We start from the raw sequence: 57,671 nt of genomic DNA on the forward strand, positions 1-57,671 counted from the left end.
AACTTAATTTTAACGGTGTGTTTCATAAGACAGTCCGTTTGTTAAAAAATGACTTCTAAAAAATTACAATTTTAAGACTCATAAAGATTCCTGTTTCTAACTTTTGTTTTAACTTTTCTCTTTTAGAATTAATTCAAAAAAATCTGTGGACTTCCTTATCATTCTTAAATGTTGCCCATTATTCGTACTTCTAATTTACTCGTATTTATGTAACAATCCAAAATCAAAAGGCGTCCAAAAACAAGCTTTCATACCGCCTTCTACAAATCCTGTGTTCACCCAGCTATTGCACGTTTTAAAACAAGAATAACTTCCGTTTGCTTTATAAAAATCATCATTACTACCATATCCTTTATAGGCTATTAAGGTCTTGGAACCTGTATTATCTTTAAGAAATGATTTCTCTAAATAAGAGTTCAATTTAATTAATTCATTATGGCTTACTTTTATTTCAATCCAATTTATTTGTTTTTCCTTAAACCTAGTGATATGCATTAAAGTAGCGCTTTTTAAAAATAACGCTTTGAATCCATTGTTAAAAGTCAGATCACCCCAAGTAGGAGTATTTAAATAAAAATTTTCATCGCCCCAACCAAATGACATAAATTTATCTCCCGCTGTGTGTTTTAGTCCAGACAGCACTAAGGTATTAATATCTTTTTTTTCTAGTACAATATCTAAATGAACTCCATTCGAACTTAAATAGATAGAACTATGGGAAGGTACGCTAGCTTCTTTTTTATCCACTGTTAGCGCTGATAAAAGCAAGGAGACTACTAGGTAAGTAAGCGGAATTAAAATAATAAACAACACCAATTTTCCTATTCTCTTAACTACATTCATTCCTTTTATTTCTTTTTTTATAGCGTATTATAGCATCGATTTATATACCTATAATACATATGAATTAAAACCCATTTAATTTAAAAATTAACAGCCTCCTGACCAATGAATAATAGCAACAGATCCTAAAACTGTTATAGAAAAATCGCAACCAGCTGTATCTCTATAAACTAGTATAGTTGGTTGTGGATTTTCAAAATATTCTATTTTGTATGCGGTATAGCTAGGACAGAAAGTACTAGCTAATATAAAAGCTTGTAAAATATTAAAATTAGGAATACTCACTGTTTCTGACCCTCCTGCTTCACCATTCCAAAAACTATAACTAATGCCTTCTTTATAACTAGTTACTCCAGAAATAATACAAGCTTCATTTTCCATAGGACAGTTCTCATATTTAGAAATAATTTCTGTGTTGGTTTTAGTGAAATTATCATTTAAATAATTTTGCAAGTCAACAAGATCAGAAATTTCTGGAGGTTTAATTTTAGCTAAATATCCCAGAAAAGAATACCCAACAAGATCCTTATATTTTATTTTTACCCAATTAGAAGTATACTCAAAGCCTGGAAATTCACTAACCGTCAACGTCTCATTTGAACGAGAAATTAAACTAACTTCTGATCTATAAGGAATTATAGTTATTTTTTCAGCATTTTTATCTGGAGATGCTCTTAGGCTTAAACCACTTTTAGCCCATATATAATATGAATCTAGAAAAATTTCTTGGGCAGTTATACTTCGTACATTTAAAGTAAAAATTATAAGAAACGCAATAATTGACTTCATGTACATGGTTATTATTTTTCTGACTTAACTATAACATATAGAGCAGGCACTGTTGCGGCTTATAGGTTCTATATTCTCCACACCAATATAGCTAAAATTTACTCCTTAATTTTCTAATTCGTTAAAGACCTACAAACCATATCTCAAAAGAGAGGTATAGATTTCTACCTTAAAGTTATTTATTTGTTTCTAATTCTGATTTTGAATAGCGATTTGGAGCTAATATAGTATTTGGGTCTAGTTTGTTTTTTAATTTAAAAGCCAGACTCTCCTTCCAATTCAAGCGATCAACATATTCCTTTTGAAAAATGGTAGGTAATCGATAAGGATAGACACCTAATTCTAGAGAAAATTTCAGCAAATTTCTATATAAATTATGTGCATTCTCTACTTTTTCCTTTTCTGTTTTCTTAAATAAAATTGGTATTGTAGATGCTATAATATTTTCATTCTGAATGGTTAAAGTTACCATCGGTTCCATATGGAACGCTTCAAAAATTTTATAGATACCTGTCATATATTCATTTATAATATGCACTTTATAGGGTATAACTGGTGCAAACCATAGGATACCTATTTGGTCTTTTAAAGGATTGTATTTTTTATCTTCATCGGGTATCTCAGACAAAGAATATATTAAATTAAGTGGGTATCTAGAAGGTTTACCTTTTAAAATAGAGAAGCCTTCTTTTATTTTTTTTAAGTCTTCTGAAGCAACAAATAGCTTGCCTAGCCAACTTTTATTTAATATGATATTGTCTGAAGAAATAAAACGTTTTTTTGTTCCAATACCTTTTAAAGCTCTTTTTATATCTTTTTGAATAGTAGCTCTAATACCTTTTGGTCCATAAATGGCTCCCATCACAGTCCAATCTTCTAACCGGTGCTTTGCCTTTAATAACTGTAGTCTATCTTCTGAACAATACCCTTGTTCTTCTAAAAGATAATTAGTTTTCATCGCTAACATCCTTCGGGTATTCATAAGATTAATACCTGAAATAAACCCTTTATAGGTTTCTTTTATTTTCTTTAATTTTAATAAACAATCGTTGAGGTCATCCGTAGAAATAGACATCATAAACATCACAATTTTATCAGGTGTACGTTCTAGTTTTATGGTCATCTCATAAACAACTCCAAAATTAGATTGAAAGAATATATAATCGAAATTAGGGCCAACTCCCCATTTATGATGCTTATCTAATTGTGATAACCCTAATTGTGCAAAGGGAGATTCATAAGTGCTCCCATCCGGTAAAATGGCTTTCAAAGAATGTACGGATGCTACATGATCATGAATTGGAGTTATTCCAAATCCCCGTTCTAAAGCGTTACCCATAATATTTGCCTCTGGCCCTGCACCTGTTACTGGCACCATATATTCATAAGAATTAGCTTTTAAAAAATTATAGAGTTTTTCTTGGGTTAACCCAGGCCCAAACGTCAGCAAGCCTTCATCCGCGTCAAAGTTTATTACCCCTGGCATCTTGGATAAGTTCATTACAATCTGGGTATTTTCATCTGATGGAAAACTACTCCCATACCCCCAATTATTACCTGATGAAACTGGATAAAAACTACACGTATTCTCTTTACAATAAGTTATAACCTCTTTTATCCCCTCTGTATTTTCAGGATAGACTATATTTTTACTCGCAGATAGATTGTCTAAGCATCTTGATATTGTCTGTTTATGCATGGTAATATTTATATATTGTTTGCCTAAATAAATTTGGGAAATTTTCAGAGTCTATTAAATCTAAATCACAATACATTAATTGTGCTGGAGCTTCTGATAGTTTTTCGTATTCTTTTTCAATACCGAGTTTGGTACAATTAAAAAAACTTTCATAAAAATTGCATGATTTTGGGTTTACAGAGAGAATTACATTAGTTACTCCCCTCTTTAAGCTTTCTGAACTAAGGAGTGAAAGTAAATTGAGTAGATCATTATATCTTGGAATTTTTCTGCAATCTGCTAAAAGACAAACTTCTGCAACATACTCTTTTGCTTTTAGTAGTGCTGCTATTTCTTCGTCATATATATCTGAGCTTGGCAACTCTTCTTTTTTAGAGCTAATAATAGCCGAACATGTGATGATAGGATCTAAATCCTTTTTGCCGTAAGCCCTAATAAAACTATGCTTTTTCACCCTATTTATGTGCGTATAGTCTCCTTCATCTATTAATTTTTTTAAATGATATGCTTTTTGAATAAGATTGTCGGTAGCTTCAAATTCTTCGTCTGTTAAAACTATTTTGAATTCCATTTAATGCTGGTTTTTTTTACGTTAAATATGTAGTTTTTAATTCTATTAACTCCTTACCCTGCCCTTAGCAATAACACCAATACAAAACGTATATTGTTATTTTTTTGTAGGTAAAAGAGTACACCCCTAAGATATATCATTATAAAGTGTCTCGTTCTAGGAATAGTTAAAGATTATAAACAATATCCTCAAAAATTGTAATTTTTAAACATCTTCTGTAAAATCATAAAAGACTATATTCATACCTCGAAACTTAAATGTGGTAAAAAAGTTTTTATGAAGTCAACCTTATTTTTCCTTCTATTACTGAGTGCACTAGAAGTTACCTACTGCCAAAGCTTATCTTCCAAAAAAGATTCCTATCTACAGATTGAAATAGAAAATCCTATTTCGATGATCAGAAAAAATGAAACTATAACACTCTCTGCAGCAGTAATTAAAGCAAATTTTCCTATTGAAAGATTACAGTTAATTCAGATAAAAGATCTAAAAAGTAATACTTTACTTCGTACTCAAGCTATCGATTATAATGAAGATGGAGTTCCTGAAGAATTTTTATTTCAGACTGATTTTGATCCTAATGAAAAAAAGAAATTTGAACTTTACATCATAGAGAAAGATTCTTTAATTACATCTAAAGTATATGCTACTTACATGCCTACAGAAGAAGGTATGGAAGATTTTACTTGGGAAAATGATTTTATTGGGTATCGTTTTTATGGCCAGGAGAGAGCGCTAAAACAAGGTACAGGGATTGCTATGGATGTTTGGTGTAAGCGTACTCCAGATTTCCTTACCGAAAAATGGTATGCCCCTTCGCAAAGTTATCATGTGGATACTGGTTATGGAGCAGATCATTACAACTCTGGAAAAAATCAAGGTTGTGGCGGCACTGGACTTTTAGCAAACGATTCCCTTTATTTTTCAAATGCTTTTTATGATTGGAAAATCATCGCAAACGGTCCTATTCGTACCGTTTTTGAATTGAAATTTACAGGGTGGACTTTAAATGATACTCTTATAGAAACCAAACGAGTAACATTGGATGCAGGCCACTATTTTAATAGAATTGAAAGTAGTTATTCTAATGACATTGCTGCGCTAGGCTATGCACCCGCCATAAGTTTTGTACAACGTAAGGATTCAGATACCAAAATTGAACAAGATTTGGGTTGGCTAGCCAGTTGGGAGTCTTTAGGAGAAGGCAAAGGAAATCTGGGTACTGGTTTCATTACCGTAGCGAGTGACATTGCGTCTATTGAAAAAATAAACAATCATGTGGTTAGTATCCTCAAACCAAAACCTGAAGATACAATTACCTATTATACCGGAGCTGCTTGGGATGAATTTGGAGCTATCTCTTCTAAAGAAGCGTGGCTACACTATATTAAACAACAAGCGGAGTGTATTAAAAACCCTTGTATTATAAGTGTTAAACGCTAAAAAAGGCGTGGTACAAATTTTTTACTCCGTATTTTGAGTTTTTTTTAATTCTTTAATTGTTTGCATCATTTCTTTAGATAAACGCTTCTCTAAGTTGAGTAAATCTGAAGTCATTAATTCTATAATTCCATAAAAATCATATACAGAGGTAGATGAGTTTGTTGCAATCGCTTTGTTTAAAATTGATGTGCCGAAATCTATATAGGTTTGTTGATAAGTATAACTTTTTGATATTTCTTGAATCAACTCAATATCATAATGCCTAATTACACCACTAATTTTTGAACTTTCAAAAGCCGTATTTTCAAGCCTTGCATATTGGAAACCAATCCACCCTTTTAATTGATTATGTTTGAATTTATCATTCATATAAAATCTTGAAAATTTATCCTCTTCATTCATTGTTGGCAAAACACTATCCAACTGAACCTTTATATTTTCGTGGTATTCAATAAATTCTACTATCAATTTCTGGTTATTCTCTAGTTCTTCTATAATACTATTTATAGATTTTTGTGTGTCCTTTTTCGTCTCTTTCTCGGCGTTAATATTACTAATATAAAAACCTAAAAAAACTCCAAAAGCTACAATCAGAAGCTCTAACACATACTTTAAAATAGTCTTAACTGCTTTATTCATTCCCAATTTTGATTACGTAATAAGTATTCTATCCTTGTGTCTTATCCAATTCTAAAAGGATTCCATTTTTCTCCAATTGCCTTACGCTCAGCTCTTACTCCTACTGGCATTTCAAATAATTGGTTTACGGTAGGATCTAATGCTACTGCATTCTCTAAAGAAATAATTTTAGCATCCTCTTCTGTATGGCTATTTTTTCCGCATAAAAATTGCCAGTCTCCATCACTGTCATGAGTAACAGATAAAACTGGATGACCATCTTTTAGAACATGATTACAGGTAAACACTGCTTTATCTTTTGTATCTCTGAATTTAAATTCCATTATTTTCTTCTCTTTTAACTTAATACATCACCTATTTTTTGTTCCATATGTTCAAACCAATAGGAATCATCTTCTGGTTTGAAAGAAAATTTTGTCAATAGACCCGTGCCAAGCATTATCCATGACATTATATTAATTGGTCTTATTTTTCTAGCACTTAAGGAGAATTTTTGTGTTTCGGTAATGATTGTGCCTTCTTTATTTTCTTCAAGCTTAATTATTGTTGTGTTCTTTATTCCTGCTTGATGACGAACAGTACGAAAGCATTTGTAGGTGGTACTCTCTATTATTTTACATTGAACCACATCTCCTTCACAGTCTTCTCCTGTATGAATTTCTATCCATTGATTTCCTTTTTCTAATGTAAAAGAAGCACTAACTTGATTATGATAACAGGGATCTTTCGTAAATTCTACGGTATATTTTGGATGCGTCAAATATTCCCAAATTTGAGCTGGTTGATATTTACTTTGAAATTGAACTATCGTTTTAGTATATTTCCTTTCCTCTTTCATTGCTGAAGCTTATCTATTTGGTTTATTTTTAAATTTTTAAATTAGTGGCTGATTAATATTTTTTGCAGCCATCTAATATTGAGTCTTTTGAACCCTTTATTTTTATTAGTAGTATTATAAAAGAGGTATTTGTTTATTCTCTTGTTAGACCCCCTTATTAAATTTTCTCAACATATTTATCGCTAATCCACCCTCTCAACTTTTGATGGTCAAAAGCATAAGATATAGGAGATGAACATGCTTCATCATTTATGGCTTCATTTGAGATTTCTACATATAACCAGGTTCTTTCCTCATGATCATTCCCTCTATGTGCTGCCAAAACGTTGACCACGGCCCCTTTATATAATTTTGTTATAATATTTGTTTGCTCTTCACACGTAAAAATTGCATGATGACTATTTAAATCTGCCGAAAACCGAACATTATAATTGTCTGTCGTAATACGCACTTCATATGCCTCGTCTAGGAAATATGCAGGTAATAGTTCTAGCCGATAATTATCTTCATCATTATAATCATCGTGATTGTAGGAAACATAATTATTTTTAAGATGAACTTCATCTGCAGCAAAATAAAAAACTCTATGAGAACCAAAAGGACTTTCTCCGCAACAATGATTGGTTACTGAATTTAAAATAAGTTTTGAAGCCTCATTATTTTTTGAATCCATAAAATCGATGCTTACTACTCCAAACTCGTCTATCACTTTCTTATAGGCGCCATTAGTATTCAGGTGAACTCTCAAGCAATTACCTTCACCGCATCCGAAACTAAAAATATAATCCAAATCGCTATCATTGTCTACATCTATTAATTTGATTGAAAAATCTTCACTATGGTTCGCATAATTTTCCTGGTACTCTTTTATAATAGCCTCAATACTTTCAGATTCATCTTGAGCAACAATTAAAAATGGGAGGATAAGAAAAATACACACTAATTTAAATTTCATCATATTAAGTATAGGATATTATTAATAGCTTTTAAACGGACTCATAGACTTAATAGCTTAATAGCCCAATTACTCCTTTTCTGCTAGGGCATAAAATTCATCCCATTGTAGAAGTTCAAAAGATGTACCTTTTATAAAAATATTTTTTGCTATTGCCTGTCCTAGAACTCGTACAGGAATTCCACGATATTTCCGAAACTTCCCCATTAATAGAGGCTTCAAAAGTGGCCAAACTTTTAACGAAATAGCCTGCGCAATTCCGTAACGGTTATGTGGCGTTAGAATCATGGAGGGTTGAAAGATACTTAAGCGATCAAAATTTAACGCTTTTAGTTCCGCTACTAACTCGCCTTTAACTCTGAGGTAAAAAGATTTTGATTTAGGATTGATATCTACCGAAGCCAAAAGTTCAAAATGCTTGATACCAGAATTTTTACATGCTACAGCAAAATCTAGTACCGCTGTTTTATCAATTTTTATAAATTCTTCTTTACTAATTTTTGAAGGCTCCCCAACCCCTAAGGTGCAAATAGCTGCCGTATGGCCTTTTAAATAATTTTGGTAAGAACTCACATCCATGATATTAATTTTTTGCTGCTGCACGGTTGCACCGCTTACATTTGGTATGGGACTTCTGCCCAGTATTGTTAACTGGGGTATGTTTTTTAATTGAAGTAACGCTTGTAAGGTTTCTGTACCCACCGCACCACTTGCCCCTAACATTACTATTGCTGTTTGATTGGATTTTAAGGTCATAATACTATGCTATAAATAAGATGGTTGCAACGGTTATTTTAGCCTTTAAAGAATGCTTAATCATAGCAAATATAACCGAAAACTAATATACTTTTAACTCCAATGGGCTGTGAGCTCATCTACTCCTTTTGTAATGACTACATAAAATTCTCCCTTTTTAAAATCTAGTAAAAATGGTTTTGGTGATGATAACAAGATCTTTTGTAAATTCTATTGTATATTTTGGATGCGTCAAATATTCCCAAATTTGAGCTGGTTGCTATTTACTTTGAAATTGGAAAATTGTCTTCTAATATTTTTATTTAAAAACGTCTTTTAGCTTAAGACATTAATCCCACCATAGGAATAGTCTTTTGTATTCCACAATCATTTCTTCAAGTATTTCTATTTCGCCTACTCCTTGGTCTACTGAATCTGGGCAAAAATCATACACTTCTTGGGCAAATAAGGACGCATCAGGAATTGAACTTTTAAATGTTAAATCTACCCAATCATAATCCGCACCTAATATTTCAATACCATACAGATCATCCCATTCTTTGAGTTTGGCTATAATATCTGAATTTTCTAAACCATAATTAATCCCATCTGTTTTCTGAATCCTCAGAATATCAAATTGGTCTGTAGATTTTATAATGGATAGTGTTGAAGGGCTTGTATAGCCATTTTCAGATAAGAAAATTAAATAACCATTCTTAAAAAGTTTATTTTTAGTATTCAAAATAATAGCATCAGATTGTCCTTCCAAAACTTTAAATGAAATACCATTTTGTTCTTGTAGACCCAATTTTATTTTCTCCCCCTTTTCTCCAACAGAATAACCTGGTTCTGCAGTTTCAAATTGAGTAAATTCCGTTGTTATACTTTGCTTCAATTCATTGAAAACTTCAGCATCAAAACCTACTTTCTTAAATAATAATTGTTCTGAATCTGAAAGATTTGATGGATTTTCATTGCAACCAACAAACGCAATTAACAATAAAAGAACACCTATTTTTTTCATATTTTTTTATCTAAAATTTATAAACTATAGGTTTTAATAAAACAGTCCTTAAAAGACCAGTTCATTTAGGATAAGTAACTACCCTACGGTATAATTACCACTATAGAATACTATACTGTGGTGGTCTTTATGAAGCGTTTTTTGCTCCTAATTGTGACTAATTATAAAATAATCTGCTTGTAATAAAGGAGTTCTATTGTCAAATTCAAAATCAATGAACAGCGCATCATCCTCTTCTATTGTAATTTTCTTTGTACTTCTGCCTATTTCTCTTTTTGACTGATCATAAGCTTTCAATTTAATTTTACGATCAAAGGATTGGTTCGCGATTAGATAAACCGTTACTTTTTTAATATTAGTAGTATCACTATAAATTTTTTCAGTACGCCCTATTTCGAAGGTTTTAGAAAAAATAGAGTCCGAAAGTACTTTGGCTTGATTGATACTTTTATCATAGCCCGTAGTTAAGCCTTTAAAAGCTTCTCCAATACCTTCACTAGCAGATTCTAAAGCTTCCTTTCCGTCTGTTTTTAAAGCATCTCCAGCACCTTTTATTAATTTCGATTTAATGGAAACCATTGCATTTCCTTCTTCCTCTGCCTTTATTTTTTTCTCTTCTGTACTTAAACAAGAAGTCATTAATAATGTTGATAATAAGGTGATAATCGTAATTTTATAATGTGTCATTTCAGTTTGGTTTACTATTTAAGGTTTTAGAGGTCAGTAGCTAACTTCGTATCTTGATACTCAGTAAATATATTAAATTATGGATATTTTCAAGGGTCAAAATCTTCTAGAGTTCTCTGATTGCTTCAAAACGGACAATGATTGCAAAGAATATTTAGCAAATATTAAGTCTAAAACCCCTTTTAAATGTTCTAGATGCAATCATATAGCCTGTCAAACACGTGCTGATTTCTCTAGGCAATGTAATATTTGTAGACATACAGAATCCGCAACAGCAGATACTTTATTTCACAAGGTAAAGTTTGGTGTTCGCAAAGCATTTTTTATTTGTTTTGAGATGGCTACAAGCACGAAAAGCTTATCTGCAAGTTATATGGGAGTACGTTACGGAGTAACAGAAAAAACAGCTAGACTTTTTATGCTTAAGGTCAGAGAAGCTATGTCTTCGAGTGGGAATAATCCTATGGACGGAGTTGTTCATGTAGATGAATTTGTTTTAGGGGGCAGAGAAGAAACAAAAGTTGGCAGAAGCTACAATGCTAAGAAAAAGAAGGCGGTTACAGCTGTTCAGCTTACAGAAAATGGAAAGGTAAAAAGAATGTATGCTATGAAAATAGATGATTTTTCAGCACAATCCTTACAATATATTTTTGTCAACCATATCAGCCGAAACGCAAAGATTACTACAGATAAATGGAGAGGCTATAGTCCTATTGCAAAGGCTTACGACATCACACAAATAGAAAGTAATGGAGGGTTAAATTTTAAAGCGCTTCATACAATGATACATCAGGTTAAATCTTGGATAAGAACAACTTATTCTTGGGTTAGTGACAATAATTTAAATAGATATTTCAATGAATTTTGTTTTAGAATAAACAGATCTCAAAGTAAAGCTACAATATTCAATAATCTTATTGTTAAAATGGTCAATAATGATAAAATCAATCAAGCTGAATTAATAAGTAATTAACTACTGACCTCTATAAGGTTTAATTAATTCAATTTATGTTTACATTTAAACGATGGGTTGCATACTGTTTTTGCTTAATTCATTTTTTCTCAATCAACCAATTTTTAACGTTTTACTACTAAATATGCTACAGATTTAGTAAATATAGGTAAAACATTACATTAGAAAATCGTATTATCCTGTTCAGTCCTTTATAGCTATTACTTATTAAGACGCTAATGTCTTTTATTCATGAGATTTTTTTTACTAAGTAATTTTTTAAATATGTTCATTTTTACGCCTCTTTAAATATAATTTCTCCTCCTACTTCTATTTCTTGGCTAGCACTAAAAAGTAATGATAGCATTAGTACAATAAAAACAATAGTTTATTTCATGATTTTAAGTGTTTACAAACGCATTCTTTATACTTTAACCTTAGCATTAGGTCGTGATTTTTTCGCAAAAAATGTTACCATTAATTAGATAAACTTTAGTAGCGAAGCTATTTATTTCTTGGTATCTGCCATTAATTCCTTTTCAATTTGTTCTACATAAACGGATAAGTTCTTTTTCATCAAGACTAAGCCTTTCCCATAAATATCTACAAGATACACCTGCTCCTCTTCCATTCCTTCTTTAAGCCACGCTTTCTCTGCTTCTAAATCTCCTTTTCTAACGATAATGAGTTCATAATATCTAAGTGCGGAATCATAATCGGTTATCGTAAGTTGATTAAAATTTGAAATCGCAGGATTATTGTTGCTATTGCGTTGTCCTATATCGGCTCCAAGGAATACCTCACAATTTGAAAATGTATAATGAGGGTTATGGTTATCAAAATTTCGATACGTTCTTCTATCGCCATTCTTCAATAAAAAACGCTGAATTTCTTCAAACTTTCCTGGAGGTATTACCTTTGAAATCTCAATGAAATTCATGCTTAAATTTTCGTTGTTTTTCGAGGTGCTTTTTACTGATTTACAAGCAAATAACAGTACCATCGCAAAGAGTAAACTCAGAATTTTATTTCTCATTTGGTTAATAGATTCACACTGATTATGCTTTATTGTAATTAAAGGATAAATGTACTGCACTTCCCGTTTTTAAAATACCCGGTTTATAGGGAAGTTTAGTTGTATTTGCTTTTAGACAAGGGATCTGATAAGATTTTATGTATTTACTCTTGTCCGTTTTTCTCCACGGAAGCTATCATTTTTAATGCCGCTCGTGCTAATTCACTTTCTGGAAATTCTTTTAAAGTTCTTTCATAATATGTTTTAGATTGTATGCCATCGCCAATTTGAGAATAGCAAAAACCTATATTAGCTAATGTCATCTCCCGATATGACATATTTGAAGAACTTAATAAGGTCAAAAAACGATAGGTATCAACCCATTCATATTTCTTGAAGAAAACATAGCTTTTTTTAAAATTTTCAATGGCTACTAAAAAATTCTTCTGATTGTTATTCTTTATTCCTTTTCTATGATCCCTAGGAATTAAATTTCTTAGGGAAAAAGAAAGTATTAAATACGTTACAGCCCCATAAATAATGATTCTTTAGGAGCTATTTGCTGCCATAATAAAATTACTCCCCACATAACACCTATATGGGGAATTATTGAAAACCAATTTGTTTGCCTAACAGTGGGTATCTTTGAGCTCATTTACTACTACTCTATTTTAGTTAAACACCTTATTCATTTAGGGCAATTATGAAATTTTCCTTATCTTTTTATTTATGCTAATATAGGTGTCAACAAGCTAAAAATAATATAGCAAAGTATTGTTAATAACACAAAACTCATAAAGATAGGCGGCAATACTATTTGCTTTTTAAAGCTATTGTCAAGGCAAGCGCTATTTGGATTTTTAGGATTATAATATACTTGTACCAATTCGCCCTTCACCTCTTCGATACTCCTTCCCGAATTAAGCTCTTTTAAGAGCTTTTCATAATGATCTAGAGTATTATTCTTCTTGTTTGAGGAATACTCTTTTGCGTATAAAGAATCTGATGCTAAAGTCTGATTTGATAGGTAATATTTTTGATTGACTGAATAAACGTACGTAGTTATTCTTGCATATAATACGTCAACTCCACCTCCTTCATCAGGAAAATTTTTAGACTTAATTTCTGATCCTAAAATTTTTCCTTCACAAGGTGTCCAATTCTTACTTTGCACCATTCTTATAGTTCCTAGTATCCCAGTTATTAAAAGCCAAAGAGCAAAGTATAAAAATAACGGCAATAAAATGCACACAAAAATCGTAGGTAATACATCTAAACTCCAATTAGAGAGATTGAATTTCATAGTGTTGCTTGTTGGAATGTCACTAGTGCATGAAGAAACTTTAAAAAATAAGTCTAAAAGTCATACTTAAAAACAACTCCATCTAAATATTTGTACTACTCAGAATCTTTCCAAATATTAAAATCCATTCGTTCTATCGTATATTCTAAGGAAGTATTATTAAAAATCTTCATAGTTATAGTACCTCTTAATTTATCCCGACCCCCTTCAATTACTTTTTCCTCTATCACAATCTCCCCTTCAGTATCATAAGAAAACCATCTTTCTTCTTGATTTGTAGTAGCTATACTATTAGAATACGTGGCAAATTGTACGTAATTCGCAGTTGAAGATTGATCAAAACTATATGCCTTTAATGGTAAGTCCCAAACATTTTCATCTAAATTAATCGTTATTCGGCTTTCACTCGTTGAATAGAAGTCAAAACTATAGCTAGACGCTGTAGGCTTATTTTGCATAACGCGATTTGCAATAAATTTAAACTCGTCTGTATCATAAGTAATTTGAGGCACGAATTGTGGTACACATTCATCGGAACCTAAATTTGGGTACTTTAGGGTACCGGATATAGTTTTTATCAGTGTATTATCTAGCGGATTATATAATTTTCCGCCAAAATCAAACGATACAATTTCTTTCGCTTCATCATATACAAAGTTTTCAATTCGTATAGCAGATTCATTTAAGTAAGGGGGATGGAAACTTACCCGAGTACCATCTTCAGTTATCTGTGTTAAATAAAGTTTTAGCAATTCACCATTTTTTAAGAAGGTCATTTGCATATCAAAGATAAAATCGTCGGCTCCTAAAGAGTACATATTAAGATTTATAAATCCACAATTTTCATTTGCGCCCGATTGAAATGAGGTGTTTTTGTAAAAAGTACCATCAACGAATATCTCTAAATCTGTAGTAGCATTTTCTTTTTCTGACGAATCATTATCACAAGCAACAAGTGATACTATAGATAAAATAATAAGTAGTGTTTTTTTCATAAGTAAGTAAAAATTATATAATAAAGTATAGTTATAAACATTGTTGTTTTTCTGATTGTTCTTTGAACAAATCAATATTATTATTTAGAAGAAAAATTCTTTTTTAAATAGTCTCTCCTCTGTGAAAACTTATAACTTTTAAACGATGTAGATGCCTCCTATTCCCTAACGCCTGGTACACTAAATTATTTTCTCAGTTCTAAATATTTTATCCCAAATAAACGTATAAAAACCATAATTTTTATGCGATAATTTATGGTGATTTTTATGAAAAAAATTAGTCGTGAAAATTAAAAAATAAGGCTTTTCGCTCCTACCATTCAAGTGTGTCATAACGCCATAAAACCAATTAAAAACTAGAAATGCAATAAAGCCATAGATATTAAGTGGCAAGAGTAGGACTACTACGGTTAACAAGAGTCCAAAGAAAATAGATTCCCAGGGAGACATGTAGTAGAGGCTAACGGAATTAAACTCTTCGGAATGTTCATGATGTTTTAAATGTATTTCTTTCAAGAAGCCTATGGTATGAGAGGCCCAATGCAACACATACATTAAAAGATCTAGCACCAAGACTAATAGTATAAATGTTACTAGTGCTGGCATGCTCGAAAAAACAATTAGTCCGTTTATCCATAGTACATATCCAGGAATTGCAATGGCCGTATTTAGGAGTACGATTATTAATGATGCTAGTATCTCTTTTCTTGTAATGGTCGCTTTAATTTTTAAAGCTTTATCCCAAAGAATACTGATCACTACATTTATTACATACGCTAGTAAATTAAGACTTATGAGTAACGGAAAAAATATGTAAGGGTCCTTTAAATCCATTTCTGTTTTTTAATGAATACGCTATTATTCTTATGAGTTGCAGTTTATTTAGTATTTATTTTTTACTACTAAGTTCAACTAATATTAAAAAAGTTTTCTTCTGATGCTTAATAATCAATTAATGAAGGGTAATTTAAAGTGTATGTTTCTGAAAAAATTGCAGGATATTTCTGATTGTATTCTTTTACCCAATCAGGATAATAATAGCTTGCTTTTAAAGTATCCCCATCTAACGTAAATTTTGCAAATGGTTTTCCTTTCTCTGGAGATATTATAAGAGCAAAATCTTCATCAAGTCCACTTAGAAATACGCAGTCACCGTCTTGTGACCAAATAAGTTCAACTTCAGTATCGCTAATAATTTTTACTGGATAGGTGTAATAACATTGTCCGTGTAATTTATAAACAATTGCATTTTTCGAGATACTTACTTCATTCCAGTCACTAAAAATTGAACAATAATCTAGGTTTGCTAAATAGCCACTAAATACAAAACCTTGTTTGGTAGCATTACTATCTTCATCAAAAAAATTAACTTTATACCAATATCCTTCTATGGTCACATACTCTTCTTCTTCATAATTCATTTCAATTTCTGTTTTTTCAATAACATTAATTTCGGCATTATAGTCAAATTTCCCGATTGGAATGCCATCTGGACTATCTCTTATAATTAAACCGTTTTTAGCAAATACTCGGTACTTATTTCCTGATTTGTACATATTTTTATACCTATATTCTTCTCCGTTCCAGGACATAATTTCGTCACAATTTATGACTAAATCATGGTAGCCATTGGTTTTAGACGCTAAGATTCCCAATCGCTTTACACTTCTTTTCTGTGTCTTTATTTCTATATCATTATATGTATTAGCTAGCCGAAGATACAGGTTATCATAGCCTTTCAAATCTTTATAATAGGTAAACCTTAACTTATCTTTATAACCATCATTATTAAGATAAACATTAAATTCTTCATAAGATTCAACAATAGAAAACTTTTGAATAAGTGACAGGCAATCCATTTCCATCACTGTCGCCATTTTAGTTTTTCGATGTATCCCAACTTGTTTCATTTTAAAATTTTCTAAAACAAACGTTTCTTCCGTATCATTACAAGATAATATATCGCTGTAGGTATAACTTCTTTCTTCGGCCGTATCTATGGTTAAATGAAGTTTTCCGTCTTGCATTTCCATTTCAATACCATCCCAGTCTTTACCTACTTCATTAGAGATTTTAAATTGTTGACCATCATACGCCATAATAAAATAAGAACTTCCTTCATGGTCCAGATAAGTGCTGCCAGTTTCTGAATGACACCCCTTTCTATTTTCTACCAAAACATCTAAGAAGCCATCATTATTGAAATCGTCTTGCAATTGGATATATAAAAACTTATGCTGATCAAAATCAATTAGCACTTGTCGCTCGCCATTTATCCTAGCATACAGTTGTGTATTACACTGACCAGAACCATTATTTAATCCATAGGAAATAGTTACAATATCTGATACAGTATTGGCTTCTACACTTTCCTCTTTTTTTGGGTTATTACAAGCAAGTATTAGCGTAAAAATTAAGAGATAAATAGATTTCATGAGCATATGTATTTTGCTAATTTTAAACTGTTGAATATCTTTCTAATTTTGAATGTACCTTACTACTACAGAAACGCAACTTTAATTAAAGGTGATCTGTATTTTTATGCTAAAAATCGCGAGGCTTCATCCAGATGATTTCTGTATCCTTAAAATACTCATGTACTATTGGCAGTACCTCCTGAACTTTAGAATGGATATCATGAAACAACAAAATGCCTTTTCTCCAAAGCAACATCAATTTTATTTCACGTTGGGCAACTTGCTGCACGTTTAACTTAGCACTCCAATCTCTGGAGTCTATATTCCATAATATAATTTTAGATTTCTTATCCGTAAAATAAGCTACCATATCCGTATTTCTTTGGCCGTACGGAGGTCTAAAATACAGTAGGTCGTTCTTATTTTCTGTTGGGAAAACATTTTGAATCAGGGTGTTTGTATCATCAATAGATGCTTGCCATTCTGCATATTTTTGATGTGCCTTATGCACTTTTCCATGAGAAAGCAGCCTATTTTCTCCATAAAGCTCTTGTAGTGCTTGTTTAGAAGAAGCTTTTAATCGCTTTTCAAAATTATCGCCTAAAACAAAAAACATCCCAGATAAGCTGTACGTATCTAATACCTGTATCAGTTTATCCGTATTTCCATTCCCTAAAGTAGGACCATCATCGAACGTTAACAAGAAATTTTTATCTGTAAAATTATGTCCTTGAATTTCGATATCCGAAAATGGTATTATTTCACTGGTAATTTTAGGGAACAAAGCGGCTAATCTAATTTGCTCTTTTACATAATCCTCATAAAAAAGTTTTGTAGCAACATACCAAGCATTAAATGTACTAGGAAACTGCTGTTCTAATGTCGCTAAGGATAAGGCATTCCAATTACTGTTTTTACTTATTGGAATTAGCTCTTTTAAAGCGGCATCAGAAAGCTGATTGAAATTTAACAGTATTCTTGTTTTAGTAGCTTCTTTCCATTGTGCTACCGACTCCGTATTTACGCTTTTAAGAGCAACGCGTTGTGTTAGGACGCTCTCTGATAAAGAATCATAACTATTGAACACTTCAATAAAAACAAGCATCTCACATTTAGAGGCTATATCAAAACTCAAGTTCGATTCCATTTTCAAAGGCCAAGGCTCCGTATCCATAATATCAACTTTAGCGCCATTAGCACCAAAGAAAAATAAGGGCATTAAAAATAACATGAAACAGATACTATTGCTACTTTTTTTCATGTGTTATCTTAGTTTTGACTGCATTCTTGCTATTCCTTTCGTATAGGCTTCACGTGCTCTATTTTGCTGTGCCAGCTCAAAGTTTTGTAGGGCGTCTTCCCACTGGCTTTTCTTTTCATATATCCTAGCAATATTGTAATAAGAACTAGCTCTTACATAATGTGCTTTACTACCCGATGCAAGGTCTATTGCTTTTCTGTTGGCCCATAAAGCTTCTGCCTCTTTATTCAGTTTTTGAAAAGCTAAGCCTAAATTACTATACGCTTGTCCATTTCCTTGATTTAATTCAATGGCATTTTGAAATAATAAAACCGCGCTTTCTAAATTTCCTGCATGGTATTCTTCCTCTCCTTTTCTATTAACAGCCTGTGATTCTGCTATATTAAAGCTTGAAGCCTCGATAATAGCTCCATCAAATCTGTAGTTTTGCAAAATAGTACTTACACCTTCCCATGTAGATGCATTTTTAAAATCACCCACATCAACAATATTTCCCATTTCATCAATTAAAAAAGGAATCCAGATATTACCTTTCTTCCCCACTGGCATTGAGTATGTTTTTACAAGAGTATTTCCTATATAGATATACACTTTAGCCCTACTTACATTTGATAGGTTTGCATTATTTATTAATTTTCTATCAGAATAATTATGCACAGCATACACATATTTTTCTCCTTGTTTCTTTTTTGCGATAGTAATGGTTTCTGGTCCGTAACTATCTGTATCATCAACATCTAGATTTGCTTGATCAGCTTCTTTCTTATGAAAACAAACGTAACCACCAGCATATGACAAGTGAGAATCTATATCGTAAGGAGAAACTCCCCAACTTAACACAATTCGCATTCCATCTAATTCTTGCATGGTCGGACTAATGGCATAGGTTAAGCCATCACACAAGCACTTGGTTATTAAAGGCGAATACCCGTCTTTTTTTATAATTAAAATGACCTCCGAATCATTTCTATAGTGCTCCGGAATACTTACTTTTCCTTGGCTATCTGTATATTTAGTAATAGATGTTTCTCCGTTTTTCTGAAAAATAATTTCAGCATTCGGCATTACTTTATCTTTAACGACGGCACTCAATACCAATATTTCCGAAGAAGATTGTGCAAAAGATACAGCACTCATAATTAATGCTACTAGGGTTAAGATTTTCTTATTCATGGTTGTTTTAGTTAGATTATTTTTCTACATAATTAATTCCATTCCATATCAATACAGTATCACATTCAATAACAATATCATTTACATTGTTTGTTTTTGATGCTAATACGCCTATTCTTTTTGGAGATCCAATAGCCTCTATTTCTAGAGCTTCATTATTTAAAACAATAGTACAGTTGTTTAAAATTCCCCATCGTTCCCAATAGCTACCAGAAATTTGATCCATAACGCCATTGCCATCTAAATCATAGGCTATCGTTAAATATTCTGTACCAGCTTCTTGCGATAGAAAATCGCTTGATTTTAATTCTATGAGCGCACTTAATTTATGATCTCCCTTACTTTCTACTAATTGAAAATCATGGGTATCAAAAACATACGTTTCTTCCAAATCTTCACATAATGCCGTATTTCCTGCTCCAATAGCATTCGTCTCAACCACAAACTGTCTATTCGTATGCTGATCATAATTCAAATTCATTCCACCAAAATAGTATCCTATATCATTGGACCGGTTAAATTCATTGCCGTTAAAAGAGAAGGTAAATAAAGAATTGCCGCAACAATTTCCTCCACACGCATTAGCTTCTAAAAGCACTTCTTCGTAGCCATCATCATCGTAATCCTGTATCTCTATGAGATCAAAGCAAGCTTCATCTTCAAAACTAATGAGCACTGTTTCCTTACCATTCACTGTAGCTATCAATTCTTTATGGAGGTCTTCGCCATCCTTTAGCGTATACTTTATTTTATTTCCTGTAAAAAGCTTCAGAAAACCATTAAAAACATAACCTTCTCCTATACTATTAGATTTTACCTTAACCCAGAATCCATTTATATGTTCTGTACTAAAAGAAAAATCCGTCTCTTCTAGGAGCACTATTTTTTCATCAAATTCTAGTTTTCCAATTTTTTTGCCCGCTATACTTGGAGTATCTCGTACTGATAAGCCGCTTTTAGCTGTGACACTATACTCTTTCTGACTAAAAGAATAGAATGAGAAAAATATTAGTACAAGAAAGATTCTATAGTTCATCTTATTTCTTCGTAATTGTTATTAATTGCTCCGGATTTTAGTAGCGTTTAGAATGATTTCCTACTTCTTAAAATTCCAGTACGCTACTCATTTGTCTTTACTTTAATGGGTGTAGCGTTCAATTTATAATTCGTTAAAATTGCTTGAGCTTCCTTACCACTCAATATCTTTAAGTTCGCATTACTAATCGCTTCTTTGTCCGGCATCATAGTCCGCATTAAAATTAATTTATAAGCCTCTTTTCTATACTCGAGCTTTTCCGCTCCTGTATGTACTGCTGCATAAGGCTCATAAGCATTGGTCATTGCCAGCCATATATTTATTTCATTATCTGGATGCAGGTCTCTTTTAAAGTTTTTGATAGTTTCCTCCAGAGAAATAGGATATACTTCTTCAAAGGTCTGATGAATTCTTTTTATATGAGCTAATTGGGTTTCCGTTAAAGAGGAACTACCTGCAGGACTGGGTGTTAAGTCCTCTATTGCGACAAGCTCCACTTTAGGTTCTGGTGTTGGTTTCTCTTTACACGCTAGTACTGTAATAGCTAGTAAGGCAATAAGAAGGGTCTTTTTCATTGGGTTGGTTTAGGAATACACTAGGTGCATGCTGTATAGAACGTAGGATGCAAAAAGATAGTATATTTTCCTACAAACTTAATAGTATCATAAACTATAAGGCTAGTTTTTTAGCGAAACTCTTGTTTTAAAGGCTTCTAAGGGCAATAATGAAATTTGATTTGTCTATTTATTGAAGAATGAAATACCGAGAGCAAAGCTTCTGAAAGTAATGCGTGGCACATCAATAAGCGCTAATTAGCAGAATACGCTACGACTATCAATTCGTTTGAATAAAAGTTTTATCTATTTTAAAAGCATAGGCCTTGGGATCAAACTTAAAGCTGGTTACGTATAATTTTGAAGGGTTCATAGGGGCTGCTTCTTCATAAGATTGAAAACTTAAAAATCCGTTTTCATCTTTTTCAAAGGTGGCTCCTTTTAGATAATCCATAAACACCAACTTATAGTAGTTATCATATTGGTTTAAAAAGATTCCGTACATGCAGCCGCCCGTACCACAAGCGCCCAAATGCACCATAAGATCTAGTTTGTTATCCCCATTAAAATCGGCATACTTTTCTGGTTCCGTTTTTGCAAAAGAATCAGGCAACTCAAAATCTATTCCTTCGGGAATGGTAATTCTCACAAAATTCTCGTTATTAATAATATCAAGCCGAAATAAACTATCTGGAAGCTGTACTACAGGAAGATTTTCAACTACTGGTTTCGATTCTTTTTTTGAGGTTTGACAGCTTGCTAATACTAACAAAAAACAACAAATGACACTATAACTTAAGTAGTTCATCATATCATTTTCTTTTACGCCACTCCTCGCTAAGGATACTATACATATACGTGCCCGCACTATTGCCGTAAGATTGTATGGCATAATTTCTCAAAAGTCCCTCTCTAACCGCCCCTAACTTTTCTACCGCTTTTTGCGATTTTAAATTTTTTACATCTATTCGGAACTCTACCCTTCTCAATCCCAATACATCAAAGCAATAGTCTCGGAGAAGCCCTTTGCAATTGCCATTGATACCGGTGCCTTGAAATTGAGCTCCAATCCACGTCCACCCTATTTCTAATCTTTGATGCGGAAAACTAATAGTTCCAAACATGGTTACGCCAATAGGAGTTTGGTCTTCCTTGTTTAAAATGAGTAGCGGATACAGCTCTTTATCTTTTTTGGACTTCATACAGAAGTTCATATACTCCACCAAATCAGCTCTATTTTTTACTCTTACGCCAAACTCCCCTAACTCCTTATGGTAAGCAATAGTTTCTAAAGCATCAATATCCTGCATTTCTAGAGGACGTAGTACAACGGACTCGTTTTCAAGAAGTATAGTGGAGGAGAAAAATTGTGTTGTGTTCATTATTTATGACTGCTTTCTTTAGGTTTATATTGCTTACTCCTCATGTAATCGATTAATATTTTATCCATTAGCGCAAAATTTTACCACAACTACTCCAATCGTAATTCCTGATAGCTAATTTCCCTAAATTCCTTAGCTTGTTTTGGTTGTCTAATTCCTGCCCTGTAATACTCTAAAGTAATCGTATCTATATCTGTATTAAAAAAAAATCCACTATAAGGCTTACCATTTTTAAAAACACCTGGCGCTATTTCTTGTCCATCATCATCATCATCGAGGAAATTGTATTCAACTCCTGTTTTTACATCGTTCTTATAAATTTCATAGTACGTATAATCTTTATAAGACATCCATTTCTTTTGCATTACAATTTTGCCATTTTTATAGTGTAAAACAGTATGATTTTTGTCTTTTATGAATCCCTCAAAAGGTTCATCATCCTTATATACCATAGTGTAAAATATACGATCTATATTAGAATAGATACTACTCTCTCCATCTTTCTTGCCGTTTTTATAATAAAAATAAGCGAGCGATTTATTTTTATTGATATCCTTTATCTCTTCATAATAAGACTCTTTACCCTCTTTTAAGCCATCTTTTAAGGTAGAAACAACACTAGCCTGACGGTTATTAAAATAGGTGACAAACTGAAAAGTTCCATCGTGAGGTTCTTCATTTACAAAATTACCCTCTGTAAAAATTGAGTCTTTTAAATACGTTTTGATATTTTTTATTTTTCCTTCTTTATAGGTTTCTATATAATATAATTCGTCTTCTGACTCTTCTGATAAACGGCTATCCGTATTAAAAAAAGAACCATTAAATGGGCTCCCATATTTTGTAATTCCTTTATAAAGAATTTCACCACTTTTATCAAAAAATAGTTCCTCATCTGAGGGTTTTGCATAGCTACGAAAAATATCTTTTATATGTTTTATCCCAAGGACATACCCACATTTTTTAGAAGGATAAAATTTGATTTTCTTTTCCCTTACAATTTCTCCGCTCTTGTTGTAATAAACTATGCTATTATTACGCTTATCGCTGATATCTCGATACTCTTCATAGGCTACTTGGTTTGTATCTTCATATAACAACTTTCGTTCTATAAGTTTCCCTTCTTTATAAGTTGTAAAACAATTTGTTACTCCTTCAATTGGTCTATCATTTTCATAAACGCAAGAGGTAATTATTTCCCCATTGTCATCATAGTAATTAGAAATACCATTTAGGCCTCCCATAAAATAATGTTCTTCCCTGTAAATCTTACCATTTTCATAGTACTCTTTATAATCCCCATATTGCAAACCATCAGGAGCTATGTTACTATTTAAAAAGTAATGAGCAATTTGTTGTAAATTTCCATTTTCATGAAACCATTTTACTTCTTCTACTAAAATACTTTCATCTTCCTTTCTTGCCCAACCTATCATTTGTGGCGCTCCAGAGATATAATAATCTTTAATCAATACTAAATTATCTTTTTCTTCTAGTGGTAAATTACGATAATAAGCAGCAGCATCCTTTGTGGTTTGCTCCCAATTGGTATTAAAATATATTGTTTCTTTTACTTGACTATATGCTATATTGAAAAGTAAAACGCTAAATATTGTAAGTATGATTTTTCCCATTTTTAAATTGAATACGATTAAATTTTATAATTATGTTTACTTTGAGAAGTAGTCTATTTATTAAATACTGTCACTTTTTACATTTACATATAAATATCTTTTAACTATATTTAATACCTTTATTTAACAGAAGTTTTTTTTCTTCAAAAAGGTTTCACTAAAAACTTATGTATCTCTTATTTATTAACCTTTGCTGTTTTTAATATATCATTCCAATTTTGCATGTTTTGAAATCCATAAGAAGGGATAGCACTAAATAGTACAAATACAAAAGTATCCGTATCTTCTCCAAAATCAATTACATTAAAAGAGTATAGGTTTTTATTCGTTTTTAAGTCGGCCGTATAAATAGCTTGGTACATGGTCTGTTCATCATATTTTTGGGTATATACATCCACTTCCATTTTAACATTCTCTCTTCTAGACATAATGTCTTTAATATACATATTTAGAACTTCTTTTTTAGTTGTTCCTGTTTTTAAGTCTATACTTTCGAGAACAAATACACTCATATAAGCCTCTCCATCTGTGCATTGCAAATCGAAAAGGTCTTGTTTTTCATCTGTCCAATTATCTAATAAAAATTCTACTTTTCCTTTTTTTGTTTTATGAACAACAAGATTATCATTTGAATTATCATCGGTTAGCAAACAAGAAACTGCAATTTCTTTAATTTCTTCTGGTTTCATTTTTTTTGATTCTGCTATATTGGGATGCTTCTCTATCATTTTATTTAGCATACAATTACACATATCCTCTGCTATAGCTTCAGAAAATCTACTTTGATTTGCATTTAAGCAACCTATAATAAATTCTTTTTTATCTTCCTCTGACCATTTTTTTTGACTACAAGAATAAATTGATAATGATGCGATTAATAATAATCCAAACTTAGTTTTTAATAGTTTCATTTTTTATTATTGTTTTTGAGGGCCTTATTACTAGGAATAGTAGGAAGATAAAATTAGATACTATGGTTTTTGTTTAAAACGTAAGATATAAAAATATAGTGTATTTTCTACCAAACATAAAGAAGTCTCAAAAAAACCAGTGGTATTTTTTTACGAGGGCATTCAAAAAAGCATCTAGAAGGTTCCGAGAAAAATTGATGTACTTCCGGTTTTAGCCAAAGCCTAAACATTTTGTCTTTTCACCTCTTTTCTCTTATAAAGCTAAATAAAGAGATATGGTATATGTTGTTCACAGTTTTAAACTTTAGCTTCAGCATAAAATTCGTATTACTTATAGTTTTTATTACCGTAGTATTTTCTTATTGCCTTCTAAGATATTTATTATGGGCTCTTTTACTCCTAAAAATGGTATCTATTCCTACGGTTTCGGCTGATGATTCTGTATGAATAATTATTTCGCGGATGTCTCCAGAGTTAAAATTTAAATTTTCAAAGTTCAACCTTGGAGTCCTGCCATATTTATAGGGTATGATTTTTAATGTGTATGATCCACTGCCCATCATTTTTTCAAAATCACCATTAGAATCCGTGATTGCTTTAAATTCTTTATTGTTTTCTTTATTTATAAAGATTAGTTCCATCCCTTTTCCAGCAGGCGATTTATAATCACTCACCTTTCCGGTAATAAAAACAACTGTCGTATCTGCCATACCTTTCAAAGTATTTTCTTTAATCTCACCCAAAAAAGCCGGTTGGAATATAGCTATATTAGCGGCATAAGGTTTTTGTAATATGCAAGAATAAAAACTAATTGACATCAATAAAACTAAAAAACAATAGCGGATAAAAATCTTTCTGTTTGAAATGTATTTTTTCATTGTACTTACAAGGTTTTTGCCCTTAATACTGCGAAGGCACGGAACTATTTTTTTCTTTGTACCTAAGCACGTAATAAAGCTTTTTTGATTCACTTTTTTATGACTAACTCTAACTAAAAGCCTATCCTCATAGTACCTATAATAAATTCAAAATAGAGTCCAAAATATAGCATCATAAAACCAATCAAAAACACTATAAATGAGCGTAAATTTTTCATATCAAAACCGTTAACTATAAATGTTAAAATGGTAAGAATTGCATAAAACAGTAGTGAATATGGAACCTCAAGTAATAAATATTCAGCAAAATTTAAATGTAAAAATAGTAAAGAGAGCCATAGGCTTAGTATAGGAACAGCCATACAGATGCTGGCTCTAATAATGAGCCAACCTATGCGCTCTTTAGATAACAACACTACTCCTAGCATACACATAATCCCTATAGTAATAAAAAAATATCCAATTAGATGTTCCATTAATCTTCTATTTATACTTGAATTTTATTTCTATCAATTTTTTTTTATTGAACCAGATTATTATTAAAAACTATTTTGCATTACTCCTTTTCTCAGTGACAAGAAATCTCCATACGGATGTCATAAGAATTCTCTAATATACTACTATCTCAATTCTTTATTGCACGCTATCATTTCTAAGTTGTAAAGCCTATACCCCTCCCCGTGACCCATATATCATTAGTTGGACTCGTTACGCCAAACCAAAGTAAATGCAAATTAAAGCAAAAGTGTCAAAAAAGCCGTGAACGGCAATGATAAACCACAAATCGTATTTACGCAAGTAGAATATTAAGGCTAAGAGCGATCCCACAAACCCAGCAACAAGCTGCCCTGTAATTCCTTGATAACTATGCATAAAACCAAAAAAACAAGCAAATAGGACGATATTAAGGATTATACTGACTTTACTATCCCCAAAGAATTTTACAAATTGCCGCATAAAATACCCGCGAAAGATAATTTCCTCCCCAAATCCTGCAGTAGCCCACACTACCAATAAAGCAATTAAACAAGATGGAAGATTTCCTTCTAGTTGCTCAAAGCTTGAATAATCTATAGGAACCCCTGTGAGTTTTGTTATTCCAGGAACCACAGCAAAGACATAAAAAGCAAAGAGTCCTAGTGCTATTAATGGAGCAAGTACAAAGATGTTTTTTAGCGTGAATTTTTCACGTTGAAATCCAAGCGCTGAAAATAGTTTGCCCTTATATTCTATATAATTCGCTATTATGATTAGTATAGAAATTACGATATTTTCTATCATACCAATTTGGAGCGGTCCAAACCATATAAAGTAGATGATGGCAAGGGTACATAATGGAATTAATGTTTGTCTTAAGGTGATTTTGTTCATGGTATTCTTTTTAATTTCTAAGCGAAATAAGGAACAAAATCTTTAAGAATCTCTTTAAAACAGGGCGTTCTTACTGAATGGTCGTAAATTTAGAACTGAATAGTCGGTCGTTGTAAGCATCTTTTATGAAATCCAATCCATAAATGCTTTTCGCTTATAGCGACTGATCGTAATTTCTTTAATTGCATTGTTCTCAACAGAAGTTTTTAAACGAACACGCAACTTACCATTTTCAATTTTTTCAATTTGATCTACAGCATCTTTATGAATGATAATTTGCCGGTTAGCTCTTAAAAACAATTGATCATTTAATCTTTCTTCGAGCTCATTTAATGTAAAATCGGTATTGATTGTTTTTCCGGCATTTTGAACAGCGTACACAATTTTGTTTTCACTGTAAAAGCACGCAATATTTTCATAGGTGAGTTTGGTTGTTTTTGCACCGCTTTCAATGGTGATTTCAGCATCTTTTATAGATAACTGATATAAATTGTATAGGTCTTGTGCATACAGTAAGCCTATCAAAATAAAACTTAATACTAAAGTGATTAGCAAACCGATGACCAAATAATAGAGCTCCGTTTGGCCACGTGTAACTATGTTTAAAATAATATTGACGGGAATATACATGAGTGTAGTATATACTAGCGTAGAAGCCATAAACCATACAATCGTGACAATTTCTACCTTTTTAGAAAAATGCTTTTTCTTGTAATATTTAAAATTAAGTTCCGCTATGATTCCTATGAAAATGCATAAGGCTATAGAAGATAAAAAACCTTCTAAGGGGAAGCTATACGAATCCCCATCTGGAAAACTATCTCGTGATGCTAAATGATTTATCACTAAAGAGAAAATTGCCACTACTAGTACTTTCTGAAACCAAGGCCATGCAGCACTGCTGATGACGGTATGCCAGAATGGTTTTATCGTATTCTTGGTGGGTCCTGTAGTACTCATGAATTAGAAACTCTTTTTTAGTCCACCTATCTCAGGATGCGGTTTTACTGTTGCAAGCTAACGTTAAATATAAGAAATAGTAGGGCAGGTAATTAGCGATACATTTCGAATTTATACTTAGCCAAATATAAATATTTTGGTTTCTCTTTTCTATCATAAACGCCAAATTTTATATTTAGCGGACTTTGTTAATATGCACAGAATTTTCGATTAAACCACAAACGCCCTATGTTTTTTATACACTTTTGGCAACTGGATTTTTTCAATTTTCAAGGTAAGGTAAAATGTATTTTTTTAAAATTGCTTCTGGTTGTTGTGTTTTTCCATTTCTATAATTTCCTGATGTAATAACAACAACTACTTTTAAATAAGGAATAACAAAAATATACTGTCCACCAGCTCCTCTTGCTTCAATAGATTTTATGTTCTTTTCGTTAACTTGATAAATGTTATGCCACCATAAATAACCATAACCGTTTTTATCAACTACATTCTCTAAATTACGATAGTTTTTAAAGGTGTTTTCAACCCATTTTTTAGATATCACACGTTTTGATTTTCTCTTTCCTTTATTAAGATAAAGTTCGCCGAATTTCAACATATCTTTAGGGGTAAGATACATTCCTCCACCAAAATATGGTTTATCTTTTAAGTCGGATTGAATAATGTAATTTGAAATTCCTAGTTTTTGAAATAAAAACTTATCAATAAACAATTCTAAAGGTTCAGAAACGACTGAATCCATAGCAACGCCAAGTAAAGCTGGGTTTGCTGAGCCATAATTTGCTTTAGTGTTTGGTTTATGTATCATTGGCGCTTTTAGAATTGCTTCAATCCAATCTGGTGTTCTTTGATAATTTTGCTCTGTTGCAGAAGATTTTGGATTTGCATTTATACCATAATCAATAGCATCTATACCAGAGCTCATTGTTAATAGACTCTGAATATCAATTTTAGTTTTTAGACTATCTTTATGTATTTGATATTTTTTAGGTAAAAAATCAAAAATAGATTGCTCAACATTTTTAAATAATGATTTGTCTTTTGCAATTCCAACTATTGAAGATGAAATACTTTTAGATGCTGAACGCATATCGTGTGGGATGTTTGCATTGTAGCCATCAAAGTAATTTTCATATATAATTTTTCCTTTTTTTGAAATTAAAACGGAATGTGTATTAGGTAATGAATCCTTTGAAATAAGTTTTTCCATTTCGGTAAGTTGTAGAATAGAAGTTTTATTGTCATTTTTAAAACCACCAATTTCCCAATCTGTTGTAGATTTGGTTAAACCTATCTGTGTAAGTAAATTGTTTCCTAAATAGATATCTAATAGTATTTCATTTGTGGCTAACTTTCCTTTAAACTGCAAGCCTGTTTTAAAATCGGTAAACGAAATCGAGTCATTTTCTTTTTTAAAATTGTCACACCAAGTTCCTGTAAATCGGTTATCTCCAAAAATTGGATAAGCTTCATATTCATTTCCTGCTCCATTTTCAACACTTAAATAAAAATTTTAGAGGTCAGTAGCTAACTTCGTATCTTGATACTCAGTAAATATATTAAATTATGGATATTTTCAAGGGTCAAAATCTTCTAGAGTTCTCTGATTGCTTCAAAACGGACAATGATTGCAAAGAATATTTAACAAATATTAAGTCTAAAACCCCTTTTAAATGTTCTAGATGCAATCATATAGCCTGTCAAACACGTGCTGATTTCTCTAGGCAATGTAATATTTGTAGACATACAGAATCCGCAACAGCAGATACTTTATTTCACAAGGTAAAGTTTGGTGTTCGCAAAGCATTTTTTATTTGTTTTGAGATGGCTACAAGCACGAAAAGCTTATCTGCAAGTTATATGGGAGTACGTTACGGAGTAACAGAAAAAACAGCTAGACTTTTTATGCTTAAGGTCAGAGAAGCTATGTCTTCGAGTGGGAATAATCCTATGGACGGAGTTGTTCATGTAGATGAATTTGTTTTAGGGGGCAGAGAAGAAACAAAAGTTGGCAGAAGCTACAATGCTAAGAAAAAGAAGGCGGTTACAGCTGTTCAGCTTACAGAAGATGGAAAGGTAAAAAGAATGTATGCTATGAAAATAGATGATTTTTCAGCACAATCCTTACAATATATTTTTGTCAACCATATCAGCCGAAACGCAAAGATTACTACAGATAAATGGAGAGGCTATAGTCCTATTGCAAAGGCTTACGACATCACACAAATAGAAAGTAATGGAGGGTTAAATTTTAAAGCGCTTCATACAATGATACATCAGGTTAAATCTTGGATAAGAACAACTTATTCTTGGGTTAGTGACAATAATTTAAATAGATATTTCAATGAATTTTGTTTTAGAATAAACAGATCTCAAAGTAAAGCTACAATATTCAATAATCTTATTGTTAAAATGGTCAATAATGATAAAATCAATCAAGCTGAATTAATAAGTAATTAACTACTGACCTCTAAAAAATTTAACGATTTTAACTCATCTACCATTAATATATTCCAAATACCTACAAAAGTATTATTGTCAGATTTTATAAGTTTTAAGTGATAAAGAAGTATTCCAGACTTGATAAATCCGTTAATTTCTTTACCGCTTTTGGACAAAATACCTTTAAAAGAATAATTTTCAGAAAAAGGTATTTCTATTAAAGAAGCACTTTTTATATTAAAAGGATAATCAATAATATTTGTTCTGTTAAAAATTTTAAATCTAGCTTTTTCAAGTCCTAAATTTTCTATTTCTATTTTTAGGTTGAATGTCTTTGAATTTTCTATTTTTCCTTCCCAACCACTTGTATATTCTACCATATTCTGCGTATAGGCAGAATATGAATAAAGAATGGCAAGTAATAGTATCAAGTCTTTGATTCTCATTTTGTGATTGATTTTAGATGAATTGCAAAGGTGATATTATTCTATTTACTAAAATTGTATATAATTAACATTAGTAAATATTCTTTAAAAATTTTGTTGGCGTTGAATTATATGTTTTCTTAAAGTTTGAAATAAAGTGGCTTTGGTCATAGAAACCACACTGATAACAAATTTCAGTCATAGAAAACTTTTTAGAGAGAAGTAAATGAAACGCTTTATTTAATTTAATCAATCGGATGTAATTACCAAGACTTGTTCCGAAATACCGATTGAATTCTCTAGACAAATGGATTGGATGGATGTTTAATTTTGAACTTAAACTTTTTAAAGAATAGTCTATTTTTTCCTCAATCAATAATTCTTTTAGTTGACTTACCCAAATTGGTTTTTTTTGATTCCCTTTTTTTGATTCTTTTATAGTATTAAATATATCAATCAAATTACTCTCAATACTTAAATTTGAATACTGGTCATTAATTTTAGTCTCAATAAACACCTGATTCATCAGGTTCTTTATAATTGGATTCTGTAAATTGATACTTCCTTCAAAATCTGTTGTTTGAATATCAAAATTTGAAAACCAATTCTCATTCAGCTCAATGTGAAAACCTCTGGTAAATTCAGGAGGTTTTATATTGTAATGTGAGTCTTGCCAATTATGAAACAGTAGATTTCCTGGCTCTAAATAGTATGATTCCTTTTTATTAGATTCAAATAATTTACCTTGAAGTAAATAAGTGAAATATGGATTTTCGTGATAATGCCAATCAACCTTACTATGTGTATATTCCGTATCGGTAATTATTAGATTTTCAAAAGCTGATTTTTGATAATGTGTTCCGTAGAATTCTCCTGTTTTTAGTTTGTTCATTCTTTTTCTTCAGCTTGCTGTTAACATAACAAAAAACGTATGTTACACCACATTAAAATTTGTGGAGCATTTTAATAGCACGAATATAAAACATAGTATTATTTAAAACCTTGGGGAATAGAAGATAAAAAATTGTGATCGCATTAAAGGAGCAATAGTTTGTTTTTTTGCCTCAATTAAATGTATTTAAGATATACCAATTAAAGCCTTTTAAAAAAGGGATATAGCACCTTATTTTCTATTTATAGTATTCGCTATTAATTATTCCATTTTTCATAAAGCTTTGTTGCTACCTTCCACATATCTTTATCCCATTCAGAATTTGTCTGATAGGTATCTAACGCGATGCTTTCACGTAGTGCTACTTGTGCTTGTAAAAGTTCTACATCTATAACGGGTGGGCCTAAAATTATAGCAACTTGCTTCTTTTCTTTAGGTGTAACACTAAACGATGTAGCATCAATAATTTCTCGTATTTTTTGAAAATCAGCTCTAAAGTCTATACCATCCTTTTCTGTTAAGAAAGAATCTTCGATCTTTTCAAAAATTATAAACGCTAAGAATGGGCATATTTTTAATACCTCTGGCAATATTTCCAATATTACTTCCGGAATTCTACCATCGTGAGTGTCTCTGCGTATTTTTCTAGATAATGTAGGGTCTGTGTCCCAACTACCCCCCGAAATATGAAGCTCTTTAACCAATGATAAAGGGTAAGACTTGATTATAGTCATCATATCAATATTAAAATTCTCTGATTGACAATAGATATTATGAAGATCAAGAATAACAAATCCATTAACTGGATTTACCAATTTAAAAAGAAACTCCCCCTGTTCCAAAATATCAGCTACATTAGCCGTTAAAGCCAGATTTTCTATTCCAACATCTACCTGAGCAGTAGCTTGAAGCCGTTTTAATCTATCTATGCCTATTTGAAGTACAGGATTAGATAACGGAATAGGTAGCGGAAACCCGCTATGAGCATTAGCACTACTCATAAGTCCAAAATGTTCAGAAATTTGACAATACTTGTGAGACAACGTTTCCTGCCTCACTTTTTTAAGCCAATTTTCTTGTCTAGAACTCCAATTAGCATCCAAGAGAGCGTAAAACACTCCATGTCCAAGAAGCCTATTTTTCTCTCCATACTCTTTAAGTAAAAGTGATAGCCATGCAGGCTCATCCGCTTCGTCTTTTAAAGTGTCGAAAGACCATTCTATAATTTCAATTTTCTCTTCGGCAAAAAGCGGTAAAGCAGCTTCTAAAAATTTTTGGCTAGGTGCTATAGCAATACCCAGTTTAGGTTTTTTATTGCCCATTATCCTCTTCCGCATCCTAGACAAACAAAATCAAAAGAAGGTTCAACTCGTAATGCTACTATAGAATCTCTTCTTACTTTCTGTTCATAAATCTTGATGGAATCATTTTTTCGTCTCTGCTCTCTTAGTTTAGTCGAATCTTTAACTGGTTTTGACAATGAGATTTCAGTACTATTTTTAGTTGGTACAAGGCTGTCTTTGACAACATTGTTTACTTGTGCAGATACACCAATCCCTGAAGAAATCATACTGGCTAATAATATATTCGAAAGTTTCATAGGCTATGTTTAGTATTTATAAGCTATTGTATATCAAAATTAATGCCAACGATTATGACAATGTAAGTAGCCCGATTAAAAGTTTTTGCCACTTTATAAATATACGTAGACCTTTTGATTAAATACTAAACGTCCTATTTGCAATACATGATATGCTGCTAACTTATATTTATTTATTTATTGTGTTTTCATAAACTGATAAAGATTCCCAAATTTCTTCTATTTCTGGCCAAACATCATCACTAAAATCCGTATCTGTATTAATAATTAATATTTTTCCAGTTTCCGTTTTAGGACTAAAATACATTGCTGTCATCACTCCAGGGTCAGAACCATTATGACCAATTATTTTCTCCTCTACACCCAAAAATTCATCTCTAAACTCCATGAATATACCGAATTCTCCGTCAGTTTCTTTCTCGGAAACTTTTTGTTTTTCAAATAACTTATCATAGCTCTGTTTAGTTAACAAAGCTCCCTTACCGTTGTAGCCTTTAATTAACTCAGACAGGAATAATCCCAAATCTTTGCTTGAAGTAATAAAGCCACCATCCGCATAAGTAATTAAGGAGTAATCGGCTATCATCATTTCTTTATTTGCAAACAGCTTAGAACGCCTTATGGTGTCAATATCCTTTGACGACCAACCAGAAGATGACATTTTTAATGGCTTTAGTATATTGACTTTTGTAAAAGATTGATAATCTTGACCCGTTGCAGATGCTATTATCTGTGCACAAAGCGCGGCAGCTATATTTGAATATTCCCTTTTCTCTCCCGGTTTTGTATTTGAAAATATGTCCTTAGTGTACCATTTACCGTTTACAGTTAGGCTATTTTCAATATATTCTAATAATGAAATCTTTGTTTCAGGTTTATTAAAGTAATCAAATACACCTTCATTTTCTTCATGTTCAGATTTTTTTAGAACATATGATTTTCCATAAATCTCGTCAAGATCTATAATTGAAGACGTGTGATACGCTAAATGTTTAATTAAAATAGGCTTATCAGGATAATTTGGATTAACAATTTTGAAAGGCAAATAATTATTTATTGGGTCATTCAAATCTAATTTTCCCAGTTCTTGAGCTTTTAATAAAGATATTCCAATTAATGTTTTGGATATTGAACCTATGTTTTGAATTGTATTTGATGTGTAAGGATTCTTTTGATCAATATCGGTAAATCCAAATCCTTTATCATAAACCAACCCATTATCATCCACTACGGATACTGAAAAACCAATAATAGCCTCTTTATCAAATGCTAGTTGCAAGTTTTTAGTCAATGTATCGTTTATTGCCTTATAATTTTTTTTTGATGTTTCTTTTGGTTCTATTTTTTCTTTACACGAAAATAATGTTATTGAAATAATAAGTAATAAAAATAGATTTTTCATTCCAGGTGCTTTTTATTTAATTTGATGTTGTTTTGAAACTTGCTGACAACGGTTGAGCTCGTATATAAGAATTAATGCTAAAAATAAGGGATAATTTTCAAATGAAACACAAGCATAATGTTCCTATTTTTCTTTTATTTTTTTCACTTTAAATACCAAATTAAAGTATTGGCGGACTTTATTAATTGCACTAATCTTTCGTTTAGCAGAAAACCCGAATTCCTTATAGCCATTGTTGCCTGTCAGTATTCTTTATTATAATTACTTATTCTTCCTCTCCTTGATAAAAACTTTTAATATTAGAAATTTTATAATCCCAACCATCATTATAGAAAATTGATAAATCATATTTCCCAGTACCCTCTTGAAAACTTTGACTTACCTCTGTTTTTATACTATCATTTAAAATAATGTATTTACCTTCCATTTCAAAAATCCCATCGTTATGTGCATATATCATTATGTTATCATTGTCACGCCCAATTGTTGATATTGTATTGTTCTCTTGAATTAACAAGTAAGAAAAATCGTCAGCACAAAAAGTTAATCCATCTTCATCTGCAGAACCCAAAGAATAATCTACTGCTTTAATTAATTTTATTCGTTTGTTTTGATAGTTTAATTCTTCAACATTTTCAATGTTAAGTACATTATCTCCAAAAACAATATACTCTCGATTTTTGTATACAACTTTTACAAATTTGGCATAATCACAATAATCTGCATTTGGTTTTGAGGCATGTTCGAGTTCTGAAATTTCTAATTGTGATGCGTAGCTAATTCCATCAATCGACAAAGTACCTTTTGGTTTAAATTTATTGTCATATGTAGTTATCTTTTTTGTTTTATTTGGGAATAACAAAACTTCTTTTTCATCTAATATCAAATTAGGAAATGTTGATAACTTTACAGTACTCGCAGGTATAATTCCTCCATAATAAGATAATAGAAATCCATCAAAAACATAAACAATTTTCTCATTCATTTCTGTAAAAACACCAACCCACTCTCCGGACACTTCTTCTCCATTATCAGTTATTGTCATTTTTTGACTTGTACGCTCTACTATTTCTATTTGTTTTCCATAGTCAAATTTTCCAAGTATTTTTCCTCTCGGAATATCTCTAAAAATTAAACCATTTTTCGCATTAACATAAAACTTTTCAATTACTGTTGTCTTTTCTGAATTAGATTTTTTAATTGTTTCAGGAGGAATAGAGTTCTTTTTGGAGTCTATTTTTTCTTGAACAGCAATATTTGTTGAGTGATTTTTCTTGTTTTTACAAGAATAGAAAAGAGTTACTAAACTGAATAAAATTAATATTGATTTTATTCTTAATTGATTTTTAATACTCATACTATTTGAGTTTTATTATTTTTTTGTTCTATTTATAATTTCACATACTGCAGGCAACAAGCGGATAACCGTATGTATTCAGTTATTCAATTTTTCTATTGCTTATAAGCGTAGCTATTCTTAGCACCTAAATAAAGCATATGGTTTACAAAACCAAAATTTATTGTGGAATATCACAGCACTAATATAGAAAATAATGCTATTTAAAACCTTAGGAAAAAAAGTACAAATAAAAAATAGTTACACCGTTAAGGCCATAATGGGTTGTTTTTTTGCCACAGTTCTTATCAAACATTCATTTGCCAACACAAAACCTGACAAACTATATGATGAAACTTACGTTTCTATATTGCCTAATTAAATAGAGGATAAATCGAATAAAAAAGCTCAAAGAATCTGTTTTTTTTAAATCTATGAGCTTAGAATAATAGTGTCTCAGGTTTAGGCAGAATTTGCTTATTTTTTACCTCAGTTCTTTGTTTTGTTTTCGTACTTTTTTTTTCGGTTCTGTGTATAGCGTTGGCAAAGCAATACTCTTTTGTAATTTTTGGTTTATGTGTTGGCTGTAGCGAATTGCAAATGTGCATGGCTTTTAGAATCAGGTATTCTTAGTATTAATAACTCCTTTTAATTCTTCTTTGTCAAAATAGTATGCCCCATTGATTTCTAATCTTCCTGGATAGTCAGTTCCAAAAGATCGTCCTCCTATTATTTGCTTTTCTCCCAATACTGTCCAAACAACTTTTAAATTATTTTCATTTAGAAACTTCAAAAAAGAATGCTTTCGAACAAGCAAGTAAGATTTTGAATTATGATAGACATTTGTCGCAAAACACTGTACTTCCTTGGAGCTGTCAATAAATTCACCTTCTATTTGACTATATTTTAAATCCATACTCTTATAAATAACAGTACTTGGTTTTAAAAAGCTAATACTTTCTTCTTTTGATTCATCAAACTCTTCCTCCCACAAAAAGCCTTGTGCAGTTACATTGACTTCTGCTACATATTCCCCTGATTCCTTGTCATAAACTTCTGTCCATTCAGTGCCTCCATAATATTCAGTCATGAAATAATCCTGAGCAGGTGACCAATAATATTCTCTACTGAACATTTCATACCTATCTGCGCTTTCAGGCATCCAGCTGCCCATGAATTCTTGTTGAGTAGCCCAATCTTTAAATGAATCGTATTCATGATCTTTAACCAGATAACTTCTAATATTACACCAAAGCTCTTTATGTGGTTGATCCCATTTTTCTTCTCCAATTTTTTTTGGTTCTGACCAAGATGGATAACCTTCCAAAACCAACCACTCTGTACCTTTATCATCTTTTATTTGGATGATTTCTTCCATCTTAGGCAAAACACTTGAATCATTTACCCAGCTTTCGTTGGTGCAATCCCAATTAAATAATTTGTTATTAACCCACCAGAAATCTTGTGGCTGTTCATCATTATAACTTCCAGTTTCACTAATCAACAATGTTGGGTCAATATCTCTAACATAAGGATCCCAAGGTCCTTGATAAGGGGCTTCTTTTTTCTCTCCCAATCCTTCTTGCTTTATGAAATTATCAGATAACAGTGCCATGTATTCATAGTAGGCTATCCATTGGTATTTCTTCCCAATTCTTTCATTAGGAGTAGTACCTCTTCCTCTTCCAGTACCTACTCCCTTATCAAAGGAAAGGTGTAACTCAGGATTCCACCCAAGTTCTATAACTCTTGAAAGGATTAATCTTTGAGCAACCCTTAAATCAAAATATTCCCCTGTGTTAATAATTCTAAAATTATGATCTAAAAATGGTTCTATTTCTTGTTCATATTGAGATAAAAATTCATGTGTTAACGATTTTTTAAAATCATATCTTTTCTGGTCTAACTCTTCCTCTGTCTTTCGACCAATGGCAATTTCAAACTTAATCTCATTTCCAAACTCAAAATCGCCATCAGGTTCTCTCGTTATTATTGGATCAAGACTATTCAATAACTCCAGTTGTTCGGAGCCTAATTTATTTTTGAACTCCTCAAACACCTGTTCTCTATCAATTGGTGTTTCACCTTTTTTACAACCCGACCACTCTGAAGAACCACTATTAGTTCCTATTGTATATCTTGAAAAATCACCAAACCCCATAACAGAACGCCATAAGTGTCTGTAATTTTCATTGTCATATTTTCCTTTTAATTCTTCATCAGAAGGAATTTCTTCCGGCCAATTGCTTTGATATGGTGGCCTAACCTTTGATAATTCAAAACTAAGCTCGTTACCAAGGTAATGCGCATATTCAATTGCTCCTCTGGCGTAATCTCTTAATAATATGTGTGGGATTACGCCTGTTGGATCGCTAAAAATAGTTTTAAAAATGTATTCACTTAGCTCTGTTATTTTCTCCTTTTGGTCAGTTCTTAATGTACATCCGTAAGCAACAGCGAATAGCCGTTCAGAAACATATGGATCATTAACTCCTTCGAACATTTTCAAGAGTTTTAATAACACATCAATTCTATTGTGTAGTAAAGAGACCAATGCTTTTGTGGAGCAATCTCTGAGCTTTCTATTTGTGGAAGTATGGAACCATGCCAGCGTGATGCTTGAAAGCAAAACCGATTCATCAGAAATGTGTGATTTGTCCGTCTGATTCCAAGCCCAATCTATAAGTCGTTTTACAGATGAATCATCACTATATATATATTTAAGGAATTGTGTCCAATTTGCATCTCGCTCAGCGAGAGAGGATTTTATTAAATGATTGTGTAGAGAGTGAGCATTAAAAAAATGATTTGGAATTCCCGTAACTGCAAGAATAGTTTCCCAGAAATAGTCATGTGTGCCTTGATAGGAAAACACATGTTCATTAACATAATTTTTTGACTCTTCGTTAATGGTTTCGACCTTTCTCCAAAGTAAACTTTCAACAAAAGACTCGACAATTGGATATTTATCTTTAAGATCTGGAATAAGAGTATAAAACTCATATCCTTTTTTCTCAGGAACCTGTATTGAAAAAGCTTCAATTAGTCCTTTATGTCTATAAATAGCATTTTCATCTTTTACATAACTGTGGAGTTTACCATTTTCAGCGAACTCTTTCTCTAATTCAGAATATTGTTCAAGTAAATATTGAACAGTTAGGTGGTCTTCAAATCTCTCATATGCTAGGTAAACTCCTTCTTCATAATCATTGTCTTCTTTCCAAAATCGGTTCTTTGATAGTACACCTTCTGTAATTAGGTCATCTATAAAGCTTTTTTTATCAATAAAACTTGAAATGGATTCATTAACAACTTGATAAGCTAGTTCATATGATATATATCTAAGTTGGTTGTCAACTTTGTATTTAATTAAAGCATAAATGGATTTTTGTACTAGGTTTAAACTATCTGAGTATCCAACTCGTTTTGGTTTTGATAATACAATATTTACGTTTTTGACAAAAAAGTTAATAATTGTGGTGATCCCTTGAAGGCCATCAGGAATGCGGGTTAATCCAGCTTTGTTTATTCCTTCACAAAATAGTTTTAAGAATAGTGGATTTTGAAATTCGGGATGTAACAATGGTACATTAGGCAGTTCAATTTTATAATTATCAAAAAATAACTTACTTGCTTCATATTCAATATTCCTAAATCCAAAATGATGATGTTCTACAATGTCTATGCTAGACCTTTCTTCGTCAGGAAAAATTAAACTTTTATAGGAAGTTCTAATAGTTAACACTAGACCGAGCCATTCATATTTTTTTATTTCATTAATGAAACTTTTTACAAACTCATTCCAGAAGTAGTTCCCTTTGCCTTCATTGATCGCATCAATAAAAAGAACTATTCTCTTTTCTGACTCTTTAGCTCTTTGATTTAATTTTCTTAGAAAATCTTCAGCTTTAGAATTGATTTGAAGTCTTTTGAAAATTTGTGTCCAAGGGTCTTCTTCTGTAACGAAATGCTGGCCAAGAAGAAAAACACTTTCATGCTCTTTCTTAATTCTTCTTGAAACTAAATCTCCAATTAAATGTGATTTCCCTATACCTGCTTCACCATCAAGGAGTAGAAAAGGGTTATTTGCAAGCTTGAATGAAGAACCATGAATAAAATTTTGAATGGAAGTAAGCTCATGCTCAAATTCTCTAATGTTTCTTAGCTCAGAACCGTGTTTATGATAATATTGGTAATCATTTTTTTCTTTTTGTACTTTGCGTTCTTCTGTTATGTAGTAATCATAGATTTGTTGTACGGAGCTATGAGCTTCATTCAATAAGTCATTAAACTCATTTACTGGAATTGAGGCAGTTCCTAAGAAATCAATTTTATGAAACAACGTCTGTAATTCATCAAAGGTATTTTCCAAACTCTCAAGACTTTCTTTTACTTCAGGTTGATTCTTTAATACCTTTTTCCCTTTTATCAGAAGCTGATCAAAAAGCTTTGTTGATTTCCTTTTGAACTCTTCGGTTCTTCCTAGACCTTCGAATATTTCAGATACCTCAAGTTTTACATTTAGCTCAGGAGTATACCTTTTTCCTAGATCATCAATTGATGATTCACATTGCTCATGGAACCAATGTTGATCAGGTTGAAATATCGTTTCGGAGTGCAGAGTTTGAACCATTGAACTTATTGTGTCAATTTTTCTTTCTATGCTATTGAGACTTTCACCTAAATCAAAGATTTTGGTCTTGTAATTTTCTTCAATAAATAACTCCTTTAGTTTATTGTCATTGTTAATCTTTTCTTTGAAAATCCCATAAAACAAGTCCAATTCACTAGTGCTAGGGATCAAAATATTGGAGTTGTTTTTCAATAATTCAATGACAGAACTATAATCGGTTTGTGAATTATTGAATAGAATATACTTGTTTAATTCATCAAACAAAATTTGGGAATGATAAAAAGGGAACTTGTTGGAAGCGGTTTCTATTTGTTTTTTGGTTTCAAATTCATCAACTGTCTCATATATTATTTTCACCAGTCTATTTTGATACTTTTTTGTTGGAAAGAAAAATTTCTTAAGCCTTCCGTAACCTTGTTCTTTTATAAATTGATCAACAAATTTGAGAGATACGTATGTTATTATTGTAATTGATACTGGCTCCATATATTATTAAGTATTGTCATTTCCTAGCTAAGAATAGCTCTTTTGGTTTTTCTGCGTTGGCTTTGCGTTTTGGCAAAAACCAAATATGCTGTTTGTGTGGCTGGTTTTTTTGGTATGAAACACAACGTAATCATAACCGTATGTCTACTGTTTTTTTTTACTATTCGTATTAAAACCGCATACATACGGCTACTCGATTTATTTGCTACTTTTTAAACATAGTAATCCAAATACCCAAATTAAGGCGTGGCGAAAACTACATAAAAATTTGTGGGGGAAGTATTACGTTGCTAATATAAAACATAATTGGATTCAAAACCTTGCGGGATTCCGCAGAAATGGAAAATAATAGTAAAAAAAATCAATCTGTCACTAGACTGCATAGCGAAACCCAATGAAAATCTTCCTAAAAGAAAGGAGGAAAATGCATAAGAATGCTTCTTTTTAAGAAATAGGAGCTATTCGTAAAATGGTAGGTCATGGTCTAACTCGTAGCTATTACAGATTAGCGCTACGCTAGTTATACCCGAAGCACAAGGCAGCTTCTTTAATAACTCTCAGCAAAGCTAAGGTACTTATAAAGAAGAATAAACGTGTTTTAATCACTAAACAGAAAGCTTACCGTCTACCAATCTATAGGAAAATAATCTTTTAAGAATTTTCCTGCCCAATGTTTTCCGGTATTGATGCCATCAAATAAAGGATCCATCACCCGTGCAGCGCCATCTACAATATCTAAAGGCGGTTGAAAATCTTGTTCTTCTTGCTTCTTCTTTGCCATAGCTGCAGGGTCTTCATCCGTTACCCAACCCGTATCTACCGCATTCATAAAAATACCTTGCTTAGCCAAATCGCCTGCAGCCGTATGGGTTAACATATTCAAAGCCGCTTTGGCCATATTGGTATGCGGATGGCGCGATTCTTTAAAAGCACGGTGGAATTTGCCTTCCATTGCCGTAACATTTATAATATGTTTCTGGCCTGTAGGATTCTTTTTCATCACTTCCGCCAAACGGTTACACAAAACAAAAGGCGCGACAGCATTTACCAGCTGTACTTCTATCATTTCTGTAGTTTCTATTTCACCCAATTTCAAACGCCAACTGTTGGTATTTCGTAAATCTACCTGCTGTAAATCGGCATCCAACTCCCCTTCCGGGAATACTTCTTTAGCCACTAAAGCCTTATCAAAACTGTAGGGTATCTGTGATAATTTTGCCGAAGCACGTAAGCCTATTCCTGGTTCAGGGCCATGCCAAGTAACGGGCATATTCTGATTAGGAGACGCTGTAGAGGTAAGCTGTGTTAGCTCTTCTAAGCAACTGTTATGATCTTGCAATAATTCTTGTGCGAACTTAGGTAGCGAAGCCATAGGTTGTTCTTCATTCTCCATCAAATGGTGGTAGAACCCTGCAGGCCTGCGTACCGTTTGTGCGGCATTGTTAATTAGAATGTCTAAATGATCATACTGCTGTTCTATAAAATTACAGAAGATTTCTACACTCGGAATATGGCGTAAATCTAAGCCGTGTATTTTTAATCGGTGTCCCCATTCCATAAAATCGGCTTCTTTAGAAAAGCGTAAAGCGGAATCTACAGGAAAGCGCGTTGTTGCAATAACGGTTGCTCCGCCACGCAATAGCATTAAAGTGATATGGTAGCCAATTTTTAAGCGAGAGCCGGTAATCACGGCTACTTGCCCTTTTACATTGGCGGATTGGAAACGTTTGGCATAATTAAAGTCGCCACACTCCGTACACATGGTATCGTAAAAATGGTGTAGCTTGGTAAAAGATGTTTTACAGACATAGCAATTACGAGCAACTTCTAATTCTTGCTGCTCTTTATTTGCTAAATCTGCTGCTTGTAATAATTTTGGTGCCGTAAATATGTGGGCTTCTCGTGCATTCCGGATTCCCGTTTCTTTCCGTGCCACACGATCCATTTTATCTTGCTTGCGTTTGTTCGCCTTTTTGGCGTCTTTTTTACGACGGGAAAACTCGTCTCTATTCGGCCTAGAAAACTGCCCGCTTACTTTAAGCAATTCCGTTCTTTGTGCTAGGGGAATATCAAATATTTGATCGGTATGGGCAACTAGTTGCCCTAGTATAGCAATGCATTTATCAATTTCTTCGGAGGAAATAGGAGATGAAATAGAAGGGTCTTCAGCGTTTGAATTCATATAAATTTTACTATCCTATGATGCGTTTTTTTACTGTATTACTACTTCTCTATACTAATTATTCATCCGCTGGCGCTACTTCATAATTCACTCGAAGTGACAGCAGTGAACTGATTTGTACTTGAGAATCTTTATAACTACTACTCTTTTAATTATTTCTTTGTACCGTTGTCCTAACTTCAACTAGCTGTTCATTTTTTTCATCGATAAAAAAACGAACCAAACCTGCCTGCCGGCAGGCGGGAAAATCTAGGCTGACGAAACTAAGTCTAAATTTTTCTTTCAATCTCCTGAATTTCAGGGACTCGCTTTTAACCATCAAGAAAAACAAAACCTAGCGCTAAACTCAAACAGCCTGAAATTGCTACGGATGTTTCAATTCAAATTTTACGACAAATTTTCGATAGGCAGTTCTTTAATTCAACTAAATACATCAATCAGACTTTCATATTTTGTACTTAATACTCTTCACTTATAACTCAAATGTCAGTTCGAGTGGTTTTCGATAGAAAATTGTATCGAGAACTTTTTACTACTCAAATACTTCTCAATACTAATCATTCATCCGCTAGCGCTACTTCATAATCCACTCGAAGTGACAGCGGTATTCTGATTAGTAATTGAGAGGTATTATAACTACTACTCTTTTAATTATTTCTTTGTACCGTTGTCCTAACTTCAATTATCTGTTCATTTTTTTCATCGATAAAAAAACGAACCAAACCTGCCTGCCGGCAGGCGGGAAAATCTAGGCTGACGAAACTAAGTCTAAATTTTTCTTTCAATCTCCTGAATTTCAGGAACTCGCTTTTAATCATCAAGAAAAACAAAACCTAGCGCTAAGCTCAAACAGCCTGAAATTGCTACGGATATTTCAATTCAAATTTTACGACAAATTTTCGATAGGCCGTTCTTTAATTCAACTAAATACATCAATCAGACTTTCATATTTTGTACTTAATACTCGTTACTTATAACTCAAATGTCAGTTCGAGTGGTTTTCGATAGAAAATTGTATCGAGAACTTTTTACTGCACGAATACTTCTCGATACTAATTATTTATCCGCTAGCGCTACTTCATAATTCACTCGAAGTGACAGCGGTGAACTGATTTGCAATTGAGATGCTTTATAACTACTACTCTTTTAATTATTTCTTTGTACCGTTGTCCTAACTTCAATTATCTGTTCATTTTTTTCATCGATAAAAAAACGAACCAAACCTGCCTGCCGGCAGGCGGGAAAATCTAGGCTGACGAAACTAAGTCTAAATTTTTCTTTCAATCTCCTGAATTTCAGGAACTCGCTTTTAACCATCAAGAAAAATAAAACCTAGCGCCAAGCTCAAACAGCCTGAAATTGCTACGGATATTTCAATTCAAATTTTACGACAAATTTTCGATAGGCCGTTCTTTAATTCAACTAAATACATCAATCAGACTTTCATACATTGTACTTAATACTCTTTACTTATAACTCAAATGTCAGTTCGAGTGGTTTTCGATAGAAAATTGTATCGAGAACTTTTTACTGCTCGAATACTTCTCGATACTAATCATTCATCCGCTAGCGCTACTTCATAATTCACTCGAAGTGACAGCGGTGTGCTGTTTAGTAATTGAGATGCTTTATAACAATCACTCTATTTACTTAATACTATTTACTTATAACTCAAATGTCAGTTCGAGTGGTTTTCGATAGAAAATTGTATCGAGAACTTCTTACGGCTCAAATACTTCTCGATACTAATCATTCATCCGCTAGCGCTACTTCATAATTCACTCGAAGTGACAGCGGTATTCTGATTTGTAATTGAGAATCTTGATAACTACTACTCTCTCCACTTAGTACTCTTTACTTATAACTCAAATGTCAGTTCGAGTGGTTTTCGATAGAAAATTGTATCGAGAACTTTTTACTACTCGAATACTTCTCGATACTAATTCTTCATCCGCTAGCGCTACTTCATAATTCACTCGAAGTGACAGCGGTGTGCTGATTTGTAATTGAGAATCTTTATAACAATCACTCTTTATACTTAGTACTCTTTACTTATAACTCAAATGTCAGTTCGAGTGGTTTTCGATAGAAAATTGTATCGAGAACTTTTTACTGCTCGAATACTTCTCGATACTAATCATTCATCCGCTAGCGCTACTTCATAATTCACTCGAAGTGACAGCGGTGTGTTGATTTCTAATTGAGAAGCTTTATAACTACTACTCTCTCCACTTAGTACTCTTTACTTATAACTCAAATGTCAGTTCGAGTGGTTTTCGATAGAAAATTGTATCGAGAACTTTTTACTGCACAAATACTTCTCGATACTAATCATTCATCCGCTAGCGCTACTTCATAATTCACTCGAAGTGACAGCGGTGTGCTGATTTGTAATTGAGATGCATTATAACTACTACTCTATTTACTTAGTACTCACTACTTGAAACTCAAATGTAAGTTCGAGTGGTTTTCGATAGAAAATTGTATCGAGAACTTTTTACTGCTCGAATACTTCTCGATACTAATTCTTCATCCGCTAGCGCTACTTCATAATTCACTCGAAGTGACAGCGGCGAACTGATTTGTAATTGAGAATCTTTATAACAATCACTCTATTTACTTAGTACTCTTTACTTATAACTCAAATGTCAGTTCGAGTGGTTTTCGATAGAAAATTGTATCGAGAACTTTTTACTACTCGATACTAATTATTCATCCGCTAGCGCTACTTCATAATTCACTCGAAGTGACAGCGGTATTCTGATTTGTAATTGAGAAGCTTTATAACTACTACTCTTTTCACGTACTACTTTTCACTCAGAATTCAAATGTCAGTTCGAGTGGTTTTCGATAGAAAATTGTATCGAGAACTTTTTACTGCTCGAATACTTCTCGATACTAATGATTCATCCACTAGCGCTACTTCATAATTCACTCGAAGTGACAGCGGTGTTCCGACTTGTAATTGAGAAGCTTAATAACTACTACTCTTTTAATTACTTCTTGGTACTATCTATTCAGAACTCAAATGTCAGTTCAAGTGGTTTTCGATAGAAAACTGTATCGAGAACTTTTTACTGCTCCAATACTTCTCGATACTAATCATTCATCCACTAGCGCTACTTCATAATTCACTCGAAGTGACAACGGTGTGTTGTTTTTTATTGAGAGGTATTAGAACAATCACACTTTTTACCTACAAATTCGTATTAAAAAAAATTACTCCAGAACAGTAATTCTGACTTTCTTCTTTTTCAATTTAGTATTGCTTAGCTTTCGCACTAAATCATCAGCAATTGCTAAGGGTACAGCAACAAAAGCACAATCTTGTTTTAATTCTATAGTTCCTAATTGATCTTTATTAATTTCGCCTTGCTTAAAGAACAATCCTGCGATATCTCCTTTAGAAATCTTATCTTTTCTACCGCCAGAAATAAATAAAGTCTCCCAATATTGTGCTTTTCGGGGTGCTTTTACCGAAATATTTGCACGGTTAGGGTTTTTAATAAATTCTGGAAATTCCTCTTTTTCCCAACGCATTACATAGGCAGTACCTTTTGTATTTACACGTGCTGTTCTCCCATTACGGTGCGTAAATTCTTCCTCAGAAGCTGGCACATCATAATGAATAATATATTTAAGCTCTGGTACATCTATACCTCTTGCGGCTAGATCTGTAGCAATTAAAAGCTGACTCGTACCATTTCTAAATTTGATTAAAGCACGGTCACGATCATACTGTTCCATCTCTCCTGAAAATGTAGAATGGCTAATTTTCTTTTCCGTCAAAAATTTATCTAAGTACTCTATATTTTCTTTTAGGTTACAAAAAACAATTCCTTGTTCATTCCCTAAATGCATTACTAAATCTAATAGCGTTTGAGATTTGTTTCTCAAAGGAGAAATTACCGTTTTAATCTCTAATTTCAGCGCTTTTTTCTCTTTTAGGTAATTGATAAGAACTGGCTTATCTAAACGTACAAATGGCGGAATCTCTATATTCTGAGTGGCGGAAGTTAAAATACGCTTATTAATACGCGGTACGTTTGCTATAATACCCTTCATCTCATCAGAAAAACCTTTATCCAAACATTTATCAAACTCATCTAGAATCAATGTTTTTATACTCTCTTTAGAAAAACGATCATTCATAAAATGATCTAAAATTCTCCCTGGTGTTCCTATAAGAATAGCGGGATTATGCTTTAATTCCGACTTATCTTTGGCCATAGTACGACCACCATACACCGCATTTACCTTAAACCCTGTACCCATAATTCTAAGTACTTGCTCTATTTGTATGGCTAACTCGCGAGAAGGCACCACTATTAAGGCTTGCACTTCGTCAATGGTAGCATCTAATGTTTTTAAAAGCGGTAATAAAAACGCTAATGTTTTACCAGTTCCCGTTGGTGAAAGTAAAATGGTATTGGTTGTCTTTTCTATAACAGCAATAGCTTCCACTTGCATTGGGTTCAATTGATGAATATTCAGTTTTGCTAAAATATCCTCTTGATCTTTTATACTATTCGCCATTGCAATTATATATTTTTCTTGTTTGTTGGTGTTTCTTCTTTTGGAAGAATATTGGTATTGTGCTCTAAATAATTCGCCAATACTTTATCTATTAATTCATCTTTTGTTAAATGATGAAAAACAGTTTTTATCTTATTTTTAAAATCTTCGGTAACGTCACGATTTGGTTTCGTTTTAAAAACTTTCTTAGCCCAAAGTAAGGCATTTGTTTCTTCAATACTCGCCGCATCTGCTTTTTCAATTTTATGAAACGTAATCCCTAGTTCTTTTTCAAAAACAGGAATATCTGCAACTTCTTCTTGCTGTAAAATAGTAATAGAAAGTCCGTTTGCTCCTGCCCTAGCCGTTCTACCACTTCTATGCACATATAAATCATACGTTTCTGGCAAGTGATAATTTACAACATATGATATATCCTTTACATCAATACCACGAGAGGCTAGATCTGTAGCTACTAAAATTTTTAGTTGCCCTTCTCTAAACTGCCCCATAACACGATCACGAATTACCTGCGTTAAACTCCCATGAAGTGCTCCCGATGAAAATTTGTTAATCGCTAAGTTCTTCGCTAGCTTATTTACAGCAGCTTTTGTTTTACAGAAAATAATACCTTGTTCTCCTTCTCTAGAACTTAAGAAATGTAATAAAACATCTAATTTCTCAATAGGTTCTACGACGATATATTGATGCTCAATACCTTGATGGCCGATAGTATCCATATCTGCCTCTAGGTGCATTACATTTTTATTCAAGTAATTCTGCACCAATTGCTTAATAGCGCCTGGCATAGTAGCTGTAAATAATAATGTTCTGCGCTCTTCTGGTAATTCTTTTACAATAGGATCTAGATCTTGCTTTAAAGCTGTCACCATTTCATCTGCTTCATCTAACACCAAATACGAGGTATTTTTTATGTTGATGGCTTTCTGCTGAATTAAATCTACCAAACGTCCTGGTGTAGCAACAACTACGTGAGTTGCACTTTTTAATTTTTCAATCTGAGGTTTTATAGGTGTTCCTCCGCAAATTGATGCAATAACAATAGCCGGACTATATTTAGCAAACGAGACTAAATTGGCGTAAATCTGCTGTCCTAACTCCCTTGTAGGGGCCAAAATAACCACTTGAATATCGTTGTTTTTTGTATTTACCAATTGTAATAATGGCAGCCCAAATGCAGCTGTTTTTCCAGTACCCGTTTTTGCCAAAGCCACAATATCTTTCTTTGCAGTAAGTACTAGCGGAATGGTCTTCACCTGAATATCTGTAGGGGTAGTAATTTCTAAATCAGCTAAACTTTTTTGAAATACTTCGTTAACTCCTAGCTTGGAAAAATGCTTTGACATAAAATAATTTTTCGCAAAGATAACTACAGTTTTTTTGGTATTGGTAAAGATTAGATGTTATCTGTTATTCATGAGCTTTTTTCCTAATCTAAACCCTTAATTTGAAGTGATTTATTGGATTTAACATGCAATAGTTGTGCAGATAGTTTATATGCCCTAAACTTGTCTTGCAAAGCATTTGTGGCTATGAGTATTAAATTTTATACCTCCATCTTTTTACTCTCCATTATTTTATGGAGCTGTGGGAACCCTAGTGTTGGAAAACCTAAAGCCGTACCTACCGTAGCTGCCTTACCAAAAGAAATTAAAACACCTTTGAACAATCCTAATACTGCTGAAAAAGTACAATTAGGGAAACTCTTATTTTATGACCCTATTCTCTCTGGTGGTAAAGATATTTCTTGCGTAAGTTGCCATCATCCTGCAACGGGTTATGCTGAATTTTTAGACCTATCTATTGGTAGTAATGGAAAAGGCTTAGGTAGCAAACGAGTTTTTAATACCCCAAACACTATTCCGCTGATGAAGCGCAATTCTCCTACTATTTTAAATACCGCCTATAATGGCATTCAGGAAAAAGGCGATTATGATCCTGAAGCGGCCGCTATGTTTTGGGATGACCGCATCAAAAGCTTAGAGAAACAAGCTTTAGAGCCTATCAAAACCTTAGAAGAAATGAGGGGGCATCATTTTGATAAAAATCAGATTTTAACTGAGGTAGCAGTACGACTTGAAGCCATCCCAGAATACAAAAAACGCTTTGCCGCAGCATTTGGCTCCCATGAACCCATAGATAGTATTCATATTGCAAAAGCTATCGCTGCTTTTGAACGCACTTTGGTCGCCAATAATTCGCGCTTTGATCAGTATATGTCTGGAGACAGCACTGCTATTTCCTTAGCTGAAAAAGAAGGTTTAGCGCTATTTAAATCTGTGGGATGTATTAATTGCCATAGCGGTCCTATGTTCTCTGATTACAAGCTGCATGTGATTGGTGTTCCTGAAAACAAAAAAGTGTTGGTGCCAGACAGCGGTGCTGAAGAGCGTTTTGCTTTTAGAACACCCTCATTACGCAACCTACGTTTTACTGCTCCCTATATGCACAATGGCGTATTTCAAAATTTGAAAGAAGTTTTAGAATTCTATGAAGATATCTCCGTAGGCAAAACAAGAAATGAATCGGTTTCTAAAGCCATGTTTGACCCTTTGGTAGATGATTTGGAGCTAAGTGTTAAAGAAATGTCGCTACTAGTTTCATTTTTAAATACGTTGAATAATGATAATTTCGACAAAGAAATTCCCCTTACTGTTCCTAGTGGATTGGCCGTAGGAGGTAATATCCATTAAATTGATCATTTTTTTTCAATAAGAAATATAAGCTTCCGGCCCCCTAACTAGTAAAAACACAGAAGGAGCCTAAAAGGCTCCCTCATCAACTTAAAACTAAAAGCCGAGAACTACTACATAACTCGACTCTTAATAAACAACTACTACGTACTACAATTAACTAACTCAAATTATGATTTTTTTACCACCTGTAGTGGCTTTTTCTCTTTGTAACTCATCCAGAAATAATTTACTACTCCCAGTAAAAAAACGACACTTCCAACGACGTATAATGTTGAATAATCTCTTTTCCCTTCTGTAGGTGCACTTATAAATGAATGTTCTTCTACCTTTAAATTCAAGGTATGTTGATTTTCATTATTCAATACAAATCTTGTCTTCGTAAACCCATTTTTAAATAATAATAAGGTACTCTGATTTTTATAGATCTCTTTAAAAATGGTGTTTTTCACCACTACATTTTTTAAGTTTTCAGGGATTCCACTTAACTCAAAAACAACTTTTGTTTCGTGTCCCAGTTTTACCTGAGCACTTTTAATTTTATAGTTGACTTTGTCGTTAAACAAAAAACTTAAATTATTTTTCACATGAGCGATCACCATTTCTTTAAACTCTTCTGGGGTTTTGTATTCTTGTACTGGGTACATGGTTTTTATTTCATGTTGAAATGCTGTTAGTGCCCCTGAAATTTGTAATACCCAACTCCCATTATCTTGTTCTACCAACATCACCGTAGAAGCATCTGCCTGATGTGCTTGCACACTAAGACTAACAAAAAATAATGCAATTAATATTTTATACATGTTTTATGATTTTATAGGTATTATTCTGCGTAAGCTCCTGACAAACAATTAATAAAACTATTTGTTCCTGGTGCAGCTACATGATAATGATACCCTCTTGTATCATCTGAGTGTCCTCTACAATCATCTAAATCTGTTGGCTCATTTCCATCTGCATCTAATTGTGCATACATCCCAAAGCCATCCATAGCATATCCTATCTGAGCAGCATGGTCATCTGTTTGCGCTACTTGAGTAGATACGCCTGTTGCGGCATGATAATGATATCCTGCATTTAAATTAATATGTCCGCCAGCATCATCAAAAGGTGCTAAAGTATAGGCTCCTAAAATAGCATCTGTTGGAGCTGGAGCATCAAAAACAACACCGTTAAAAGCAAGTCCTCTATTGGAAGGTGCTGAAGCTGCCCCCGGAGGTCCAAAACCACCAAAAGAAAGTGCACTCGCTAATTTTACTGGGGTAACAGGTATGGTATACGTGTTACTCATATCTGTTACATATGATGGGAGACATTCTACACAGAAATTCTCATATTCCTCACCTACATCTGGATTTGCCGCATTAGCACAATCATCCTCTGTTTCTGTGGTATAAATGTCTCCATTCTCATCATACATCATCCAATTATCATCACCATAAAAAGTGGCCATATTTTCTATAAAAGCTCCATCAACATCATACACTTCTCCGCCTTCTAACCAAATACCTCCCGCCTCTGCACCATCTGAAATATTATCAGGACACCAAGGTCCCATGGTATGATCTGCTGGTGTACTTGTAGTTACAATTTGATAACAATCTCCCTCGGTACCGTCTGAAAGGGTACAGGGTACTAAAGTCACTGTAACCGCTCCACTATCGGTTAAAAAAAGACTAGGATCAACGTCCATGACAAGAGCATCACTCGTAGTTTCTTCTATTTCTGAATCAGCATCTGCATCTGAAGAACTATTACTACAGCTGCTACAGGCTACAAAAAATGCCAAAGCCATCACTATCAATACTGCGTAAAATATATTTAATTTTTCAAAAATTTTCATGGCTTAATTGTTTAATTAATATTCTTTGATGGAGTAAATCTACCCTATAAAAAGAATTCAAATTTTAACTATAAGCGAATCAAGAAAACTATTCAGCGAATGCCATTTCTAAATCAACGAAGCCTTTAGGGAAACAAGGAAATAGCTCCTATGAGCGAAGAACTCAAAAATTTAACCATAAAAAAAGGAGCTCCTAGGAGCTCCTTTAAAATTATATAAGAAAATAGATTTCTATTCTAATCCTCTAGCTTTAAGCATCGGTTCTATTGTTGGATCAGAACCTCTCCAATCTTTATACATCTGCTCTAAATCTAAGGTGTTTCCTCTAGAAAGTACCATTTCTCTAAAACGTTGTCCGTTAGCACGTGTTAAACCTCCGTTATTTTCAAACCAGTTATAGGCATCGTGATGTAACATTTCTGTCCATAAATACGAATAATATCCTGCAGCATAACCACCTCCAAAGATGTGCGCAAAATAAGTAGATCTATATCTAGGTGGTACCGCACTTACCACATCTAATTTTGTTTTTGCTAAGGCTTCTTTTTCAAAAACATTAGCATCTGCAATTTTAGTATCCGCAGCAATAACATGCCACTGCATATCTAAATTTGATGCTGCTAAGTTTTCTGTTAAGCTATACCCTTGATTAAAAGTTCCTGATTTTTTAATCTTGTCCAATAATGCTTGTGGAATTTGTTCTCCTGTCTTGTAGTGTACTGCATAGTTTTTTAGAATTTCAGGATATAAGGCCCAATTTTCATTAAACTGAGAAGGAAATTCTACAAAGTCTCTTGCTACTGCTGTTCCTGATAAAGAAGGATATTGCTGATCTGCAAAAAAGCCATGTAATGCATGACCAAATTCATGAAACATTGTTTCTACTTCATCATAGGTAAGCAGAGCTGGTTCACCTTCTGCTGGTTTTGGGTAATTACACACATTATAAATCACTGGTTTTTTGTCATACAATTTAGACTGAGTAACAAAATTGCTCATCCAAGCACCACCACGTTTACTAGGTCTCGCAAAATAATCAGCATAAAATAAGCCTAGTGCTTCCCCATTTTCTTCAAAAAGCTCATACACTAATACATCATCATGATAGGTAGGAATATCAACACGCTCTTTAAAAGTGATGCCGTATAACATTTTAGCAGCATAAAAAACACCCTTTTCTAAAACGGTCTTCGTTTCAAAATAAGGCTTAATTTGATTTTCATCCAAATCATATTTAGCAATACGTACCATTTCTGCGTAATGGTTCCAATCCCAAGCTTCTAAAGTAAAATCCTCACCTTTGGTTTTTACCATTTGCTGAATTTCAGCTTCTTCATTTTTTGCTTTTGCTGTTGCTGCAGGAATTAAACCATTAAACATTTTAAAAACATTATCTGGAATTTCAGCCATCGTACCTTGAAGACTCCATGCTGCATAATTAGGAAAACCTAAAAGGGCTCCTTTTTTAGCCCGTAGTTCTGCTAGTTCTGTGATAATCCCCTTAGTATCCTGCGCAGAGCCATCTGTTCTATAGAAAGCCGCTTTAAATAATTTTTCTCTTGTAGCTCTATTTTCAAGACTCTGTAATAACGGTTGTTGTGTGGTGTTCAATAAAGGTATTTTCCAACCTTCGCCTTCCGTATTCTCTAAGGATTTTAATTGTGCTTCAGAAAGTCCCGCTAATGCTGCTTTATCTGAAAAAACTAACGCTCCATTATTATTTGCTTCTAATAAAGTTTTATTAAATTGATTTTCTAAAGCTGCTAATTTAGCATTGTACCCTTTTAAAACTTCTTTATCTTCTGGAGAAAGATTTGCCCCTGCCTTTTCGAACTGCTCAAAATAGTTCTCTATTAATTTTACAGCTTCAGCTTCTAATCCTAAGCTATCTTTTGTTTCCTGTAAGCGCTTTACGCGCTGAAATAGTTTATCATTTAAAAAAATAGCATCTTGTAACGCTGCAAATTTAGGAGCCATTTCTTCTTGAATCGCTTGAAGCATATCATTCGTATTTGCTCCTGTTAGACCGTAAAAGATATTAGAAACACGTTCTAATACTTCGCCACTTTTCTCTAAAGCTAAGATGGTATTGTCAAAAGTAGCTTCTGCCGTAGTATTGGCAATTTCCTGTATAGCTTTTTCTTGCAAGGCGATACCTTCATCTAAAGCTGGCTTAAAGTGATCGTTTGTAATTTTACTGAAATCTGGAGCAAAGTACGGTAATGTACTTTCTACCAGCAATGGATTCTCTGAAGTATTCATAGCTTTTTCTGATGAAGATTCGTTTTTGCTTTTCGTGTCTTTACAACTCGTAAACAACACCGTAAACAAAAACATAATACATACATTTTTCATGTAATTGGAATTAAAATTAGTCTCTGTAAAGATATAAAATTAGAACTGCATCTAGACGTAAATATATAAGGTGGAATTTACTATAAAAAAAAGCCGTACTACTTTTCTTCTATTCTAAGTTCAAATTTTACTTTCCGTATGCCAAAATCTGTATCCCATTGTAGGACTTCCACAAAGCCTAATTTTTCATAAAGTTGCGAAGCTGGACCGTTATCTACTCCTGTTTCTACTACAAATAAAGTAGAATGGTAGTTTTCTAGGGTAAATAGCATCAATTTTCTCGCGATTCCTTGTCTAAAAAAATCGGGATGAACTACTAAGCTTCTAATATGGATATGGCTTTCGCCTGGTATAATTTCAATCACTGCAGCTAAAACCTCCTCCTTAAAATATCCATAGAAATGCGTATCGCTTTTTTTGTAATTTTCAAGCGACCTCTTTAATGGCGGAAAATCTATCGCTTTTAATAATGCAGCTTCTATTGCATACGATGCTTGAAAAATAACTTGCATTTTTTCTGCAACTTCCAGATCACTATTTTGAAGTTTTTTTATCATCGTTGGAACATTACATATGTTTTTTTCAATACACTAGAAACTCTTTTAGAGCATTTAAAATCTGGCCGCCAAATTAAATGACCTTAGCTTTTTTTTACGATAACCGTTATCCTTTAATTAGTAGATAATCAGCAAAATAGTTCTTGCCGTCGGTAAATTTGGATTGAATGACCATAGCTGTTTCCGATAAAATAGCCTTTAAAATTTCTGTATCATATTTTCTAGAAATCTCCGTGTGTATCTTTTCTCCTTCTTCAAAAGAAATATGCTGGTCTAAAGCAGCTATCCACACTTTTTGAGTTTTCTTACTTACTAAAAAGCTTTTAGCTATTCCTGATTGCTCATCATATTCTGGAGCATGCTTAAAATTCCAAATGTCAAATTCTGCACCAAACTCTTTATTAATTCTGTTCAGTAAATTTAGATTAAATGCAGCAGTAACTCCTTGTGCATCATTATATGCTGGCAAGACTACAGCCGATGGTTTGATACAATCAAGCCCCAAAAAAAGTTTATCGTTTGCGCTTAAGTTTTCAGAAAGTTGTTCCATGAAACTAGCTGCTTCATCATCTTCCATATTCCCTAAATTAGAGCCTAAGAAAAGTACCACTTTAGGGTGCTCACTATTCTTAAAACTCTCTAAAACTCCAAAATAATCGCCCTGTTGCGTTTTCACAGAAAGATTAGGAATTTCTTTTTTTAGATTTTCTTCTAGATCATCTAGCGCATGTTGCGAAATATCTATGGGTAGGTAATCAAACTTAAAATCTTGGGCCACTAAAGGTTTTAGTAACTCTTTAGTTTTTGTACCATCTCCTGCACCTAATTCTATCAGCTCAAAATACGTGTCTTTATCCAACCCTAAAGCACTAATAATAGCATTGGGTTGCTCTCTTAAAATTTCATGCTCTGCCCTTGTCAAATAATATTCTGGAAGATTCATTATTTTAACAAAGAGTTTATCACCTATTTCATCATAAAAGTAACGCGATGACAAAAATTTAGGACTACTATTAAGTCCTAAGTCTACATGCGTTAAAAATGCTGTATCAATAGTTATTTCACTAGTCTGATTCCCGTGTACTGCCATCTATATTTTGGATGAAAAAAGTTTCTATATGTATTTCTTTCATGACCTTCACTAGTAGCTACAGAGCTACCACGAAGTACCATGGTATTGATCATAAATTTGCCATTGTATTCTCCTACAGCGCCATCGGCAACTTTGAAATTAGGGTAAGGCAAGTACGCAGAATACGTCCACTCCCATCGTTTTCCCCAATTAAATTTTTCTGATGCTGCTTCCCATTCAAATTCTGTTGGGAGTCGCATGTTTTTAAACGTTGCAAAAGCCTGCGCTTCATAGAAGGAAACATGAGAAAGTATAGCGTCTAAATCTACAGGCTTTAAACCCGCCAGCGTGTAGTTAAACCAAGTACCCTCTTTCTGTATCCAATACAGTGGCGCAATGATATTTTCCTCTTGTACCCAAGACCAACCTTCATCTAACCAATATTTAAATTCTTGGTACCCCCCAGCAACTATAAAAGCTATGAAATCTCTATTGGTTACTAAACCTTTAGCTAATTTATATTCATGTAAAAAAACCTTGTGCCTTCCTAGCTCATTATCAAAACAAAACCCATCACCTTGATGGCCAATTTCATAAATACCTTCTGGCATTGCTAACCAACCGTCTGCTTTATTAGTATCCTGTACCAGGTTAAAATTTTCATGGTAAACGGGATGAAGTGGATTGAAAGAAAACGTGTGTTTTAAATCTGTAAGTAATAATTCTTGATGTTGTTGCTCATGCTGAATGCCTAAGGTCACCAAGGTTTCTATTTCTAAAGATAGTTTGGACTTTAATAGGGCTACAATATGTTTATCTACATAGGATCTATAGCTATAAATTTCTTCGATAAGCGGTCTGGTCATAGCACCCCTCAGAGAACGTGTGGCCCTTTCACCGACTGTTTGGTAATAGCTATTAAAAAGGTAGGAGAAATCTTTGTTGAAAATAACATAGTTTTCGTCGAATTTTTTAAGAATCATTTCCTCAAAAAACCATGTAATATGTGCTAAATGCCATTTTGGTGGACTCGCAAAAGCAACGGGTTGTGCATTATAATCTTCTGGTGCAAGTGGCGCACACAACGCTACGGAATGCGCTCGTGTTTTTTTAAATTGATGTATTAACTCGTGGTTAGTCATTTAAATA

The 57,671-nt window shown here is 32.8% G+C and carries 50 protein-coding genes; 4 read left to right on the forward strand and 46 right to left on the reverse strand.

What is annotated here, in order from left to right; translation table 11 throughout:
- Positions 1 to 195: 195 nt before the first annotated feature.
- From CELAL_RS20015 to CELAL_RS20030, 4 genes are all read right to left on the reverse strand, one after another.
- Complete coding sequence (locus tag CELAL_RS20015) at positions 196 to 843, reverse strand: DUF2459 domain-containing protein (RefSeq protein ID WP_013552723.1); 648 nt, start codon at positions 841 to 843, stop codon at positions 196 to 198.
- Between the two features lie 87 nt (positions 844 to 930).
- Positions 931 to 1,632: an SH3 domain-containing protein gene (locus CELAL_RS20020; protein WP_013552724.1), complete on the reverse strand. Its 702-nt coding sequence runs from the start codon at positions 1,630 to 1,632 to the stop codon at positions 931 to 933.
- 175 nt (positions 1,633 to 1,807) lie between these two features.
- The gene (locus tag CELAL_RS20025) at positions 1,808 to 3,331 is read right to left on the reverse strand and encodes an FAD-binding oxidoreductase (protein ID WP_013552725.1); all 1,524 of its coding nucleotides are present in this window, start codon (positions 3,329 to 3,331) and stop codon (positions 1,808 to 1,810) included.
- Positions 3,324 to 3,902 carry an N-acyl amino acid synthase FeeM domain-containing protein gene (locus tag CELAL_RS20030; RefSeq protein WP_013552726.1) on the reverse strand — a complete coding sequence of 193 codons (579 nt, stop codon included), beginning with the start codon at positions 3,900 to 3,902 and terminating at the stop codon, positions 3,324 to 3,326. The genes CELAL_RS20025 and CELAL_RS20030 overlap by 8 nt, the downstream gene beginning before the upstream one ends.
- Before the next feature lie 276 nt (positions 3,903 to 4,178).
- On the opposite strand from CELAL_RS20030, the gene CELAL_RS20035 reads away from it, so the two are divergent.
- The gene (locus CELAL_RS20035) at positions 4,179 to 5,345 is read left to right on the forward strand and encodes a DUF4861 family protein (RefSeq protein WP_013552727.1); all 1,167 of its coding nucleotides are present in this window, start codon (positions 4,179 to 4,181) and stop codon (positions 5,343 to 5,345) included.
- A 21-nt stretch (positions 5,346 to 5,366) separates the two neighbouring features.
- On the opposite strand, the gene CELAL_RS20040 is transcribed toward CELAL_RS20035, so the two are convergent.
- The 7 genes from CELAL_RS20040 to CELAL_RS20070 all read right to left on the reverse strand — a co-directional run bounded on the left by CELAL_RS20040 (position 5,367) and on the right by CELAL_RS20070 (position 10,223).
- Complete coding sequence (locus CELAL_RS20040) at positions 5,367 to 5,984, reverse strand: hypothetical protein (protein ID WP_013552728.1); 618 nt, start codon at positions 5,982 to 5,984, stop codon at positions 5,367 to 5,369.
- A 41-nt stretch (positions 5,985 to 6,025) separates the two neighbouring features.
- Positions 6,026 to 6,307 carry a hypothetical protein gene (locus CELAL_RS20045; protein WP_013552729.1) on the reverse strand — a complete coding sequence of 94 codons (282 nt, stop codon included), beginning with the start codon at positions 6,305 to 6,307 and terminating at the stop codon, positions 6,026 to 6,028.
- Positions 6,308 to 6,321: 14 nt separating this feature from the next.
- On the reverse strand, positions 6,322 to 6,744 hold the full coding sequence (locus CELAL_RS20050) for a hypothetical protein (RefSeq protein WP_165748321.1): 423 nt from the start codon (positions 6,742 to 6,744) through the stop codon (positions 6,322 to 6,324).
- Between the two features lie 235 nt (positions 6,745 to 6,979).
- On the reverse strand, positions 6,980 to 7,780 hold the full coding sequence (locus CELAL_RS20055) for an SH3 domain-containing protein (protein ID WP_013552731.1): 801 nt from the start codon (positions 7,778 to 7,780) through the stop codon (positions 6,980 to 6,982).
- 66 nt (positions 7,781 to 7,846) lie between these two features.
- Positions 7,847 to 8,533 (reverse strand): NAD(P)H-binding protein, encoded by a 687-nt coding sequence (locus CELAL_RS20060; RefSeq protein ID WP_013552732.1) that lies wholly within the window; start codon positions 8,531 to 8,533, stop codon positions 7,847 to 7,849.
- 328 nt (positions 8,534 to 8,861) lie between these two features.
- Positions 8,862 to 9,536, reverse strand: a complete 675-nt coding sequence (locus CELAL_RS20065) for a DUF4253 domain-containing protein (RefSeq protein ID WP_013552733.1) — start codon at positions 9,534 to 9,536, stop codon at positions 8,862 to 8,864.
- Positions 9,537 to 9,683: 147 nt separating this feature from the next.
- Positions 9,684 to 10,223: a hypothetical protein gene (locus CELAL_RS20070; protein ID WP_013552734.1), complete on the reverse strand. Its 540-nt coding sequence runs from the start codon at positions 10,221 to 10,223 to the stop codon at positions 9,684 to 9,686.
- Positions 10,224 to 10,302: 79 nt separating this feature from the next.
- Between CELAL_RS20070 and CELAL_RS20075 the strand changes: the two genes are divergently transcribed.
- Positions 10,303 to 11,196 (forward strand): IS1595-like element ISCal1 family transposase, encoded by an 894-nt coding sequence (locus tag CELAL_RS20075; protein ID WP_013552735.1) that lies wholly within the window; start codon positions 10,303 to 10,305, stop codon positions 11,194 to 11,196.
- 487 nt (positions 11,197 to 11,683) lie between these two features.
- On the opposite strand, the gene CELAL_RS20080 is transcribed toward CELAL_RS20075, so the two are convergent.
- The 19 genes from CELAL_RS20080 to CELAL_RS20165 all read right to left on the reverse strand — a co-directional run bounded on the left by CELAL_RS20080 (position 11,684) and on the right by CELAL_RS20165 (position 29,437).
- Positions 11,684 to 12,115: a hypothetical protein gene (locus tag CELAL_RS20080; RefSeq protein WP_148229722.1), complete on the reverse strand. Its 432-nt coding sequence runs from the start codon at positions 12,113 to 12,115 to the stop codon at positions 11,684 to 11,686.
- Between the two features lie 239 nt (positions 12,116 to 12,354).
- Positions 12,355 to 12,513 (reverse strand): tol-pal system YbgF family protein, encoded by a 159-nt coding sequence (locus tag CELAL_RS22435; protein WP_169311414.1) that lies wholly within the window; start codon positions 12,511 to 12,513, stop codon positions 12,355 to 12,357.
- Positions 12,514 to 12,917: 404 nt separating this feature from the next.
- On the reverse strand, positions 12,918 to 13,493 hold the full coding sequence (locus CELAL_RS20085; protein ID WP_013552737.1) for a DUF3592 domain-containing protein: 576 nt from the start codon (positions 13,491 to 13,493) through the stop codon (positions 12,918 to 12,920).
- 95 nt (positions 13,494 to 13,588) lie between these two features.
- Entirely contained in the window at positions 13,589 to 14,488 is a 900-nt protein-coding gene (locus CELAL_RS20090; RefSeq protein ID WP_013552738.1) for a hypothetical protein, read from the reverse strand.
- A 180-nt stretch (positions 14,489 to 14,668) separates the two neighbouring features.
- Positions 14,669 to 15,322 (reverse strand): sterol desaturase family protein, encoded by a 654-nt coding sequence (locus CELAL_RS20095; RefSeq protein WP_013552739.1) that lies wholly within the window; start codon positions 15,320 to 15,322, stop codon positions 14,669 to 14,671.
- A gap of 107 nt (positions 15,323 to 15,429) precedes the next feature.
- Positions 15,430 to 16,923, reverse strand: a complete 1,494-nt coding sequence (locus CELAL_RS20100; protein ID WP_013552740.1) for an SH3 domain-containing protein — start codon at positions 16,921 to 16,923, stop codon at positions 15,430 to 15,432.
- 109 nt (positions 16,924 to 17,032) lie between these two features.
- On the reverse strand, positions 17,033 to 18,166 hold the full coding sequence (locus CELAL_RS20105) for a polysaccharide deacetylase family protein (RefSeq protein WP_013552741.1): 1,134 nt from the start codon (positions 18,164 to 18,166) through the stop codon (positions 17,033 to 17,035).
- A 3-nt stretch (positions 18,167 to 18,169) separates the two neighbouring features.
- Complete coding sequence (locus tag CELAL_RS20110; protein WP_013552742.1) at positions 18,170 to 19,339, reverse strand: tetratricopeptide repeat protein; 1,170 nt, start codon at positions 19,337 to 19,339, stop codon at positions 18,170 to 18,172.
- Positions 19,340 to 19,355: 16 nt separating this feature from the next.
- On the reverse strand, positions 19,356 to 20,375 hold the full coding sequence (locus tag CELAL_RS20115; RefSeq protein ID WP_013552743.1) for an SH3 domain-containing protein: 1,020 nt from the start codon (positions 20,373 to 20,375) through the stop codon (positions 19,356 to 19,358).
- Positions 20,376 to 20,458: 83 nt separating this feature from the next.
- Positions 20,459 to 20,950 carry a hypothetical protein gene (locus CELAL_RS20120; protein ID WP_013552744.1) on the reverse strand — a complete coding sequence of 164 codons (492 nt, stop codon included), beginning with the start codon at positions 20,948 to 20,950 and terminating at the stop codon, positions 20,459 to 20,461.
- A gap of 259 nt (positions 20,951 to 21,209) precedes the next feature.
- Complete coding sequence (locus CELAL_RS20125) at positions 21,210 to 21,740, reverse strand: hypothetical protein (RefSeq protein ID WP_013552745.1); 531 nt, start codon at positions 21,738 to 21,740, stop codon at positions 21,210 to 21,212.
- 1 nt (position 21,741) lies between these two features.
- Positions 21,742 to 22,311, reverse strand: a complete 570-nt coding sequence (locus CELAL_RS20130; protein WP_013552746.1) for a GNAT family N-acetyltransferase — start codon at positions 22,309 to 22,311, stop codon at positions 21,742 to 21,744.
- An 89-nt stretch (positions 22,312 to 22,400) separates the two neighbouring features.
- Positions 22,401 to 23,945, reverse strand: a complete 1,545-nt coding sequence (locus tag CELAL_RS20135; protein ID WP_013552747.1) for a toxin-antitoxin system YwqK family antitoxin — start codon at positions 23,943 to 23,945, stop codon at positions 22,401 to 22,403.
- A 176-nt stretch (positions 23,946 to 24,121) separates the two neighbouring features.
- Positions 24,122 to 24,856 carry a hypothetical protein gene (locus CELAL_RS20140; protein WP_013552748.1) on the reverse strand — a complete coding sequence of 245 codons (735 nt, stop codon included), beginning with the start codon at positions 24,854 to 24,856 and terminating at the stop codon, positions 24,122 to 24,124.
- Positions 24,857 to 25,215: 359 nt separating this feature from the next.
- Positions 25,216 to 25,734: a hypothetical protein gene (locus CELAL_RS20145; RefSeq protein WP_013552749.1), complete on the reverse strand. Its 519-nt coding sequence runs from the start codon at positions 25,732 to 25,734 to the stop codon at positions 25,216 to 25,218.
- 113 nt (positions 25,735 to 25,847) lie between these two features.
- The gene (locus CELAL_RS20150; RefSeq protein WP_013552750.1) at positions 25,848 to 26,210 is read right to left on the reverse strand and encodes a hypothetical protein; all 363 of its coding nucleotides are present in this window, start codon (positions 26,208 to 26,210) and stop codon (positions 25,848 to 25,850) included.
- A gap of 232 nt (positions 26,211 to 26,442) precedes the next feature.
- Positions 26,443 to 27,105, reverse strand: coding sequence for a CPBP family intramembrane glutamic endopeptidase (locus CELAL_RS20155; RefSeq protein WP_013552751.1), 663 nt, complete (start codon positions 27,103 to 27,105; stop codon positions 26,443 to 26,445).
- Between the two features lie 123 nt (positions 27,106 to 27,228).
- Complete coding sequence (locus CELAL_RS20160) at positions 27,229 to 28,065, reverse strand: LytR/AlgR family response regulator transcription factor (RefSeq protein WP_013552752.1); 837 nt, start codon at positions 28,063 to 28,065, stop codon at positions 27,229 to 27,231.
- Between the two features lie 262 nt (positions 28,066 to 28,327).
- Positions 28,328 to 29,437: a serine hydrolase domain-containing protein gene (locus CELAL_RS20165; RefSeq protein WP_013552753.1), complete on the reverse strand. Its 1,110-nt coding sequence runs from the start codon at positions 29,435 to 29,437 to the stop codon at positions 28,328 to 28,330.
- Positions 29,438 to 29,634: 197 nt separating this feature from the next.
- Between CELAL_RS20165 and CELAL_RS20170 the strand changes: the two genes are divergently transcribed.
- On the forward strand, positions 29,635 to 30,528 hold the full coding sequence (locus CELAL_RS20170; RefSeq protein WP_013549103.1) for an IS1595-like element ISCal1 family transposase: 894 nt from the start codon (positions 29,635 to 29,637) through the stop codon (positions 30,526 to 30,528).
- On the opposite strand, the gene CELAL_RS20175 is transcribed toward CELAL_RS20170, so the two are convergent.
- From CELAL_RS20175 to CELAL_RS20220, 10 genes are all read right to left on the reverse strand, one after another.
- Positions 30,525 to 30,956, reverse strand: a complete 432-nt coding sequence (locus CELAL_RS20175; protein WP_013552754.1) for a hypothetical protein — start codon at positions 30,954 to 30,956, stop codon at positions 30,525 to 30,527. The two genes, CELAL_RS20170 and CELAL_RS20175, sit on opposite strands and share 4 nt — an antisense overlap.
- Before the next feature lie 70 nt (positions 30,957 to 31,026).
- A complete protein-coding gene (locus tag CELAL_RS20180; RefSeq protein WP_013552755.1) occupies positions 31,027 to 31,827 on the reverse strand; it encodes a helix-turn-helix domain-containing protein in 801 nt (266 codons plus the stop codon).
- A gap of 257 nt (positions 31,828 to 32,084) precedes the next feature.
- Positions 32,085 to 33,149, reverse strand: coding sequence for a multinuclear nonheme iron-dependent oxidase (locus CELAL_RS20185; protein WP_013552756.1), 1,065 nt, complete (start codon positions 33,147 to 33,149; stop codon positions 32,085 to 32,087).
- Positions 33,149 to 33,427 carry a hypothetical protein gene (locus CELAL_RS20190; RefSeq protein WP_013552757.1) on the reverse strand — a complete coding sequence of 93 codons (279 nt, stop codon included), beginning with the start codon at positions 33,425 to 33,427 and terminating at the stop codon, positions 33,149 to 33,151. Before CELAL_RS20190 ends, CELAL_RS20185 begins: the two co-directional genes overlap by 1 nt.
- Positions 33,428 to 33,596: 169 nt before the next feature.
- Positions 33,597 to 34,829, reverse strand: a complete 1,233-nt coding sequence (locus tag CELAL_RS20195; protein WP_013552758.1) for a serine hydrolase domain-containing protein — start codon at positions 34,827 to 34,829, stop codon at positions 33,597 to 33,599.
- A 265-nt stretch (positions 34,830 to 35,094) separates the two neighbouring features.
- Positions 35,095 to 36,186 carry a hypothetical protein gene (locus CELAL_RS20200; protein ID WP_013552759.1) on the reverse strand — a complete coding sequence of 364 codons (1,092 nt, stop codon included), beginning with the start codon at positions 36,184 to 36,186 and terminating at the stop codon, positions 35,095 to 35,097.
- A gap of 598 nt (positions 36,187 to 36,784) precedes the next feature.
- On the reverse strand, positions 36,785 to 41,284 hold the full coding sequence (gene avs2, locus CELAL_RS22480) for an AVAST type 2 anti-phage system protein Avs2 (protein WP_013552761.1): 4,500 nt from the start codon (positions 41,282 to 41,284) through the stop codon (positions 36,785 to 36,787).
- A 625-nt stretch (positions 41,285 to 41,909) separates the two neighbouring features.
- A complete protein-coding gene (locus CELAL_RS20210; RefSeq protein WP_013552763.1) occupies positions 41,910 to 43,466 on the reverse strand; it encodes an SDR family oxidoreductase in 1,557 nt (518 codons plus the stop codon).
- A 3,219-nt stretch (positions 43,467 to 46,685) separates the two neighbouring features.
- A complete protein-coding gene (locus CELAL_RS20215; RefSeq protein ID WP_013552764.1) occupies positions 46,686 to 48,002 on the reverse strand; it encodes a DEAD/DEAH box helicase in 1,317 nt (438 codons plus the stop codon).
- Positions 48,003 to 48,007: 5 nt separating this feature from the next.
- Complete coding sequence (locus CELAL_RS20220) at positions 48,008 to 49,348, reverse strand: DEAD/DEAH box helicase (protein WP_013552765.1); 1,341 nt, start codon at positions 49,346 to 49,348, stop codon at positions 48,008 to 48,010.
- Between the two features lie 186 nt (positions 49,349 to 49,534).
- Here CELAL_RS20220 and CELAL_RS20225 point away from each other — a divergent pair, with 186 nt between their 5' ends.
- A complete protein-coding gene (locus CELAL_RS20225) occupies positions 49,535 to 50,695 on the forward strand; it encodes a cytochrome-c peroxidase (protein ID WP_013552766.1) in 1,161 nt (386 codons plus the stop codon).
- A gap of 170 nt (positions 50,696 to 50,865) precedes the next feature.
- Here CELAL_RS20225 and CELAL_RS20230 read toward each other — a convergent pair whose 3' ends face one another.
- The 6 genes from CELAL_RS20230 to egtB all read right to left on the reverse strand — a co-directional run bounded on the left by CELAL_RS20230 (position 50,866) and on the right by egtB (position 57,664).
- The gene (locus CELAL_RS20230; RefSeq protein ID WP_013552767.1) at positions 50,866 to 51,498 is read right to left on the reverse strand and encodes a DUF6702 family protein; all 633 of its coding nucleotides are present in this window, start codon (positions 51,496 to 51,498) and stop codon (positions 50,866 to 50,868) included.
- A gap of 20 nt (positions 51,499 to 51,518) precedes the next feature.
- Positions 51,519 to 52,538 (reverse strand): YHYH protein, encoded by a 1,020-nt coding sequence (locus CELAL_RS20235; protein ID WP_013552768.1) that lies wholly within the window; start codon positions 52,536 to 52,538, stop codon positions 51,519 to 51,521.
- A 231-nt stretch (positions 52,539 to 52,769) separates the two neighbouring features.
- The gene (locus CELAL_RS20240) at positions 52,770 to 54,893 is read right to left on the reverse strand and encodes a M3 family metallopeptidase (protein WP_041557846.1); all 2,124 of its coding nucleotides are present in this window, start codon (positions 54,891 to 54,893) and stop codon (positions 52,770 to 52,772) included.
- Between the two features lie 98 nt (positions 54,894 to 54,991).
- Positions 54,992 to 55,450, reverse strand: a complete 459-nt coding sequence (locus CELAL_RS20245) for a GNAT family N-acetyltransferase (RefSeq protein ID WP_013552770.1) — start codon at positions 55,448 to 55,450, stop codon at positions 54,992 to 54,994.
- A 106-nt stretch (positions 55,451 to 55,556) separates the two neighbouring features.
- Positions 55,557 to 56,540 (reverse strand): L-histidine N(alpha)-methyltransferase, encoded by a 984-nt coding sequence (locus tag CELAL_RS20250; RefSeq protein ID WP_013552771.1) that lies wholly within the window; start codon positions 56,538 to 56,540, stop codon positions 55,557 to 55,559.
- On the reverse strand, positions 56,507 to 57,664 hold the full coding sequence (egtB, locus tag CELAL_RS20255; protein ID WP_013552772.1) for an ergothioneine biosynthesis protein EgtB: 1,158 nt from the start codon (positions 57,662 to 57,664) through the stop codon (positions 56,507 to 56,509). Before egtB ends, CELAL_RS20250 begins: the two co-directional genes overlap by 34 nt.
- Positions 57,665 to 57,671 lie beyond the last annotated feature (7 nt).

Source organism: Cellulophaga algicola DSM 14237, from assembly GCF_000186265.1.
GTDB lineage: Bacteria > Bacteroidota > Bacteroidia > Flavobacteriales > Flavobacteriaceae > Cellulophaga > Cellulophaga algicola.

Bases quoted from the DNA above. Each gene is read 5' to 3' on its own strand.
- CELAL_RS20080 (WP_148229722.1), bottom strand. From the start codon at position 12,115: ATGAATTTCATTGAGATTTCAAAGGTAATACCTCCAGGAAAGTTTGAA.
- CELAL_RS20115 (WP_013552743.1), bottom strand. From the start codon at position 20,375: ATGAACTATAGAATCTTTCTTGTACTAATATTTTTCTCATTCTATTCT.
- CELAL_RS20245 (WP_013552770.1), bottom strand. From the start codon at position 55,450: ATGATAAAAAAACTTCAAAATAGTGATCTGGAAGTTGCAGAAAAAATG.
- CELAL_RS20055 (WP_013552731.1), bottom strand. From the start codon at position 7,780: ATGATGAAATTTAAATTAGTGTGTATTTTTCTTATCCTCCCATTTTTA.
- CELAL_RS20130 (WP_013552746.1), bottom strand. From the start codon at position 22,311: ATGAACACAACACAATTTTTCTCCTCCACTATACTTCTTGAAAACGAG.
- CELAL_RS20100 (WP_013552740.1), bottom strand. From the start codon at position 16,923: ATGAAATCTATTTATCTCTTAATTTTTACGCTAATACTTGCTTGTAAT.
- CELAL_RS20225 (WP_013552766.1), top strand. From the start codon at position 49,535: ATGAGTATTAAATTTTATACCTCCATCTTTTTACTCTCCATTATTTTA.
- avs2 (WP_013552761.1), bottom strand. From the start codon at position 41,284: ATGGAGCCAGTATCAATTACAATAATAACATACGTATCTCTCAAATTT.
- CELAL_RS20075 (WP_013552735.1), top strand. From the start codon at position 10,303: ATGGATATTTTCAAGGGTCAAAATCTTCTAGAGTTCTCTGATTGCTTC.
- CELAL_RS20015 (WP_013552723.1), bottom strand. From the start codon at position 843: ATGAATGTAGTTAAGAGAATAGGAAAATTGGTGTTGTTTATTATTTTA.
- CELAL_RS20160 (WP_013552752.1), bottom strand. From the start codon at position 28,065: ATGAGTACTACAGGACCCACCAAGAATACGATAAAACCATTCTGGCAT.
- CELAL_RS20230 (WP_013552767.1), bottom strand. From the start codon at position 51,498: ATGTATAAAATATTAATTGCATTATTTTTTGTTAGTCTTAGTGTGCAA.
- CELAL_RS20065 (WP_013552733.1), bottom strand. From the start codon at position 9,536: ATGAAAAAAATAGGTGTTCTTTTATTGTTAATTGCGTTTGTTGGTTGC.
- CELAL_RS20110 (WP_013552742.1), bottom strand. From the start codon at position 19,339: ATGAATAAGAAAATCTTAACCCTAGTAGCATTAATTATGAGTGCTGTA.
- CELAL_RS20235 (WP_013552768.1), bottom strand. From the start codon at position 52,538: ATGAAAATTTTTGAAAAATTAAATATATTTTACGCAGTATTGATAGTG.
- CELAL_RS20095 (WP_013552739.1), bottom strand. From the start codon at position 15,322: ATGGATTTAAAGGACCCTTACATATTTTTTCCGTTACTCATAAGTCTT.
- CELAL_RS20035 (WP_013552727.1), top strand. From the start codon at position 4,179: ATGAAGTCAACCTTATTTTTCCTTCTATTACTGAGTGCACTAGAAGTT.
- CELAL_RS20140 (WP_013552748.1), bottom strand. From the start codon at position 24,856: ATGAAACTATTAAAAACTAAGTTTGGATTATTATTAATCGCATCATTA.
- CELAL_RS20250 (WP_013552771.1), bottom strand. From the start codon at position 56,540: ATGGCAGTACACGGGAATCAGACTAGTGAAATAACTATTGATACAGCA.
- CELAL_RS20040 (WP_013552728.1), bottom strand. From the start codon at position 5,984: ATGAATAAAGCAGTTAAGACTATTTTAAAGTATGTGTTAGAGCTTCTG.
- CELAL_RS20145 (WP_013552749.1), bottom strand. From the start codon at position 25,734: ATGAAAAAATACATTTCAAACAGAAAGATTTTTATCCGCTATTGTTTT.
- CELAL_RS20210 (WP_013552763.1), bottom strand. From the start codon at position 43,466: ATGAATTCAAACGCTGAAGACCCTTCTATTTCATCTCCTATTTCCTCC.
- CELAL_RS20190 (WP_013552757.1), bottom strand. From the start codon at position 33,427: ATGAAACTTTCGAATATATTATTAGCCAGTATGATTTCTTCAGGGATT.
- CELAL_RS20195 (WP_013552758.1), bottom strand. From the start codon at position 34,829: ATGAAAAATCTATTTTTATTACTTATTATTTCAATAACATTATTTTCG.
- CELAL_RS20150 (WP_013552750.1), bottom strand. From the start codon at position 26,210: ATGGAACATCTAATTGGATATTTTTTTATTACTATAGGGATTATGTGT.
- CELAL_RS20085 (WP_013552737.1), bottom strand. From the start codon at position 13,493: ATGAAATTCAATCTCTCTAATTGGAGTTTAGATGTATTACCTACGATT.
- CELAL_RS20120 (WP_013552744.1), bottom strand. From the start codon at position 20,950: ATGAAAAAGACCCTTCTTATTGCCTTACTAGCTATTACAGTACTAGCG.
- CELAL_RS20135 (WP_013552747.1), bottom strand. From the start codon at position 23,945: ATGGGAAAAATCATACTTACAATATTTAGCGTTTTACTTTTCAATATA.
- CELAL_RS20030 (WP_013552726.1), bottom strand. From the start codon at position 3,902: ATGGAATTCAAAATAGTTTTAACAGACGAAGAATTTGAAGCTACCGAC.
- CELAL_RS20045 (WP_013552729.1), bottom strand. From the start codon at position 6,307: ATGGAATTTAAATTCAGAGATACAAAAGATAAAGCAGTGTTTACCTGT.
- CELAL_RS20090 (WP_013552738.1), bottom strand. From the start codon at position 14,488: ATGAAAAAAACACTACTTATTATTTTATCTATAGTATCACTTGTTGCT.
- CELAL_RS20180 (WP_013552755.1), bottom strand. From the start codon at position 31,827: ATGAACAAACTAAAAACAGGAGAATTCTACGGAACACATTATCAAAAA.
- CELAL_RS20240 (WP_041557846.1), bottom strand. From the start codon at position 54,893: ATGAAAAATGTATGTATTATGTTTTTGTTTACGGTGTTGTTTACGAGT.
- egtB (WP_013552772.1), bottom strand. From the start codon at position 57,664: ATGACTAACCACGAGTTAATACATCAATTTAAAAAAACACGAGCGCAT.
- CELAL_RS20070 (WP_013552734.1), bottom strand. From the start codon at position 10,223: ATGACACATTATAAAATTACGATTATCACCTTATTATCAACATTATTA.
- CELAL_RS20155 (WP_013552751.1), bottom strand. From the start codon at position 27,105: ATGAACAAAATCACCTTAAGACAAACATTAATTCCATTATGTACCCTT.
- CELAL_RS20105 (WP_013552741.1), bottom strand. From the start codon at position 18,166: ATGAAAAAAAGTAGCAATAGTATCTGTTTCATGTTATTTTTAATGCCC.
- CELAL_RS22435 (WP_169311414.1), bottom strand. From the start codon at position 12,513: ATGACATTAGCTAATATAGGTTTTTGCTATTCTCAAATTGGCGATGGC.
- CELAL_RS20020 (WP_013552724.1), bottom strand. From the start codon at position 1,632: ATGAAGTCAATTATTGCGTTTCTTATAATTTTTACTTTAAATGTACGA.
- CELAL_RS20215 (WP_013552764.1), bottom strand. From the start codon at position 48,002: ATGGCGAATAGTATAAAAGATCAAGAGGATATTTTAGCAAAACTGAAT.
- CELAL_RS20170 (WP_013549103.1), top strand. From the start codon at position 29,635: ATGGATATTTTCAAGGGTCAAAATCTTCTAGAGTTCTCTGATTGCTTC.
- CELAL_RS20185 (WP_013552756.1), bottom strand. From the start codon at position 33,149: ATGGGCAATAAAAAACCTAAACTGGGTATTGCTATAGCACCTAGCCAA.
- CELAL_RS20220 (WP_013552765.1), bottom strand. From the start codon at position 49,348: ATGTCAAAGCATTTTTCCAAGCTAGGAGTTAACGAAGTATTTCAAAAA.
- CELAL_RS20125 (WP_013552745.1), bottom strand. From the start codon at position 21,740: ATGATGAACTACTTAAGTTATAGTGTCATTTGTTGTTTTTTGTTAGTA.
- CELAL_RS20200 (WP_013552759.1), bottom strand. From the start codon at position 36,186: ATGAGTATTAAAAATCAATTAAGAATAAAATCAATATTAATTTTATTC.
- CELAL_RS20060 (WP_013552732.1), bottom strand. From the start codon at position 8,533: ATGACCTTAAAATCCAATCAAACAGCAATAGTAATGTTAGGGGCAAGT.
- CELAL_RS20175 (WP_013552754.1), bottom strand. From the start codon at position 30,956: ATGAGAATCAAAGACTTGATACTATTACTTGCCATTCTTTATTCATAT.
- CELAL_RS20025 (WP_013552725.1), bottom strand. From the start codon at position 3,331: ATGCATAAACAGACAATATCAAGATGCTTAGACAATCTATCTGCGAGT.